We start from the raw sequence: 57,671 nt of genomic DNA, 5'->3' as shown, positions 1-57,671 counted from the left end.
TTTCAGCAATTGACATTGCTTTTTCCAATTGATTATCGATAATTAAACCAACCCCAATAAAATAACTATCCCACCCATACATTTCATTGAATCTTCCTCCAGGAACCACAAAAGGTACTCCTTGTAAACTGTATATTTTTTGCTCTAAAGCCAAAGCCAAAATACCCGGTTTACTATTCAATGTATCAACATATTCCATTGAAAAATTTTCGGGTAAAATACTTACTTTAAAATTTTTCAGTTCTTTTTCCAATTCCTGAAAATAGACAACACCTTGCTTGTCTTTTGCAGAAACATAAAGTGTAGGAACTTCATTAGTCGTTTTCTCGTCCTGAAGAATTTGATCTAAACCTTTCCTGTCAATAGTTCTAGTCAATTCATTCCAATAGTCTTCTCTAATTTTTCTTGAAATTCGTTCAACCGGATCCTCTTGAATACGGCTCAAATCCACCTCCCCTTTTTCTACTTTATTTTCTTTCAACAAAGCTAATTCTTGAAGTAAATTTGACAAATGATACGTTCCCACAATAACAATTTCATGTTTTGTGTTTTCATCTACTAAAGCAAACTTTTTGGGACCATTATCATCTTTAGTGATTTTTTTATCATTATCGGTATCTTCCTGAAGTAGTAATTCACGAAATACCTTGTCTACGTTAATTGAAAAATTCATATTTTAGAAGTAAGTTTTTTTAATATAAAAAAAGAAACAAGCAGCAATGACATAGGAATTAAAGTATAGAAAAATGCATTTTCAGGGCCTTCGTTTTTAAACAAATAACCAATTATTCGGGAACCAATTGTACCACCAAGAGCTGAAAAAACAACGATTAAACCCGTCATTGAACTGTGCATTTTTTTTGGCAAAGCACTCAAAACAACCGAATTTAAAAGTGGATAAATTGGTGCAATAAAAAGTCCAATCAACGGGAATGCAAACCCTATTAATGGAATATCGCTAAGTGAATTGATTTCTTTTACCTCTAACCCAATTGTTTTGGGAAGTAAAAAAACAACAAGTAACATCGCCATTATGACACAAAAACTGAGTACCCAAATCCAATTTATTTTTTTTGTAATCACACCCGCTAAAAGTCTTCCAGCCGCTAAAGTAATTGCCAATATACTCGCCATCATTATACTAATATTTTGTGGCAAATGCAGCACTTTACTATTGAATGTGGGCAACCAAGACATTATTCCTTGTTCAATCATTACAAACAAAAAAGCACTAATTACAAAAACAATTGTTAGAAGCTGAGCAAATAATTTGAACATTTGTGCAAAATCATCGATCAAATTAGCACCCGGAATTTCGGTTTGATTTTCAAATTTGGTAAAAAATAAAAATCCAAATGACACTAATGAAAGCCCCGCCAACAACCAATACACATTTAACCATGAATCTGGATTTATATCCGAATTAAAAGCTGGAAATAAAAAGTAAGCTAAGGCAATTCCTATCATAAAAACACCTTCAATACTACTCATCAAGCTATTATGCTCTTTCTGATTTTCCGTAATTGTCCCTATTAATGAATAAATAGAAACTTTGATCAAGGCAAATGAAACTCCAACCGTTGCAAATAGTACCTTTGCTGTTCCAAAAGAATTTCCAAAATACATATTTACACAAGCCACAGAAACCAATGCTAATCCAATAAGCATGGCTTTTTTATAACCAATACGTGGTAAAAAAGAAGCTATCAAAAAAGAAACTATCGCAATAGGCAAATCTTTGAAAGCTTCCAAAATGCTGGCTTGCAATTCATCTACTCCATAATTTGCTTGCGATTTTAGTATTACAATTCCTACGCTGTTCAGCAAAATTGCAAAAACAAAATAGTTGAGATACATCGCAATTTTGACGGCATTTTTCTTCATGTTTTATTTTTTAATCATTTGAACAAATCAGATTTTAAATCACTTCAGTAATTATTTTGAGCGAAATGCGCGGAAGCATTTCACTCAAAAGGCGCACACTTCGCTCAACTCACGTTTCAAGAAAATGAAACTTCGTGAAGCGTGCGCCTAATCTTTATTTTGATATTTTAACACACCTAATTTTTCGATTACAGTTTGAAATTTAAAAACTCATAGTGTTTGTAATTCCATTTTCCGTATGGTCAATTGTAAAACCATTGGTTTCAAGATTTGCCTTTAGGTGCGCAACTGTTGTACCATTTACCCATTTGATATCTATAATAGTATCCACGGCATCATTTATTTCTATATGACCTGAAAATGCATTTGAAGTATTTCTTAATCGCATAATTTCTAGTTGTTTATTTACAACTTCAGTTTTCAACCCTTGTTCAATATCCTGCATGGTCAATGTGGTACGGTTAATTTCTTTATGTCCGGCACTACCTCCATTATCTGCTGCTTCATAATTGTTTTTACCTGCAAAAATATCTAGGTACCAAACCTGCGGTATTCCTGGCATAAACATTTGAATGGCTCTCGCAAGAAGCAACTTTTGTTCGTCTTCCCCTAGTGCACTAAAAAATGTAGCATTTATTTGATAATAAGAAATTTTGTTTCCTGAGGGATCATAAAGATTCTTTACACGACCACCACGCTCCATGATCGTATTCATGATACTTTCAATCTCGGTATCTTCTAACAATCCTTTATTATAAGCGCCATTTACCTCCTTGCCTTTCAAATCTAGAACAGGTATTCCATCATGGCAACCAAGCATGTTTACTGTTTTGTATCCTTTAGCAATAATTTCCTTAGCCCAAGTTAATAAGGCTTTACTCGTTTTATTTTCGATAGTATGTATCGCTAAACCAGGTAAGAAAAAGTCATAAATATAATATCCTTTATTAGCTACCTCATCATGTAAATGCAAACCATATTCGGCGTGAATTTCTGGCAACAGCATCAAATTATTTTGTTGTGCTATTTTCTTAATACGCTCTAAATATTCCCAAGTTCCTGGTTTATTAAAAAAATTGGATTCTCCTACTTGTTTATGCAAATAAGCAAAAGCATCTAACCGAAGAATATTACAACCATAACCATTTAATTTCTTTAATGTCTCTTCATAGAAATCCCATACTAGAGGCGATGCCGCATTGACATCCATTTGTCCTAAATATGAACGCTTTTGTTCAACAATTTGTAAAATTTCTGATTTAAAAGGAGTACAATCTTCAAAATCAATGGTCGTAAAATCTTGATTCGCCTTAATTGCGGTATTAATTACAGCAACAATAAATAGACTTTGCTCTTCTGTTAATCCTTTTACATTTTGTAAATCTGATACAGCAATCGGATTGTAAGTTATTTGTTGATAAAAAGTATTCCAATAAGGTTGTTCTGTGCCATCCGGAAAACGGACTTTCAATATGGGTAAACCCGACTTTCTCATGAATAATTTATTCAGAAACTCTGGTTCCGGAATTACAATTCCATCTTCATTTTTCACTCCGTTACCATCCCAGAACTCATTCCAGTTGATAAAAAAATCTTTAAATTTAGATTCATTACCGTGTTGCAGCATATCTTTAAACTGAGGAGAAGCTACAGAAAGATGATTTAACACAATGTCAAATTTCAGTTTAATCTGAAGCTCATTCAAGTCTTCTAAATCTTTTGTGTCAACTAAATCTTTATTTATATTGTAATCAATAATAGAAAAACCTCTATCTAAATCACTATTAAAAAAGGTGGGTAAAACGTAAATTAAAGAAAACACCTCTTTAAACTTGGCCATTTTAAGCATGGCTATAGTATCACTAAATTTTACCCCAATACTATCTGGATAAACATTTAGCATTACACCATTACTTATTTTTGTATTATTTTGTTGCATCGTATTTTATAAAAGTTTAGAAAGGATATTAATGTTATCCGGTAATCTCCCTACATTCTGCAGTTTTAAAGCTGCTAATTTTAAAGCAATATCCAAACATTCATTAATTGATTTTTCTTTTATGTAAGCAAACAAAAATCCGGACCAAAAAGCATCACCTGCTCCAGTAGAATCCATAACTTTGTCAATTTTTATTGCTGGCATCTGTATTACTTCTTTTCCTTTTTGAGATAATTTCACCCCTTTGCTCCCTAAAGTTAAGCAAACAGTTTCTACTCCTTGTTGGTGAAAAAATTCAAATATCTCTTCATGAGGAAGTTCCTTCTCAAAAAGACGCAACATATCATCTTCACTAATTTTTATCAATGGATTGAACTGACAATAGGTTTTGATTACTTTGAAAGCTTTCTTTTGACTTTTCCAAAGCTTTCTTGCATAGTTAACATCAATACTTAGCTTGCATCCTAAATCATATGCTTCTTGTGCTTTCTTTAAGATCGTTTTCTGAGCAGGATTTTTGCTTAATGCGAAACAAGTGGTATGAAATATCTTTGTACGAGATAGTATTTCCTTTGAAATTTGTTCTTCATAAATACAACAATCTGCTGAACGATACGGAATAAAATCTGGCGTACCCTCAGACCTTGAAACAAAAATTACACTAGTCGATTTATCATCTAGGACGTTAAGATGATTTGTATTTATACCAACACTCGTTAATCGTTCTGTAATGTAAGACCCAAAACCATCGTTCCCAACAGTTGCAACCATTATAGTATTCAAGCCCAATCTTGTTGAATTCATAGCAACATTAGTAGGTGAGCCTCCTAAATATCTATGATAATCCCTAGTTTCATTAATAAGTACCCCTTCTTGATGACCAATAAAATCTACAAGAACTTCACCAACACAAAGGATGTCTATTTCATCCACATTATTATTTATTGAATTATTCACTTAATTTTGTCTTTTTTATTTTAATTAATAATGTACATAGAGCAGCAATAACTAACAATACTCCTGCAAAACTGATCGCTTGCCGAGGATCATTATCTAAAAAGTTTTTTAAAATATAACCAAACGATAGGTTTTGGATAATCATTGGAATCACAATCATCATATTAATAATTCCCATATAGACTCCGTAACGCTCTTTTGGAACAACAGCAACAACCATCAAATAAGGAATTCCCATCATACTTGCCCAAGCAATACCGTAACCAATAACTACAGCAAAAAACATATACTGATTTTGTACCATTGGAAAACATAAAAGAGAAACCGCTCCTAATAACAAACAGACGAAATGAATCATCTTAGCACCATGTTTTTTGGCTAATTTGGCCAAATAAAAAGCTATAGAAAAAGTAACTATAAACCCAAATGCACCAATCAATCCATTCCACTCCACTGCTTTTTCATATCCTACTGTATTCTTTGGCGTCACATTCCAAACGGACAAGGCAATACTTTTTGAATTGTTTTGCCAATAACACATCATGGCATACCATTGAAACAAATAGACCAAAAATAGTTGCCACATAACCGATGGCATTTCTAAAACCGCTTTATAAATATCTTTAAAAGGTGAAAAAACATTTAATGGCTCGGCTTGTAGAATTGCTAATTCTGCTTCAGTTGGTGGAATTTCTTTAGTTTTACTCATACTCCACCAAATAGAAGTTACAGAAAGTACCGCCCCTAGAAAAAAGGAGGCATAAATCCAAGTGGGCAATGATCCTGTATAACCAACGAAAATTATTGGAAATAGAAAAAGAGAGATATAAGCCAAAAACTGCCCGAAACCAGTAAAAAAACTTTGCGCTTGAAAACCCATGGGTTGCTGGTCTTCGCTCAATGTATCCGCAATAAAGGCACGATATGGCTCCATAGCAGTGTTGTTCCCAACATCCAGAATCCAAAGCAAACCTGCAGCCATCCATAATGAACTACTAAATGGAAATAAAAACAAAGCAATACTACAAACTAATGCACCGATAAAAAAGTAAGGTTTACGTCTTCCCCATCTTGGATGCCAAGTTTTATCACTCATTGCTCCAATTATTGGTTGAATCAACAATCCCGTTAAAGGACCTGCAAGATTCAGTATCGGAATTTGATCTGGGCTAGCATGTAAAAAATCATAAATTGGATTCACAGCACTTTGCTGCAAACCAAAGCTGTACTGTATGCCAAAAAAACCAACATTCATATTGATTATTTGCCAAAAACTCAATTTCAGTTTTAAATTCATTCTAGTTCGTTAATTTGTTAATTTTTTTTAAATTTAATTTTAAAATTCCCAATTCAATACATTATTAAAACAAAAACGTTTTCGGGACAACCGAAAACGTTTTCGAAACATTGAAATTATCTAAATTTTTAACCTTTATTTTTTCTCAAATGGGATAATTATTTTTGTTTCCCACTGCATTTCATCGCCACCATTAAAGGGATTTGCGAGAAAATGCTCCAATGGTTTATTTTCTAATTTATAACCATGTTCCTTTGCATAATCCAATAGTGCAAACCAAGCTCTATCAGAAGTCCTATAATTCCCAAAATATGTTGCCTGAAGACCCTTAATAGCAGGTATCGTTTTAAACTTGACATTTACATCTGGAACATATTTTGCATTTTTGGTAATTGGAAAACAATAATTAAAACTAACCGTTTCTTTATCCTGATCCCAATCGGTAATTTCTAAATAGGGACGATAACCAATTATTTTAATTTTATTTTTATCTAAATACCCTACAATACTGGGATCATATCCAATCATAGTCTGTGCTTTTTCTTGCATGACACTTTTTAAAGAAATATACGCTACATACATTTCTTTAGAAGATCCTTCACCATCAATTTTAATTTTAAAATCGTCAATATGGTCTTCAAGACCCAGTTTAAATGATTTTATTTTATCGATTTGTTCCGTTTTAAACTTGGTTGAAACAAAAGGAGCCGTTAACCTATTGTAAAGTGAATGATTTAAATCTTTTATTCCAATGGTAACATTCGTCGTTGAATCGTTTATTGATTTCATGTCCCAAGTGTATTCCAGTTCTTCATTTCCTTTTTTCATCTTTTGTTTGATGAAATCATAATTCCTCTTTTCTACAAGAGTATAAAATTCATTTTGATTTTTAGATCGAATAGAAGTCCATTCCATGATCCCTTGCGATATAGTTCCTGAAGCGGCATTAACCTTAAAAGTAATAGTGTAATCCGATTGCTTTAAAAAGAAATACCATCCTAAAACAGAAAGCAAAACGACAACTAATAACCATTTTAACTTGTTATTCATTATATAAATTTGATTTATTTAGATTTAAAAAAATTGATTTTACTATTAATATATGTACCTATATTTGTGCCTTGAACTACGCCATTTTCAATTGCAGCTCTATAATGAATACCTCCATACAATCTACTAATTGAAGCCTCTGCCGCAGCTTGCTTAAATGATTTGAAAGGTCTTTTAGGAAGCCCGAAAGGAATTTCAGAATCATCAATGTAACTAAAATTATCACCAAAAATAGAAGTCAAAATCAGTGACGAACAAGAAGAAATCACTGAATGTCCACTAGTGTATTCAGGAAAAGGAGGCGTTTGCAATTGAGGCCTCCAATTTTCATCAATATTTTGATTAATATAAGTTTCGGGTCTAACTACATTAGTTTTAAATTTTCCATTCCAACAACTAATAATACTTTCAAAAACACCTATCGAGGTTTTAGTATAGGCAAAAACAGCAGTTTCAAAATCAGCATTAGATTTTGTCAATGCAATTTTAGTAATATTCATCCAATGTGCATCTGGTGAATTTTTCTTCTTGGCAAACATCATGTGCCCTTGAGTTACCGTAGCATATGGATTACAGTCCCAAAAAGTTGCAATTGCAGATTCTTCTGGAATAACAGCACTTTTATTTTTCTCCATTGCAATTAATTTTTTGGAAATCATATTTCCCACATCATAGGTTTCTTTTGCTTCTTTGTAAAAAGCAGAATTTTTATCCGTAGAAAAAGGATGAGGCGGAATTGCTTTAAATTGAGCAGCCGAATCCATAACTAAAGTTCTTATTTCACCCCAATGTGGTTCAACTGCATCCATATAAGCCGGAGGAGTAGGTTGCCATCTTCCAGGCTGATTAGCATGAACCGAAAATTTAGAAAAAGTTCGGGTTTGCTTGTAATTGTCTTTTCCCATCCATTTTTTAATTCGATCCGCTACTTTTAAGCCATATTCTTTAGAAACTAAAAATTCTTTAGCATTCTCATCTTCCCATTTTTGGTACAAACTATCTCTGTATATCCCTAATGCTTCTTCTGAAAAAATTAATTGTTTACTCACCTCAATATGGGCAATAACTGCAGCTAACTTTTTATTTACTCCACTTTTTGGATCTAGTTTAGGAATCGAATCCAATCCTTTTAATTGTCCTTGTAGACTTTTATATTTAGGGCTGTTTTGAGCCATAATTTCATAAGCTGCAATATTTGGATAAACATAAATTCTACTGGCGACCGGGGGAGAGAAAATATCATGAACCATAATCCCTGTCACTGTATCAATCGCTGAGCAATAATCACTGGTTGTAATAACAATGGTTTTTTCTTTTTTACAAGAAGCAAAAAGAAGCACCATAATTCCTAAAAGATAAATTTTAGTTTTCATTTTTATTATTTGATTGTTTTTAGTTCTTATTCATCGGAAGTTCATATACTTCCGATTTTTTATTGTTTATAGTTACCAATAAATAGTTCTTCCCATTAAATGGTATAATATTTAAATGACGAACTGCTTTTTGTGTCAAATCAATTCCTATTTGATTTCCCAAATATATTGTTTTTTGGTTTTTAATTAACGCTCCCGAAAAGCCATCAAATCGGCTATGATATGGAGTCACCCCAAAATAATTTCCCGCAGCAAAAACTTCGTCTTGACCGTCACCATCAAAATCAGCTTTTACAAAACTTGTAATTGGGCTTACTTGCATCTTATTCGAAAAAGGAACAAAAGTAAACTTCCCTTTGTCATTTCTTAAATATCCCGATTTTAGATTATGAACTTCATATAATTTAGCTTTATCTAACATCTTAGGATCAAAAACTTCCTCAAGTGTTTTCCCAGCAAAGGATTTATAACTATTAAATTTCTTTTTCAACATCCCACTAAATTCTTCTGCTAACTCATCTAATCCCAATGTAGTGTAGTATTTTCCGTTTTTTTCGATAGCAACAATTGTTTCAAAAGTGTCGTTTGTATCAAAATCATCATAATACATCTTCATAGGAAAATCTTGAGAGGCTTTGAATTTTGAATTCATTCCCCAGTTGCCCACTAAATAATCCTGATCACCATCATGGTCAATATCAAATGCACAAATAGACTGCCACAAACCATTCTGATTTCCTGGTAAAAGACTTTCTGTAACCTCTTTAAAGCTTCCTTTTACATTAGCGAAAAATTTAGGTTTCATCCATTCACCCACAACTATCAAATCTAGACTTCCGTCATTATTAAAATCTGTAACCACCGCATCTGTAACCATTCCGATTCCAGCAAAGCTATTACTTTGAACTATCGAAAACTTCCCTTTGTTATTATTTAATAGGTAACAATCCGGCATACGCCCAAAACTATTATACTTAGAATTATTTCCAATAAATAAATCTAAATCACCGTCTTTATCATAATCAATTGTTTTAATAACCGAAGCATTCATTGCTTTTGTGTCTGGAAAACCACTTTTAATTAGTGTATTTCCTAAATACAATCTATGAACTAAATCAGCAGCATATTGTCCACTACCAGACGCAACAATCAAATCATTTTGTTTGTCTCCATTGAAATCTCCAATCACTGCAGATGCATCTTCATAAATGGAATCTAAAGAAATTGAATTGAATCCTTTTTTTGTAAATCCTTTTTCATTTTGAAGGTAAATCGCCGCCAACTTTCCTTGTGAACCTCCAAAGAAAATATCTTGTTTACCGTCATTATTCAAGTCTCCTACAACAGTTGCTGGTCCACGATCAGAACGTTGATATGGTATTAATTTTTGAGCAGTAAAATCAACAAAGTCATTTTCTTGATGCGTAAAATCGATTCCTAAATTAGCTTCTGATTTTTTAAAAACAGGCAAAATCGCAGGATGTAATTTTGCATAATTAAATGTTTTACGACCCTTATTAGGTTGAATTGTAATGGTCTGATTGGTTTTTACATTTTTAAGGGTTTGAACCGTTTTATCGGGCCAAATTACCTGAATAGAATCTACTTGCTTTATTTTTCCAAAACCAAAATGAATTATAGGTTCTGAACTAGATTGAAAACCACGAGTGGTTTGAATTTCTTTAAATTGTTTTTTACCTTTTACATATGAAATCACTTTACTTCCTATTCCAAAAGTGTTCTTACCTCCAAAACGCAATTTTAATTTTAGATAATTAGCCTTATTATCGGTCTTATTAATATAAATAGAAGCAACACTATTCAAATTATTAGTTACAATATCCAAGTCACCATCATTATCTAAATCGGCATAAGCACCTCCATTTGAAATAATAGAATCGTTTTCTATCCATTCATTAGACCTATTCTTAAATCGCAAATCTTTACCTCCTTGAAACACATAATTGGTCACATTACCTTTAGGCATTTTCTTCAATGCCTGTTTATCTAATAACTTCGTTGTATTTAGTTTATTTTTTACATTGTCATTTGAAAAATACTTAATGTAATCCAAATCATTTGGTCGTTTTGGAATTCCATTACAAATAAATATATCTTGTTCCCCATCTTGATCATAATCTGCAAATAATGTACTCCAACTCCAGTCTGATGCTGCAATCCCGCTCAACAAAGCTGTTTCTGTAAAGTGTTTCCCTGCCTGGTTGATTTGCAACATATTTCTGGTATACTGATAATGATACCCCAATTTCTCCGTTCTAACTTTTAACATTTGAGGATTATCATCACCAGCTGAAGATTTCAAGACTTTTTCATCCTCAGGAAGCATGTCTAATGTCATTATATCTGGAAAACCATCGTGATTGATATCAGCGACATCAACTCCCATTGAGAATCTGCTGGTATGCCCAAAATAATTCTTCATGCTTTCAGTAAATGTACCATCCCCATTATTCAAGTAATAATAATCATCTTCATGAAAATCGTTACAAATATAAATGTCAGGATTTCCATCTAAATTAAAATCAGAAACTGCAATACCTAAACCATATCCATTAGCACCACCAAAAATTCCTGCTTGCTCGCTGACATCAACAAATTTACCATTGTCATTTCTAAATAGTTTATCGCCACTTTCATAATTTCTTTTATTTCGAATATCAGCTTTACCATAAGATGCTTCTGAATGAATAGCATGATTTAACAAATACATATCTAAATCACCATCGCCATCGTAATCAAAAAACGCTACTGAAGAACTATAATTATCAAGATCTAATCCATATTCTGCAGCACTCTCAGTGAAGGTATTGTTTTTGTTATTAATAAACAATTCATTATGACCTTCAAATCCATTGATTCCAACTACCGCGCAAACATAGATATCTAAATACCCATCTCCATTGACATCGGCCATAATAGAACCTGTTTTCCAATCACTTTCTCCCTCTATTCCTGCTTTTACAGAAATATCCTCAAATTTATTACCGCCTTTATTGAGGTATAACTTATTTTTTCCTTGATTGGACGTAAAATAAATATCTACTAAACCATCATTATTAATATCTCCCAAAGCTACCCCGCCTCCATTGTAATAATAGAGATAATCTAAAATGGAAATGTTTTTTGAGGCATCTAATTGATTATTAAACTTTATATTGCTTTCTTCTGGTGATAGTTTTTCAAATAATAAATTTTCATTTTTCGAACAACTAATAAATAGCAATGATGCTAGGCCTATTTTAAAAAAATTATTCATTGCTTGTAAATAGTTTTGGAGTATTATTATTGAGTACAGCTAAAATTGCTGTTGTATTATTTTTGTTTTTAATAGTTTTAATCTTTTGCACTTCTCCAGTTAAAAAGAAACCTGAATTAGCATAAGGAAGCCAAGAAAAATAACCTTTTTTATTCCCTAACAAAACACTTCCATGACTGGCATCTAATCGTCCAAATTGCGGCTTGAATTCATATTGATTTCCTCCAATAATAATATCTAAAATCCCATCCTTATTAACATCCACAACGCAACTAGTATTTACCGAAGAAAATTGCACTTCTTTTGGTAAAATTTTAATTTCAAACTGACCATTCCCTTTATTTATAGCCACAACACTTTCCTGAATCACAGCTGTTTTTTGCAAAGAATTACCAACTACATCTTGAGCAAATATTTCTTGTACTGATTTACTTGCATAATCAGTGTAACTTAAATTTTTCTTTTTAATAGATGGAATCTGTTTTGCTAATTCTTGTTTTAAGTTTATTGGCATATCCTTACCATCAATAGAACGAGTAGTAATTTGTTCAATAGTTCCGTTATTATCAAAATCATTGACAAACAATTTCATTGGATTTTTAGAAGAAGCTTTATACGTTGTATTAGTTCCTTTGTTCCCAAGAATAAAATCCTTTTTGCCGTCATTGTTCAAATCAACGCAGTTTACTGAATTCCAAAAACCGGTAAAGCTTGTCAAATTTGATTTGAAATCAGCTAAACGTCGTCCAGTATTTTTAAAGATTTGTGGAGCCATCCAATCGCCTACTACAATCAAATCTTTCTTAGAGTCGTTATCAATATCCTCCCAAACAGCATCAGTGATCATTCCTGTCGAATTAAGTTTGAAAGCTTTTTTATCGATGATATTTATAAAATTTCCTTTTCCATCATTTTCTAAAAGCAAATGTTTTGGATCGATTCCATAAACCCCTGGAACACTTCTACTGCCCACAAAAACATCAACATCACCGTCATTATCAAAATCACAAGGCGCAATCACCGATACATTGTTGTTAGTTGTTGGAATACTGCTTTTGCTTTTTACAAAAATCCCTTTCCCATTATTCAAATACAAACGATTTTTATAATTAGCTTGATCTGATTTTTCATTTCCGCCTGAACCTACAAATAAATCTAGGTCACCATCACTATCAGCATCAAAAAAACTTGCTGCTGTATCTTCAAAACCAGCATCACTATCTATATCTTTTTGAGAAGAAATAGCGAAAGCATCATTGCCTTTATTCAGATAAATTTTTCCTGCTTGTCCTTTAGCACCCCCAATAAACACATCATCATTACCATCGCCATTAATATCTCCTATAGCTAACGACGGACCTTCTTGCGAAAGCATTTTAGAGATTAATCCTTCATAATCAAAATCAATGTAGTCATTTTCTTTATGAGCTAAGAAGTTTGATTTTAGTTCTTTTAATACTGCTTTTGGTTGTATTTTTTTAAAAACATACTCTTTTTTAGCATCCCCAATGGATAAATTAATAGTTGAATTGAGTACTACTTTTTTTATCGTTTGGGATTTTCCATTTGGCCAAATTACTTGTAAAGAATCTATTTTTTTATTTCCAAGTCCAAAGGTCATTACATAATCTATAGAAGATTGAAAACCTCTTGACGGAATCAGTTCTTGGCGAATAATTTCTTTCCCTGCATATAATTCAACTACACTACCAATTGCAAATTTATTTTGATTTTCTCCTTTCAATTTTAATTTAACAAAATGATTTGCTTTATTTTTCTCTGAATTGTTCCTGTAAATGAAAGACTCCATATTAACGTTATTCACCACTAAATCTAGGTCGCCATCATTGTCTAAATCACCATATGCTGCACCATTTGAAAAACTTGGAGTATCCAATCCCCAACTTACCGCATTATTTGTAAAAGTGAGATTATGATTGTTTTTATATGCATAATTTGAAATAGGGGTGCTTGGCATTTTAGCAATAATAGTTTCAATTTCTTCTTTTTTTCCAGTAACAATCATTTTTTGCAAAAATTCATTTGCAAAAAAGTCCATAAAATCCTGATTAGTCAAGTCATGATAAATACCATTACAAACATAAATATCTTTATACCCATCATTATCCATGTCAAATAACAAGGCTCCCCAACTCCAATCTGTTTTAGCCACACCTGCATAATTAGCTACTTCAACAAATTTATTATTATCGTCATTGATTTGTAATGCATTAGACATATATTGATTAAAAAAATCCAAATTCAATTTTCTAGTCAATAGGTCATAATTGTCAAAACTAGTTGTTGTTTTTAAACGGACATCCCCTTCTGGCAACATATCAGTGGTAAAAACATCAGATTTCCCATCGTTATTAACATCTGCTAGATCAGCCCCCATAGAAGATTGACTGATATGAGTTGCCCAACCTTGAATTTGTTCTGAAAATGTACCGTTCTTATTGTTTATGTATAAATAATCTCTTTCATAAAAATCATTTGAGATATAAATATCTGGATATAAATCGCCATTTACATCGCCTACAGTTACTCCTAAACCAAAACCAATTAAACTACTGAAAATTCCCGCTGATTTGCTAACATCTACAAATTTACCATTGTCATTTCGCATTAATTTATCGCCACCTCCTTTAAGGATTTCGGCAACATCCCAATCTTTATCACGTAATTCTCTTTTATTAGAATAATTTAAAGTCCCCACCGGAATAAAACTGTTATTTAAAATATAACAATCTAAATCCCCATCCTTATCATAGTCAAAAAAGGCTGCATGGGTTGTAATTCCAGTATCTGCCAAATTATATTCGGCCGCTTTCTCAGTAAAAGTTCCGTTCTTATTATTAATATACAATTGACTTTTTCTAATAGCATCTATATTACTTCCTGCATCACAAACATAAATATCTAAAAAACCATCCCCATTAATATCAACCATAACTACACCTGTAGACCACGCTTTTTTACCTTCAATTCCAGATTTTGTTGAAATGTCTTCAAATTTAAAATTGCCTTTATTCAAATACAACTTATTAGTACCTTGATTAGAAGTAAAAAAGACATCAGCCAAGCCATCATTATTGATATCCCCAATCGCTACACCGCCACCATTGTAAAAATTACGGTATTTGAAAATATTCATGTTTTTGCCGTTTTTCACATCATTCTGAAAATTAATTCCAGTTTCTGAGGAATCTAATTTGGTAAACAAGGAATCCGAATTTCCTTTGGAACAACTTGCAAAAATTATAAATAGAAAAAAACACGCTATACGTTTCAACATCTTAAAAATGAATTAATTTAAATAAATATTAGGGAGCAATTTATGTTTTTTTCAGTTTATAAAAAAATTAAAAACAGCCTAAAATCATGAAAAATAGTTAAAATAAAACAAAAAAAAGAGCTCCTAAGAAGCTCTTTATTATAAAAAATTAAGAGGGTAATAAATTACCCTCTTAATAACTAACTCAAAACATAATTAATAGTAAACAATACTTTTAGTATCCAGGATTTTGCTTAATATTAGGATTCAACAAAGCTGTTGTTGGTATTGGTAACAATACTCTATATGCATCCGTATTAGTCATTGTAGCTCTAGCAGTCGTATAAGTTCCAAAACGAATCATATCATTTCTTCTCCAACCTTCTTCCCACAATTCAGTAGCTCTTGCATGATCGATACCCGCTAAAGTTGACAAATCAACTGCTGTAGTAATCCCTTGACGAGAAGATAACATGGCAGCAATAGAAGCAGTTGTAGTAGAACTTGAACCACCTCTTACGATAGCTTCAGCTTTCATCAATAAAGCATCTGCGTAACGGAATAATACATAATCATTTTCAGGTTTCTCCATATTAGATACATCTGGAATGTATTTTTGTGGACGAATACCCCATCTTTCTAACCAGTTATCAGATACAATTTTACCATCAGCTGGCAAACCTGCAGGATCACTTTCAAAAACCAACGGCAATGAACCGTTTTGACCTCTTGTAGTTAATGGAGCAACTCCACCTTTAGCGTATTGTTGACCTTTACGCATTCCTAGAGGACTTCCAAAAGAGGCAATAACAGATGCATCATTATTTTTAATACGTCTATCAGAAGGGTCAAATTTGTCATAATATTCCTGTAATACAGAAAATCCATTCCAACCACTAGGAACTTGATTGTAATGTGTACTCATGTACCATCTTGATCTTATTCCATTTATTCCTAATCCCGCTACAGCATCAACACCAAGAACGTTTTTAGATGTTAAGATTAACTCAGGAGAAGTATTATTTGATGGTTTAAAGTTATCCCAGTAATCAGCTGCTAATGTAGTTCCTGCAGAAATAGCATCAACATGTGCAATTACTTTATTCATATTAGCCACATTGTTCGCATTAAAACCTGTGTGAGTAGGCGAATCAAATATCGCTTTATTCAAATAGATTTTTGCTAATAAAAAGTGAGCTGCATCTTTACTTGCAATAGAAGGATCAGAACTATTTTTAGCAGGTAAATTAGGCAATGCTTCTTCAAGCAAAGCAATAATTTGAGTTGTAGCTTCAGGAGAAGTCCAAACTTTAGGAAAATCATCTGGTGAACTACCTGCTTCTCTGTAAGGAACTTGACCATACAAATCGATTGCATTATAGTAATAAAATGCTTTCAAAAATTGAGCTTCTGCTTTCTTACCAGCTGGAATTCCTTCAATAGCTAATGCTAAATCACAACTGTAAACACTTGACAACATTTGTTTCCAAGCAGTATTAACCTCTCTACTGTCTGCTTTCCAAGTATGAAAGTGATCTTGCAACCAAGCTCCACCATCACCCCAGTCACCTGCTCTTGTTGGTACAATTACAAAATCCGTTGAAACCTCAGATACTGCAAATATACCGTCCTGAGTCTCGAATTGTTTCAACCCATTGTATGCTGAAGTCAACACTGCATCTGGATCTGCTTTTGAAGTTTCAGTTGCATCAAGGATTTTTTCATCTAAATTAGTACAACTAACTCCAAGAACCAATACTCCTGCATAGATGCTGTACTTTATAAAATTATTTTTTTTCATTTTTACTCTAATTAAAATGTTACGTTAAGACCTACTGAAAAAGTTCTAGCTTTTGGATAAGATAAATAATCTATACCTGCTGAAGGGATACCATTTAAAGCTTTATTAGTATCAACTTCTGGATCAAAACCTGAGTATTTAGTAATTACAAATAAGTTAGAACCGTTTACATAAAAACGAGCTGATTTCATTTTAAAACGCTCTAAAACATCTCCTTTAACAGTATAACCTAAAGTTAAATTACCCATTCTAATGAAGTCTCCTTTTTCAAGATATTTAGTAGAAGGTGTGTTAGCATCAGATCTTGATTGAACAGAATTTGCAACATCAGGAGTTACGTTTTTACCTCCCAATTGATTTTTATAGAAAAGAGCGATATTAGTATTGTTAAATAAATAATTTCCGAAATTTCCATATAAAGATGTTGAAAAATCTAAACCTTTATAAGCTAAACTTGTTGAAAAACCAACAGTCATTTTAGGCAACGGTTGTTTATCTAACATTTTCAAAGCACCACCATCTGCATATTGAGAAATCCCATTTGCATCATATCCAGTGAATGTTGGAAGATAATAAGTATACAATGAATATCCATCTTGAATTCTTTGTACAAAAGAATCAGTCAAACCCGCTCCTGCAATAGAACCAACATTATAAATATTAGCTGCACCAAGATTTTTGATAGTATTTGATAAGAATGCTGCATTACCAGAAATATCCCAAGTTAAATCATCTGTATCAATTACTTTATAAGATAATGAAACCTCTACTCCTTTATTAATAAGGTTAGCCGGTAAATTTTGGTATTTAATCCCTTGTGGAGATGGCTGTCCTGAAGTTGAAGGAATACCAATAATTAAATCAGTAGTATTTTTGTTGAAATAATCAACAGATCCTGTTAATTTGTTATTTAATAATGTAAAATCCGTACCTACTCCATATGAAGTTGTAGTTTCCCAAGTTAATTGAGAATTTGCATTATTAACAACATTAAATTGATCTGGACCATTGTATTCAATGATACTTACAGAAGAGTTTCTTGGGAATTCAGTATTACCTGTTTTACCTGCATTTACTCTTAATTTCAAATCATTAACTAATCCATCTTTTCCATCAACTAGTTTGTAAGCCAAACCTAATGAAGGGAAATTTCCGTATTTTTTACCAGCTGCCGCTTTAGATGATCCATCACGTCTTACTGTTAAATCTAAATTCAATTTATTGTAGAATGCCAAAGATGCTCTAGCAAAAACAGATTGCATTTCAACTAATCCTCTGTAAGAACCAGTTCTTGTTTCTGTAGGGATTCCACCTTCCATGTTGTCTAATAAATTAGTTTGTGTAGGAGCAAAACCTTTTGCAGATACGAAGGTACCATTAGAATTATAGTTATAGTAAGAATATCCAGCAATTGCATTCAAATTGATATCTTTTGTAATATCTGTTGTGTATGTTAAATTGTGCTCGATAGTTTTATTAATTCTTTGATCAGTAGAAACAGCAGCCTGACCTCTGTATGTTTTTAAATCTGCAGGATTTGTTGCTGTTGCAAAATCTTGAATAATAATATCCGGAAGCGCTTGTTGTTTTACAGTTGAATTAGAAGTCTCCATACCAAAAACCATGTTGTATTTCAATTTATCAGTTAATTTCACAGTAGTTGTGATACTTCCTAACAATTTAGATAAATCACCATTATTTGTGTACGAATTCAAAATATGAACTGGGTTAACATAATCACCACTTACTTGTGTGTATCCAGCAGGACCTGCAGGGTCATAAACTGAACGTGTTGGATTCCAGTACAAAGAAGAACTTAATAAATCACCAATATATCCTGTATTATCAGTCATTAATCCTCTTTGATCTTTTACATTAGAATAAGATATACGAGTTTCTATTTTCAATTTTCCATCTAAGAAATCATTTGAATTGTAAAAACTTGCAGTATATTTATTCAAACCTGTTTTTCTCACAATACCATCAGTATTAGCCATACCTAAAGACAATCTAGTGTTAGACTTATCTGTTCCGCTTGCAAAAGACAAATCATGGTTGACAGTACTTCCAGTTTGCAACACTTCTTTTTTCCAATCGAAAGATCCACCAAAATGATTTGCATCATTGTTTGGAGTAGCTGCAATAAATGCATCAGTAGACAATACATTGAATTTTGAAGAATAAGAAGAAGTAGTAAATGAAGTAGAATAAGTTAATTCTGGCTCTTTATTTTTCCCTTTTTTAGTTGTAATAATAATTACCCCATTAGCACCTCTAGCACCATAAATAGCCGTAGAAGAAGCATCTTTCAAAATAGACATACTTTCGATATCATTTTGATTAATAAAACTTAATGGATCTTTAGCTGACGACGTACCGTTACCTAAACTTGCTCCACCAGAAGTTACATCACCACCAGCTAAAGGAACACCGTCTACAACAATAAGAGGACCATTACCTCCACGCAAAGAACTATTACCACGAATTCTAACTGAATTCGAAGCTCCCGGCTCCCCACTTGAAGAAGTGATTTGAACACCAGCAACTTTTCCTCTCAAAAGTTCCGCTGGATTTGTAGCAGCAACATTATCAAATTTCTTTGAACTTAACTGATCAACAGCTCCAGTTGCATCTTTCTTTTTAACAGAACCGTAACCGATAACGACTACTTCTTTTAATTCAGCTGAGTCTTCTTTCAAGATTACTTTAACTGAGCTTTTTCCGGCTACACTTACTTCTTGACTTTTAAGGCCAATGTAACTGAAAACCAAAACTGCGTTTGAGCCAACATTTTTGATAGTAAATTTTCCATCGAGATCTGTTTGCGCTCCATTTGTTGTTCCTTTAACTAATATAGAAGCCCCTGGAAGCGGACCACTAGCATCAGATACTGTACCGGACACATCTTGCGAATATGCCAAACTAGTACATAGTATCGTTAGAAACACCATTAAGCCTTTTTTTAGACTATTTTTCATACGTAATAAATAAGTTGGTTAATAATTTGTTTTAATGGTTTGTTTTAAAAACAGCGTAAACATAATACTAATTTTATGATAAAATTAAGAAAATTACAAACTATAACGTTTTCGTTAAGCCGAAAACGTTTTCGATTTTAAAAATTAATCCTTCAAAATATTAATATTAAAATTATATAAAATTCAAAAAAAAGTAATAAAAAAAACATATTGTAACAATTTAGCATCATCTATTAAATTCAATTTGTAAATATTTGTTAAAAAAAAAGCCTCACGTCTAAAATCGTTGCAGATTCTTTAATCTAAAGGCTTTTTTTACACTTATTCCCTAAAGCGCTTATACCAGCAAACCTCTTCTCTTTTTATCATAAAAGCAATACTAAATTGAAATTCAGACTTTTTTAAACAACTAACCTCTCTATTATGATTTTACAATAAATATAAATAATAAGTTAATTTCATAAAAAAACCACGAATATACCTGTTCAGATCCTTTAGAAAAGATTAACAAGTGTATTCGTGGCAATAAACTATTGTAAACTATTATTCTATTGTAATTGTTTTGTTATCCATTCCCAAACCAATTATTTTTAACGACTTCCATTTTTTAGGAAGCAGTCCTTTATTATACTTCAATCCATGATCTGTTTGTTCAACACCTCCAAAACCATAAATTACGGCTTGAAGCATCGCACCAGCTCCCGTTGCAAAATAAGGATTATTACTATTTGCTGATTCAGAAAACACACCAAAAGGAGGTCGGCTATTTGGCAAATAGGATTTTACAAAATAACTATACGCTTTTTCCTTATCCCCTAATCTAGCATACAAAACGGACAAAACTCCTGAAGCCATTGCCGGACCATCTTTTTTATCAATTTTTTCAGTGTAATATTCCAAATCTTTTTCTATTTGTGCTTTATCAGTAATAATATGTAACGGATATGCTAATAAATTCACATCGGCTTGTTTTATAATCTGTCCTTTATATCCTTTGTAATTTTGGGTAATTCCATTTTCAGTATGAATTACTAATTTTTCAGAAACAGCAATCCATTTCGGATCAATTGGCTCATTCAAAATTGTGGCTGCCTTAATAGTATTTTTTAATGATTCAATAGCTGAAGCATTTGTAAAAGCATTATCATCGACATGCTGCGCATATTCATCGGCTCCTACAACATTTAAAATAGAATAACTTCCATCTTGATTCTTAACAACTCGACTTACCCAAAAATCAGCAGTTTCTTTTAATACACTCCATTCTTTTCTTAACCAAGACTTATCCTGAGTGTAAGCGTAATAATTCCAAAATGCAATCGAAACATCAGCTGTAATGTGTTGTTCAAAGATTCCTGTCAAAGCCCAAGTTGGCGTTGCTTCTTCTCCTGTGTCATCAGATTCCCATGGAAACATAGCACCTTTATATCCATATATCGTAGCTTTCTGTTTTGCTTTCTGCAAGCGATCATAACGATAATCCAAACATGATTTTGCCATATCAGGCTGCAATGCCAAAAGTGTAGGATACATCCAAAGTTCGCTATCCCAAAAAATATGCCCATTATAACCTTGAGAAGACAATCCCATAGGCGCAACACTTTGTCTAGTTTCTGGACGTATATAGGAATACAAATTATACAAAGCGAATCTTACCCGCTGTTGTGCATCTAAATCTCCTTCAATTTGAATGTCTCCAGTATTCCATAATTCAGCCCAAGCTTCTTTATGACGATTCAATAAATTATCAATTCCTTGTTGCAATGCATATATAGGTTGTCTTTCTGATTCGTTCAATGGATCCGTTATATCCTTTGAAGTACAAATCCCTCCGGCAATAGCAAATCGATATTTTTTTCCTTTTAATAATTTTTTAGAAAAACCAACTTCATTTCCAGTTTGCTTCAACGCTTCACTTTGCCCGTCAAAAAGAAAAGTTGTAGAGGCTGAAACAGTATATTTCCCAGTTAATGTTTTTGCAGTTGTTCCAAAAACCGGCATTAAATACTGATTATCTTTTAATACACGAAACTGACTTTTCGCATCTTTCAGCTCATCAGGAACAACCATATAATTATTAGCTGCTATTTCGATGTCTTTGTTAGGAGTAATTTCGACAATTGCCATAGCTGAATAAGGAACCGCTCTATTAGCTAAAATAGTATAATTAATACTTGCAAAATCTTTAAACATAAATGAAGTTGTACTAGTCCCTTCTTTCATAGAAACGACTTGACTCCAATTATCAATATTGTCCGATTTTATTTCTTGATTGTTTATAATAAGGTGTAGGTTTAAAAATTCAATTCCTCTTACAATTCTGCTTATTCCATTTTCAGGACTACCATCGTAAACGCCATTAAGAATTATCTCTTTTGTTTTTAAAGGGGTATCGTCAGTAACAATCCCGATTTGACCATTTGCCATAGCAACTCCATAATAATTTTGTCTGGAGTTTGCATACAAATGCCATTCATCTGATTTTATTTGACCAAAAACAATTGGACTTACCAAAAACAAGAAGAACAAGCTTTTAAAATTTGAATTCATAGTCGTAATTTTTAATAATATACTCAAACTTATACAATTAATCCGTTAAATAATTATATAATTCGATATAGTACATTGATTACAAATCGAAAACGTTTTCGACAAATCGAAAACGTTTTTGATTATTACGAATTGAATAATTAAAAAAAATAATTCTATTTTTATAGAGATACAATAAAAATAAATGAATTTTTAAATGAAGTTCACAAGTAAAACGCTACTAATCTTATTATTATTCGGGACTTTAAAATTATTATTTTCTTGTAAAAAAGAAGAAAATAATGCCGTCATAACTGTTAATTCTTCTGAAAAAATAAAAAGTGATTCTTCAAAAATATTCAAAGAACCTTTTCGACCGCAATTTCATTTCTCCCCAGAAAAAAAATGGATGAATGACCCTAATGGGATGGTATATTATAAAGGTATCTATCACCTGTTTTACCAATACTATCCAAATGATATTGTATGGGGACCGATGCATTGGGGACATGCGACGAGTACCGATTTAATTCATTGGAAACATAAAAAAATCGCCTTATTCCCTGATAAACTTGGACTCATATTTTCGGGCAGCGCAGTAGTAGACTTAAACAACACTTCCGGACTGGGAACTAAAGAAACCCCTCCAATGGTCGCCATTTATACCTATCACAATATGGAAGGAGAAAAGGCTGGAAAAACAAACTTTCAAACACAAGGGCTGGCTTACAGTTTAGACGATGGAAACACTTGGGAGAAATATAAAGGAAATCCAATTATAGAAAACTCGGGGTTAAAAGATTTTAGAGATCCTAAAGTTTTTTGGAATACAAAAACTAATCTTTGGAATTTAGTATTGGTAGCTGGTGACCACGCACAATTTTATACTTCAAAAAACTTAATAAATTGGACATTCGCAAGCGAATTTGGCAAAAATAATGGCGCTCATGGTGGCGTTTGGGAATGTCCTGATATTTTCAAATTAAAAGTAGCCAATTCAAATGAAGAAAAATGGGTATTACTTGTTAGTATCAATCCTGGGGCACCAAATGGTGGTTCAGGGACACAATACTTCATAGGAGATTTTGACGGTAAAAATTTCCAAACAACCCAAAAAGAAACTAAATGGATTGATTATGGAACAGATAACTACGCAGGTGTTACGTATAATGATGCCCCAAATGACAGACGCCTCTTTATTGGCTGGATGAGTAACTGGCAATACGCACGAAATACACCGACAAAAAACTGGAGAAGTGCCATGACACTTCCAAGAGAACTTGCACTAGAAAAATTAAATAATAATTATATCCTAAAGAGTACTCCAGTTGAAGAACTAAACAAACAATTTACTACTGAACTATCTAAAAATTTGTTATCGCTAAATGCAAATCATACTCTCACAATAAATTACGACAATATAAATCAATCCAATATAAAGTTTGAAGCCTATTCAAAAAATTTAAAATTAGTATTTTCTAACGATGCAAAAGATTCTTTAGTAATTGATTATGATGCCAAACAAAAAACATTCTCTATAGACAGAAGACATTCCGGAATTGTAAATTTTGAAGCCAATTTTGGAAAAGAAATTCACAAGACTTCAACCCCAAATATTATTTCAAAAACTATAAACTACCATATAATTTTAGATTGGTCTTCGATAGAAATTTTTCTCAATGATGGTATTTATACATTCACTGAGCAAATTTTCCCAAAAAAGCCTTACAATAAACTCAGCATTCAATCTAATGAAAATCAAGAAATTAAAAACATAAAAATAGCAAAAATAAAAGGAATTTGGCAAGACTAAAAGACTTTCATAAAAAATAAAAACAACCAAACTAACAACCAAAAAATATAAAAATGAATAACGTTCGAAATTGGTCTCTTACCGTAGCTGTAGCGGGATTTTTATTTGGCTTTGATACCGTAGTAATATCCGGCGCTAACTTACCAATAAAAGAATTATGGCATACAACACCATTATTTCATGGAATTTTTATCATGTCAATGGCATTGTGGGGAACTGTTTTAGGTTCTTTATTAGGAGGAATTCCATGTGATAAATGGGGCCGAAAGAAAACATTATTTTGGATTGGAATCCTGTTTTTAGTATCGGCTTTAGGTTCTGCCTTAGCGCCAAATCCCTACATCTTCTCTTTTTTTCGTTTTATTGGCGGAATAGGAGTTGGAGCTTCCTCAGTTGCTGCACCAATCTACATATCGGAGATTTCAACTCCGGAAAACAGAGGTAAATTAGGAACATTATTCCAATTCAATATCGTATTTGGAATCCTGATTGCATTTTTCTCTAATTATTTATTCGAAGGTTTTGCCGGAGCCAATGACTGGCGATGGATGATAGGAATCGTAGCCGTTCCTGCTTTGATTTATAGCATCATAGTTTTACAAATTCCAGACAGTCCGCGCTGGTTAATCTTAAAAAAAAGATATGATAAAGAAGGAATGAAAGTTCTTGAAATGATTTATAACAAAGAAGAGGCTTTAGAAAATTTCCATGAAATTAAAAAAGATTTGATAGACGTAACAATCAAAGAAACTATTTTTTCAAAAAAATACAAACTACCCATTATTTTAGCTTTTTTATTGGCATTTTTCAATCAATTATCTGGAATCAATTTTATCCTATATTATGCTCCCGAGATATTAGAAATGGCAGGATTAGGTTCGAAAGAATCTTTAATGAATTCCATTTTAATTGGATTGACTAATCTAATTTTCACGATTGCTGGAATGCGATTAATAGATGTTTTAGGAAGAAAACAATTGATGATTATTGGTTCTTTAGGTTATATCATTAGTTTAGGCTTGGTAGCGTTAGCCTTTTACTACAATATGGGAGCCATTATATTAATGTCATCTATTATGCTATTTATAGCCTCTCATGCTATTGGACAAGGAGCCGTAATATGGGTTTTTATCTCAGAGATATTCCCAAATAATGTTCGTGCAAATGGACAATCTTTCGGCACAGGAATTCACTGGATTTTCGCAGCATTAATTACTTTGGCTGGCCCCGTAGTTATTGATGTATTTAAAGAAAATCCTTGGCCAATATTTGCGTTTTTTGCATTTATGATGGTATTACAATTAGTTTTTGTATTGTTTATGATGCCCGAAACCAAAGGACTATCACTCGAAGAATTAGAACATAAAATGCTTAAAAATGGATAAAAGTAAAAAAGAACTCAGTATTGTTTGTTTTGGAGAAGTATTATTTGATGTTTTTCCGACACACAAAAAAATTGGCGGAGCACCTCTAAATGTTGCTCTTAGATTAGCATCACTTGGCGTAAAAGCAGAAATAATAAGCCGTATAGGTAATGATGAAATTGGCCGAGAAATGTTAGATTACATTAAAAAAAACGGTGTTTCTACAAACAGCATTCAAATAGACGACAACTTACCTACCGGAGAAGTACTCGTTCAATTGAATGATAAAGGATCCGCATCTTATACCATCAATTATCCGGCTGCATGGGATAAAATTGAATGCAATCCTGAAGCTGAAAATACTGTAAAAAAAGCAGATGCTTTTGCATTTGGAAGCCTCGTTTGCAGAGACTTAACTTCGTACGATACCTTATTAGAATTGATAAATTATGCAAAATATAAAATATTTGATGTAAATTTACGTACCCCTTTTTACACAAAAGAAATACTGATCAGTTTGATGCTACAATCTGATTTTATTAAATTTAATGATGATGAATTATATGAAATAAGTACTTTCCTAAACTCACCATATCATTCCTTAGAACAAAACATTCTTTTTATTGCTGAACGCACGAATACCAAACATATTTGTATAACAAAAGGAAGTCATGGCGCTGTTTTATATTATAATGAAAAAATGTATTATAACAGCGGTTATAAAATAGACGTCGTCGATACTGTAGGGTCAGGGGATTCCTTCTTAGCCGCTTTGTTAAGCAAGCTATTGACCACGAATGAACCTCAAAAAGCAATTGATTTTGCTTGTGCAATGGGAGCTTTAGTAGCAAAAAATACGGGCGCAAATCCAAAAATACCTATTAAGGAAATTGATGAATTTATGAATCCAGCAAAAAAATAATTTCAACTAATACCGATACTTTTAATACAAAGAACCATGAAACCGATTTTTTCTTTATGCTTATTTTCTACTCTGTTGCTATTATCAACTCAGGGTATATTCGCACAAAACATGTCAGTAAAAACAACTCCACAAAATGATTCCAAATGGTGGAAAGAAGCAGTAGTCTATCAAATATACCCTAGAAGTTTCAAGGATAGCGATGGTGATGGAGTTGGTGATTTAAAAGGTATTATATCTAAACTAGATTATGTAAAAAGCCTAGGAGTTGATGCAGTTTGGCTTAATCCAATTTACACTTCCCCTAATGATGATAACGGCTATGACATTAGCAATTATCGTGAAATCATGAAGGATTTTGGAACTATGGCCGATTTTGATCTTTTGTTAAAGGAAATGCACAAACGCGGCATTAAACTTATCATGGATCTAGTGGTCAATCACAGTAGCGACGAGCATGAATGGTTCAAACAATCCAGAAGTTCCCGAGATAATAAATACAGAGATTACTACCATTGGTGGCCAGCTGAAAAAGGAAAACCACCTTATAGATGGAGTTTTTTTGACGTAAATAGTGATGCTTGGAAATATGATAAACAAACAGACTCTTATTATCTTCATTATTTTTCTCAAAAGCAACCCGATTTAAATTGGGAAAATCCAAAAGTTAGAAATGAGGTGTATGACATTATGAAGTTTTGGTTAGACAAAGGCATAGACGGCTTTAGAATGGATGCTTTCCAATTTGCCTCTAAAGACACCACTTGGCCAGAATTACCCAAAGGATATGAAAAAAATATCATAAAATATTATGGTGTAGGCCCCCATTTACATGACTATTTACAAGAAATGAATAGAGAAGTTTTTAGCAAGTATGATATCATGACAGTTGCTGAAGGTGCAGGGAGTTCTCCTGAAGATGCTATGCTATTTGTAGATCCAGATCGAAAAGAATTAAACATGGCATACCATTTTGAAAGTGTTGATATTGGTAAACATTTAAAAGATATTGGTCTTATAAAATACAAAGATATTTTTTCTAGATACGACAAAGCGTTCAAAGATAAAGGATGGCTTGCTATATTCTTAGCCAATCACGATCAACCCAGAATGGTCAGTAAGTTTGGTAATGACACTCCAAAATTTAGAGCTATTTCTTCAAAAATGCTGTCTACTTTTATAATGACCATGAGAGGAACTCCTTATTATTATTATGGAGATGAATTAGGAATGGATAATATTCGTTTCAATTCTATTGATGATTATCATGATGTGGATACTCGTAACAAATACATTGGATTAAAAAATAAAGGAGGAGATTTGAATGCGTTTTTAGAAGGACAAAAACAAACATCAAGAGAAAATGGAAGAACTCCCTTTCAATGGAATACAACTAAGAATGCTGGTTTTACTACAGGAACACCATGGCTTAAGGCAAACCCAAATTACAAGACCTTGAATGCCGAAGCACAAGAAAAAGATCCAAATTCAGTATTGAATTATTTTAGAAAATTAGTACAATTACGCAAAAAAGAACCAACGCTTGTATATGGAAAATATACGCTATTAGACAGAGAAAATCCTAATGTATATGCCTACACAAGAGAATTAAATGGTAAAAAATTATTAGTACTATTAAATTTTACTGATAAAAATAGTCCCTACAAAACAGGGGTTTCAACTTCCAGATCTAAAATTATTTTGAACAATTATACCGAAGCTAAAAAAGCAAAAAACAATATTTTAAGACCTTATGAAGCTATTATAATGGAACTTAAATAATAATAAAATATATAAAATCAGTAATTTCAAATTAAACTGTTTCGGGAAATTGAATTACAATAAATTAATTGTAAATTCGTTTTCACGAAGCAGTTTTTTATTCGGCTTTTACTATTTAGAGTAATGAAATATGAATAATACCACTCTCAAACAAATTGCCTCCCAATTAGGAATTTCGATAACAACTGTTTCAAAGGCTTTGAAAGGCTATCCAGATGTAAGCGAAAAGACAAAAAAAGCAGTTATAGAGCTAGCCAATAAACTAAATTATACTCCAAACAGTTTTGCAGTAAACTTAAGAACAAAAGAGTCGAAGACAATTGGCTTGATAATCCCAACCTTGGTTCATGATTTCTTTTCAAATGTAATTCAAGGAATTCTTGAAGAAGCAGAAAAGAGAGATTATTTGGTTATTATTTTACAATCAAATGAAAAATTAGAATTTGAGAAAAAACAAATTGAGCTTTTATTAAACAAAAGAGTTGATGGAATCCTTATATCCTTATCAAATGAGACTGGAGAATTTGAGCATTTAAATACAATCCTTTCTCATAACACACCACTTGTGCTTTTTGATAAAATTGCAAAACTAGTCAATTGTTCTAAAGTGACTATTAATGATAGAAAAGCCGCTTATGATGCTGTTACCTATCTTATAAAAAAAGGATATAAAAAAATTGCCCATTTTAGAGGGTCATATTTACCACAAAATTCCATAGATCGATTTTTAGGATACAAAAAAGCTTTAGAAGACAATAATATAGCCTATGACTCATCTTTGGTCTATGTGTGTGAAAACAACATGGATTTTGAAAATGGTTACGAAAATGCAAAAAAAGTCGTTACTGAGCATCCTGATATCGATGCAATTTTTGCAGTTACTGATTTAGTCGCAATAGGAATCATTAAATATTTCAATGAAGTAAGGATTGCAATTCCAGAAAAAATAGCCGTTTTGGGATTTAGCAATTGGTTTATGTCTAGCGTAATGAGTCCTAAACTTACAACAGTTGACCAACCTGGATTTGAAATTGGAAAAAAATCAGCCTCAATTTTATTTGATGAAATTAATTTAAAAAAGAATAATTCTCCTATAATTTTTCAATCAATTGAATTAGAAACTAGCATAATAGAAAGAGATTCCACTTAAAAAGTAGCTTTTTTAATAAAACAATGATCAACCATTTTATGATTTAACAAATCCATATTAATTTATTTTTTTTGACAAAAATTTCAGAAATAAGATTAAAATTAATATCTTGGTGAAGAATATTTGAAGTTAAAACACTTTTTCATAAGCAACAACAAGGCATACATCAAATCCTAAAGAGAAACCGTTTCTAAGAAATATTTTCAAAATTAAATAAGTAGAAATACGATTCATGAAAGACATAACTCTTAAAGAAATTGCAACCAAACTCGGAATTTCAATAACAACCGTTTCAAAAGCTTTAAAAAATTATCCTGATGTTAGTGCAAAAACTAAACAAGCAGTAATTGATCTTGCTCAAAATCTACATTATACCCCTAATAGTTTTGCTGTAAATTTAAGAACAAAAGAATCTAAAACTATAGGATTAATTATTCCAGAAGTTGTACACCATTTTTTTTCGAATGTAGTAAATGCAATTATTGATGAAGCGGAGAAAAACGGCTATTTAGTTATAATATTACAATCAAATGAGTCACTGACTTTAGAAAAAAAACAAGTAGAATTATTGATTAAAAAAAGAGTCGATGGAATTATAATTTCACTCTCTAATGAGTCAAATAATGATGATCACTTAAAAGAAATAATCACTCGGAATATTCCTTTTGTAATGTTTGATAAAATCAACAAACTAATTTCTTGTTCGAAAGTAATTATAGATGATCAAAAAGCAGCATTTAATGCTGTTCAACATTTAATAGATAATAATTGTAAAAAGATTGTTCATATTCGTGGTCCTTTAAATCCTCAAAATTCAATTGACCGTTATATTGGATATAAAAAAGCATTAGAAAAAAACAACATTCCTTTTGATACCAAATTAGTCTATACTTGTGAAACAGTAAACTTTCAAGAAGGATTAGATTTTGCAAAACAAATAATAAAAGACCATCCAGATGTTGATGGAATATTTGCAGTTACGGATTTGGTTGCCGTTGGAGTTTTGTCTTATTTTAATGACAATAAAATTAAAGTTCCAGATCAAGTATCAGTAATCGGTTTTAGCAATTGGTTTATGTCACAAGTGCTTACACCAAAGTTAAGTACTGTAAATCAACCTAGCCATGAAATGGGAATTGAGTCTTTCAACTTATTATTAGAAGAAATGAATTGCCATAAAGAAGGAACTCCTTTTAAGCCAAGAACTATTGAATTAGACACTAATGTTATTATTAGAGAATCTTCTATAAAAAACATTCAAATTAATTAGCTTAATCTAGTACTCAAAGTTATTCTAGAAAATCAATATTTCTCTTTAACCCATCGAACTTTGCCCTTTTAAGAGGCGAATTTTCAAACACAACTTTAAACGTTTCTTCGGTAATTTCTTTCCAATCTTTTTTGGACATAGAAAGTAATTCTGGATTTGGATTAAATAAAGGTTCATTATGTGCTTTTGAAAACTTATTCCATGGACAAACGTCCTGACAGACATCACATCCAAATACCCAATCATCAAAATTTCCTTTCATTTCATGAGGAATATTCTCTTTAAGTTCTATAGTAAAATAAGAGATACATTTACTTCCATCTACAATATACGGTGCTACAATCGCTTCAGTTGGACAAGCGTCGATACAAGATGTACAGGTTCCACAATGATCCGATGTAGAATTATCATAATCTAAATCTAAATCTATAATGAGTTCAGCTATGAAGTAAAAAGAACCTACTTTTTGAGTTAATAAATTACTATTTTTACCTATCCAGCCTAAGCCACTTTTTGCAGCCCAAGCTTTATCCAATACTGGCGCAGAATCTACAAATGCACGACCTGAAACCTCACCAATAGTTGATTGGATAGAAAATAATAACTCCTTAAGCTTTTCTTTAATGACAAAATGATAATCTTGTCCAAAAGCATATTTAGAAATTTTGAAAGAATCTGGATTTTGAAATTTTTCTGGATAATAATTCAACAAAAGAGAAATTACACTTTTTGCATCATCAACTAGCAAGGTAGGGTTTAAACGTTTGTCGAAATGATTTTCCATATAGGACATTTCACCATTTCTGTTTTTATTTAACCAATTTTCTAATCGAGGCGCTTCCTCTTCTAAAAACTGAGCTTTGGAAATACCACACGCAAAAAAACCAAGGCGTTTTGCCTCGGATTTAATGAACGCTGTATATTTAGATTTTAAACTTATGACTAAAAATTTAAAATTGGCAATTAAATACTGGCCCTGATTAGTTCACTTAACTGCTATTTTTATTAGTGTTTAGTGAACTTCGTTTGAATTGATATCCTATCTCGTTATTTGACAAGATAGATTTAGTAAATAACAGGAATTAACTTAAGATATTAAAACAATCCGCCTTGAATATTTGTTTTTAACTTACCCAAATGTTTATAGGCTTTATCTGTGACTTCTCTACCTCTTGGAGTCCTCATAATAAAACCCTCTTGAATAAGGAATGGTTCATAAACTTCTTCGATAGTTTCACTACTTTCAGATACGGCAGTTGCCAAAGTTGATAAACCTACAGGGCCTCCTTTGAATTTTTCAATAATTGTAGTAAGTATTTTATTATCCATTTCGTCAAGACCATGAGCATCTACATTAAGTGCTTTTAGCGCATAACGAGCAATTTCAATGTCTATCTTACCATTACCTTTAATTTGTGCAAAATCACGAACACGACGCAATAAAGCATTTGCAATTCGGGGAGTACCTCTACTTCTACCTGCAATCTCTATTGCTGCTTCCATTGTGATAGGCATTTTAAAAATAGCTGCACTTCTCTCCACAATAGTGGTTAATAACTCGGTCGTATAATATTGCAACCTGGATGATATCCCAAAACGCGCTCTCATGGGTGCTGTTAGTAGTCCAGATCGTGTTGTAGCACCAATTAAAGTAAATGGATTTAGATTGATTTGAACAGTACGTGCATTTGGACCAGATTCAATCATAATATCAATTTTAAAGTCTTCCATTGCCGAATATAAATATTCTTCAACTATGGGGCTTAAACGATGGATTTCATCAATAAATAACACATCTCTTTCTTCAAGATTCGTTAATAAACCGGCTAAGTCTCCTGGCTTATCTAAAACAGGACCAGAAGTAATCTTAATTCCTACTTGAAGCTCATTTGCAAGAATATTAGCAAGAGTAGTTTTCCCTAAACCTGGAGGTCCATGGAAAAGGGTGTGATCAAGCGCTTCATTTCTTTGATTAGCTGCCTGAACAAAAACTTTTAAATTTTCCAATATCTGATCTTGACCGGCAAAATCATCGAATGAAAGAGGTCGCAATCTTTTTTCAAGATCAAGTTCATCCGCATTATAACCGTTTTTAGTTGGATCTAAATTTTCATTCATGAAACAAAGATAAAGAAAGAATTTAGTTTGGAAGAATTCCCTTTGAAGACTTTATAAAAATTATCAATAATCACAATAATAAAAAAGCAATACAACAAATATGTCGCTATATAGATACCTCAACTAAATAAAAAAGCCCCTACTTTATCAGTAGGGGCTAAAAGCTTTATTTTAATGATGAAGAACTTCTTCACCTTCTTTCATTGGAACATTTTGAGGCACAAAATCTACATCATGAGCAGGATTACTGTAATCATAAGGCCAACGGTGTACTTCAGGTATCTCACCCGGCCAGTTACCGTGAATATGTTCTACTGGAGCCGTCCATTCAAGAGTATTTGATTTCCATGGATTCTGAACAGATTTTTTACCATAGAATATACTACTGAAAAAGTTGTATAAAAATACCAATTGAAAAGCTCCACCAATTAATGCAAAAGTAGTAATAAGAACATTTACATTTTGTAAATCATCAAATAATGGAAAGTTTGTGTTTGTATAATAACGTCTTGGCAAACCTGCTAATCCTATAAAGTGCATTGGGAAGAAAACACCATAAGCACAGATTGCAGTCACCCAAAAGTGTACATATCCTAAATTCTTGTTTAACATTCTTCCAAACATTCTTGGAAACCAGTGATAAATACCTGCAAACATACCATAAAGAGCAGATATACCCATTACTAAGTGAAAGTGAGCAACTACAAAATATGTATCGTGAACATTAATATCCAATGTACTATCCCCAAGAATAATACCTGTCAAACCACCTGTAATAAAAGTAGAAACTAAACCTATTGAAAACAACATAGCAGGATTCAATTGTAAATTTCCTTTCCAAAGTGTTGTAATATAATTAAACGCTTTTACTGCAGAAGGAATAGCAATCAACAAAGTTGTAAATGTAAATACAGATCCTAAGAATGGATTCATACCAGAGATAAACATATGGTGACCCCAAACAATTGTAGATAAAAATGCGATAGCCAAAATTGACATAATCATCGCTCTATAACCAAAAATTGGTTTTCGAGAGTTAGTAGCAATAACTTCAGAAGTAATACCTAAAGCCGGTAATAATACAATATATACTTCCGGGTGTCCCAAGAACCAAAATAAGTGTTCAAACAATACTGGTGAACCTCCTTGGTAATGTAAAACTTCACCTGCTATATAAATATCAGACAAGAAGAATGAAGTACCAAAACTTCTATCAAAAATTAACAATAAAGCTGCTGATAACAAAACTGGAAAAGAAACTATACCAATAATAGCAGTTACAAAGAAAGCCCAAATTGTAAGTGGCAATCTTGTCATTGACATCCCTTTAGTTCTAAGATTAATTACAGTCACAACGTAATTTAAAGATCCCATTAAAGAAGAAGCAATAAATATAGCCATGGAAACTAACCATAAAGTCATACCAAGACCAGAACCAGAGATCGCTTGAGGGAGAGCACTTAAAGGCGGATAAATAGTCCAACCAGCATTTGCAGGTCCTGATTCAACAAATAAAGAACTTATCATGATAACACTTGACAAGAAAAACAACCAATAAGAAATCATATTCATAAATCCTGAAGCCATATCTCGCGCTCCAATTTGAAGTGGTATCAATAAATTACTAAAAGTTCCACTTAAACCTGCAGTAAGAACAAAAAATACCATTATAGTACCATGTATGGTAACTAATGATAAATAGATATCATTAGCCATTACCCCGTTTGGAGCCCATTTATCTCCAAGTAATATATTGAAAATCTTGAATGATTGCTCTGGCCATGCCAATTGCATTCTAAAAAGCATAGACATACCTACACCAATAACTCCCATAATAATACCGGTTAGCAAGTACTGTTTGGCAATCATTTTGTGATCAATACTAAAAATATATTTAGTAATGAAAGTGTCTTTATGATGATGTTCGTGTTCGTGATCGTGTCCGTGATCGTGACCTTCTGCTGACATATGTGTATACTTTAAATTTTTCTTAATAATATTATTTCATAGCTATTTTAGCAACAGCTGCCGTGTCTTTAGCACTAGTAGAATCTTTTCCAGTTCCTCCTTCTACTGGAGCAGGAATTTTCGACGTTTTTACTTCTTGTACTAAAGTCGCTTTTTCGCTTAACCATTTTTTATACTCTTCAGGAGTATCAACTATAACTTTCATTTGCATGTTATAATGTGAAGCTCCGCAAATTTTATTACATAATAACAAATAATCAAATGCGTAAGGATCTAAAGCGGTTTCACCATTAGCTACTAACTCAGCACTTTTCTTAGTTCTTATAGCATTAATATTGGCTACCTTTTCAATCATAAAAGGTAAATCTCTATATTCAGAAGTAGTGTATATTGGAGTAAAAGCGAATTCAGTAACCATACCCGGAACACAATTCATTTGAGCTCTAAAATATGGCATATAAGCTGAATGCAAAACATCCTGAGAACGCATCTTAAAATGTATTTTTTTTCCTTTAGGAATATGTAATTCTGACACAACAATATCATCTTGTGAATAAGGATCACCTAAATCCACACCAAGCGTATTAACACCTTCAATATATCTAACATTTGCTTTACCCAAAACATTATCATTTCCTGCATATCTAGCAGTCCATTTGAATTGTTGTGCATATAACTCAATTACTACTGTATCATCTTCATCATCAATAAACATAATATTAGTCCAAGCATAAAGACCATAAAGAATTAAACCCGCAAGTACAACTGCTGGAATAACACTCCAAATTGCTTCTAATTTATTATTATCAGCAAAATATAAAGCCTTTTGATCTTTTTTACCTCTATATTTAAAGGCAAAATAATGCAACAAAACTTGAGTGATTGCCTGAACAATAAATATTAAAACCCAAGTGATATTCATAAGATTATCAACAAGAGCACCATGCTCTGAAGCTGGTGTGTGAAGAACTAATGATCCCCATTTAAACAATCCATAGATCGTAAAAATATAAATGAATGCCAAGAAACCAAACATTAAATAACCTTGAACATTATTATCATTATCAGTAGCCACTTGAGAACTGTCCGAATTAGAACCTACTTGAGTTAAGTCAAATATTTTCGTCAATTGCCATAAAGCAACAGCTAATAAAACTAAAACTATAATTACCAACAAACTTGTCATCTGTTTCTTTGTTTAAATATTAATAATGAAAATGTTTACTCTCTTCTATGTATGGATTTCTTTTTGGCAACAAAGGAGCTTTAGTTAATGCTGTAAAAACAACAAAAATAAATAATCCAAGGAAGAAAAGAACAGAAGCAATTTCAGAAACACCAATAAACCATCTGTCTCCAACTGTACCAGGCATAATCATATTGAAGAAATCAATATAATGACCTAATAAAATTACTGTACCTGCCATAACTAAAATCCAAGTTATTCTTTTAAAATCAGTATTGATTAAAATCAATATTGGAAATAAGAAGTTCATAACTACAGCACCAAAGAAAGGAAGATTATATAATTGAATTCTAGTTACAAAATAAGTTATTTCTTCTGGTATATTAGCATACCAGATAAGCATAAATTGAGAAAACCATAAGTAAGTCCAGAAAACACTTATTCCAAACATAAATTTAGCTAAATCATGAATGTGACTCGTATTAACATTTTCTAAGTAACCTCTAGATTTTAAATATAAAGTAACCATAGTAATCATAGTTATTCCACTTACAAAGAAACTAGCAAAGACGTACCATCCAAACAATGTACTGGACCAATGTGGATCAATTGACATAATCCAATCCCAAGACATAATAGATTCTGTCACAATAAAGAAAACTAAGAAACCTGCTGAGATATTAAAGTTCTTTTTATAAGAAAGATTGTCAGAAGATGCGTCTTGGTCAATACAATTTTTTCTTGAATAATAACGATACAAATTCCAACCAACTAGGAAAATTGCAGCTCTAACTATCCAAAAAGGAAAGTTTAAATAGCCAGATTTATTAGCAATAATTTTATCGTGAGCAACAACCTCAGGATCCAACCAAATAAATAAACTATTAGAAGGAAAAATATGTAGTCCACAAATAATAAGAATTACGAAAAATATAACCGATCCAACCGGAAGATATGCCGTAATACCTTGCATTACTCTAAATAAAACAGGGGACCAACCTGCTTGAGCTACTTGTTGTATAGCGTAAAATGCTAAAACACCCATAGCAATAAGCATGAAGAAAATACAAGCAACATATAATGCAGCCCATGGTTTATTTTGTAGTTGTGTTAGAACATGAACAACATGTTCCTTGTGTTCAGCAGCTTCTTTAGCTTCATCAGATTTACTAATTTCTGTATGAGCTTCAGCTAAAGATGTTGAAACTTCATGCTTTGATTCCCCATGTCCTTCATGAGTTTCGGCAGCAAGTAGCTTTTCAACTTCTTGAATATCTTTTGGTGCAGTTAAAAAACCATATCCAATTCCTAAAAGGCCAACAGCCATTAAGACAAGAGAAAATGTTTTTAATTTACTTGAAAATGTATACATATCTATTACGATCAGTTTGTTCAACAATTATAATTTAGCTTTCAGTTTTAAAACATAAGATGCTACTAACCAACGTTCGTGTTGATTCAACTGGTTCGCATAAGACCCCATTGAATTTAAACCGTAAGTTTGAACATGAAAAACACTTCCTTCAGTTATCACCCTATCTTTATAACTTGGTACACCAAGAAATTTTCCTTGGGTTACTAATTTACCTTTACCGTTTCCTTCATTACCATGACAGATACCACAATAAATTTCAAACAACTCTTTAGATTTTTCAGCATCCTTTTCAGAAATTGAATCAAGAGGTGATTTTAAATTTAATTTAGCTAAATCATAACCAGCTGTAGAATTCTCATATCCATAAGGTTCAAAACCCCTATTTACTGTACCTTCTGGAGGTAGCTGACCTTCTTTACCATTCTTAAATGCATTTGACTCTTCATAAGTTTCATAACTTACGGGTTCATACATATTAGGCATGTATTGGTAATTAGGCTTCGAATTATCATGACAAGACGAAACTAAAATAGTAATACAAATTACAAATGTTATTTTATATAGACTTTTCATATCGACAATTAATTCTTTACAATTACTTTAACTTCTACTGCCCCTGTGCCTTCAAAAAAGGAAACTAATTCACTTTCATTGTCATTTACTGCAACTTCCATCAAAAAGTGATCATCTGTTGTTCTAACATCAGGATTCTCTGCTTGTTTAAAGGGCCATAACTTACTTCTCATATAAAAAGTAATAACCATTAAATGCGCAGCGAAAAAAACTGTTTCTTCAAACATAATTGGCACGAAAGAAGGCATGTTTTGAATATAACTAAAACTTGGCTTACCACCAATATCTTGAGGCCAATCTTGAATCATAATGTAATTCATCATCCAAGTACCAAAAGACAAACCTATTAAACCATATATAAAAGAACATATAGCTATCCTTGTTGGGGCAAGACCCATGGCTTTATCCAATCCGTGGACAGGAAAAGGAGTAAAAACTTCCTCAATATGATGATGAGCTGCACGTGTTTTTTTAACCGCGTCCATCAAAACATCATCGTCATTATAAATGGCGTATATTACTTTATTACTCATGATGTAAATCTTTATTTGCTTCTCTTTCTCTTTTGTAATTATCTCCTGTTCCTTTTAAAATTGTTTTTACTTCAGCTTGTGCTATTACAGGGAATGTTCTAGAATATAACAAAAACAACACAAAGAAAAAACCAATTGTTCCAATAAAAATTCCAATATCGACAAATGTTGGAGAAAACATTGTCCATGAAGAAGGAAGATAATCTCTATGTAACGATGTTACAATAATTACAAATCTTTCAAACCACATTCCAATATTAACAACAATCGAAATAATAAAAGAGAACATGATACTTGTTCTTAATTTTTTGAACCACATAAACTGTGGAGAGAAAACGTTACAAGTCATCATTGACCAATATGCCCACCAGTAAGGTCCAGTTGCTCTGTTTAAGAATGCATATTGTTCATATTCAACTCCTGAATACCAAGCTATAAAAAGCTCCGTGATATACGCAACCCCAACAATAGAACCTGTAATCATGATTACGATGTTCATTAATTCTATATGTTGAATAGTAATGTACGCTTCAAGGTTAGATACTTTTCTCATGATGATAAGCAAGGTATTTACCATTGCAAATCCTGAGAAAACAGCTCCAGCAACAAAGTACGGAGGGAAAATCGTAGTATGCCAACCTGGAATTACCGAGGTAGCAAAGTCCATGGATACAATGGTATGTACAGAAAGTACTAAAGGAGTTGCCAAACCTGCAAGAACCAAAGAAACTTCTTCAAAACGTTGCCAATCTTTTGCTCTACCGCTCCATCCAAAACTCAATATAGAATATACACGTTTGTTAAAAGGAGTAATAGCTCTATCTCTCAACATAGCAAAATCAGGTAACAAACCAGTCCACCAGAAAACTAATGAAACTGAAAGATACGTAGAGATTGCAAATACGTCCCAAAGCAAAGGAGAGTTAAAATTTACCCATAAAGAACCAAATTGATTCGGAATTGGTAAAACCCAATAGGCTAACCATGGACGACCCATGTGTATAATTGGAAATAAACCTGCTTGAATTACAGAAAAAATGGTCATTGCCTCCGCAGAACGGTTAATTGCCATTCTCCATCTTTGACGGAAAAGCAATAATACGGCTGAAATTAATGTTCCTGCGTGACCGATACCTACCCACCAAACGAAGTTAGTGATATCCCAAGCCCAACCTACAGTTTTATTTAATCCCCATGTTCCAATACCTGTAGACACGGTGTAAATGATACAACCCATTCCCCAAAGAAACGCGGTTAATGCAATTGAAAATACAATCCACCAATGTTTGTTTGCTTTACCTTCTACAGGCGCAGCTACATCTACAGTTACATCGTGATAAGATTTATCACCTATAACTAAGGGTTTTCTAATGGTTGCTTCGTAGTGAGACGACATAATCCTTTATATTGATTCTTAATTAATTATTTTTTGTACTAGGTATTTCTAACTTTAACATGATAAATCACATTTGGTTTTGTTCCAACGTGCTCTAATAAATGATACATTCTTTCATCTTCAGCTAATTTAGTAACTTTAGATTCTTTATCATTTACATCTCCAAAAATCATTGCTCCAGTAGAACAAGCATTTGAACAAGCCGTTTGAAATTCTCCATCAACGATTACTCTTCCCTCTCTTTTTGCATTTAAAATTGTAGCTTGTGTCATTTGAATACACATAGAACATTTTTCCATAACTCCACGAGAACGAACATTTACATCTGGATTTAACACCATACGTCCTAAATCGTCATTCATATGATAATCGAATTCACTGTTTTTGTTATACAAGAACCAGTTAAAACGACGTACTTTATAAGGACAGTTATTAGCACAGTAACGAGTACCAACACATCTGTTATAAGCCATTTGATTCTGACCTTGACGACCATGTGAAGTAGCTGCAACTGGACAAACAGTTTCACAAGGAGCATGATTACAGTGTTGACACATTACCGGTTGGAAAGAAACCTGAGGATTATCACCTGCTTTCTCCATTTCATTAAAAGTAGATAATGAACTTGATAAACCTGCAATATTTTCTTTTCTTTCATTATCTCCTGCAAATGTACTTTCAGAAGAATAATATCTGTCAATACGCAACCAGTGCATATCACGACTTCTTCTAATTTCAGCTTTCCCAACAACTGGAACGTTGTTTTCCGCATGACAAGCAATTACACAAGCACCACAACCAGTACAAGCATTCAAATCGATAGAAAGATTAAAGTGATGTCCTGTAGAACGATCAAATGAATCCCATAAATCTACTTTTGTAGCTTCAACTTCTTTGTGATCCAAAGATACCATTGGTTGTTCATTCCAGAACTCAGCATCTTTAGTATTAAAAATTTCTAAAGTGGTTTCTTTAATAATATCACCTCTTCCCATCAAAGTTTTTTGACCTTGAACACAAGCAAATTCATGCTCACCGTCAGCCTTAACCAACGTTACAGATTGAACATCATTAAAACCTTTATATAATGAGTAAGCATTTAAACCTACTTGCATTTCTTCTTTCAAAGCCGCTTTACGACCATAACCTAAAGCTAAACCAATTGTACCAACAGCTTGACCTGGCTGAACGATTACTGGTACATTTTCTAATTTCAAACCATCAGTAGTTGTAATAGTAGCATAACTACCGTTCAAACCACCATTCGCTACGATTTCATTAGACAAAGCATACTTTTTAGCATCTGCATTCGAAACAGTCAAATAATTATCCCAAGAAACTCTTGTCATTGGATCTGGCAATTCTTGCAACCAAGGGTTGTTCGCTTGCTGACCATCTCCCAATCCAGTTTTTGTATACAAAACCAATTCAAATCCTTCAGAAGCTTTTGATCGAGCCAAAGCATTAGCCGCAGCACTATAATCAGCAGACGATGCAGAAGAAGCTGGAATAGCTCCAACAAAAACACCATCATGCAACACTTTATTCCAAGTAGAACCCGAAACAATTCCTGAAGCATTTCCTTTTAAATAATCGTAAAAAGTTCCGCCAACACCATTCAATGACAATAAAACGTCTTGAAATTGTTTGGTATCAAATAATGGACGAATAGTTGGCTGAGTAATACTGTAAGTACCTTTTGTCAAACTTAAATCACCCCATGACTCTAAATAATGTGGAGCCGCAGCAGCTATTGTAGTAAGCAAAGCAGTTTCATCTTCTTTTAAAGAAAAAGTGACTGAAGTTTTAACTTTTTTCAAACCTTCAACAAATGATTTACTATCTGCTAAAGTATAAACAGGATTAACACCACTCATAATCAAAGTATGAATGCTTCCCGCTTTCATTTCTTTAACTAATTGAGTAACTTTTTCGTTTGATCCTTTTCTTATTTGTCTTGTTCCTGAAGTATTAAAAGCTTCGCTTGCCAATACTTGATTGATAGCCAAAACTAATAATTGAGCATTTTTATCTTGAATACCCGAAACTAAAACTCCTTTTGAACCAGCAGCTTTTAATTGCTGAGCAGATTTATTAACCTCAGATTTAAATTTATCCTCTAAACTAACCGCCACAGAAGAGCCAGTTATAACATTATATATATGAATTAATGCTTGCTTTTGATTTGCAGTTGACATTGCCAAACGCTTATCAGCAGCAGCACCAGACAAAGTCATATTTGATTCTAATTGAAAATGACGAGACATTTTTCCGTTTTTTGGAATTCTGCCTTGTGCATAACCCGAGTCATACCCCCCACCTTGCCAGTCTCCAAGAAAATCTGCACCAACAGAAACTATTAGAGATGCTTTTGAAAAATCGTAATCAACTAAAGCCCTTTCACCATAAACCACTTCAAAAGCATCTAAAGCTTCAGAAGAAGAGACAGCATCATAAACAACATGTTTAGTATTTGGATTTTTACCAATGAATTCAGCAATCAACTTTTCAGTTGACGGACTTGCCAATGTATTTGTTAAAAGTACAATTTGACCACCCTTAGCTTTTGCATCAGCTAAACTTAACTTAATAGCAGAATCAACGGCCGACCAAGTTGAAGTTTTACCTTCAACTTTAGGCTCTTTTAAACGCATACTATCGTACAATGACAATATAGATGCATGAATTCTAGCATTAGCACTAAATTTTGCTCCAGCAATAGTATTATTATCTATTTTAATAGGACGCCCTTCACGTGTTTTTACCAAAAGATTTGCAAAATCGAAACCATCAAAAACCGAGGTTGCATAATAATCAGCTACTCCAGGAATGATTTGTTCTGGCTGAAGCACATAAGGTATCGACTTATGAACAGGACCTTCACAAGCTGCAAGTGTAGCTGCTGCAGTACTAAACCCAACGTACTTTAAAAAATCACGACGTGTTGTTGACGAAGATGACAAAGCATCATTATTTCCTAAAAATTCATCAGTAGGAATTTCTTCAACAAATTCGTTATTTTTAAGCGCCTCAACAATAGAACTATTTTCGTCTAGTTCTTCAACACTTTTCCAGTATTTTTTGTTTGATGACATATATAAATATTAAAATCTTAATAATTTGATTAATAGTGGCATTTACCACATTCTAAACCTCCCATTTGCGCCGCAGTCAATTTGTCTACACCGTATTTTTTAGAAAGTTCCTCATGAATCTTGGTATAATATTCATTGCCCTCCATTTTAACTTCTGTTTTTCTGTGACAATTGATACACCACCCCATTGTAAGAGGAGAAAATTGTTTCATTATTTCATAAGTTTGAACAGGTCCATGACAAGTTTGACATTCAATACCTGCTACAGTAACGTGTTGTGAGTGATTGAAATAAACAAAATCAGGCAAATTATGAATACGAATCCATTTAACAGGCTCTGTTTTACCGGTGTATTTTTGAGTAGATTGATCCCAACCAACTGCTTTATATAATTTTTGAATTTCCCCGTCATAAAAAGCCTTAGTATGATCTGGAGTCGCTGTTGTATCAGAAACCTCTGCAATGTTTTTATGGCAATTCATACAAACATTTAGGGAAGGAATTCCAGAATGTTTACTAACTCTAGCAGAAGAGTGACAATATTTACAATTTATCCCATTACTACCAGCATGTATTCTGTGTGAATAATGAATTGGTTGTATCGGTTCGTAATTTTGATCGACACCTACTTGCATCAAGAAAGAATACACAAAATAAGCCCCAGACAATAACAAAAAGATAGAAGTCACCAATACTAAAAATTGATTTCTAGCAAATGCTTTCCAAATAGGAGTAGTTGGAGTTTTTGGAGTTACTTCAATACCATTAGCCTTAGCAACTTTAGTTAAAACATTGTTTACTAAAAACAACATGACAACCAACATAGCCATAACCAAACCAAGAGCGCCTAATATAATATTATTAGACAAACCACTTTCAGCAGCAGGAGCACCTGGGACAGCAGCAGCACCAGCCACAACCGGAGTCTCAGCTTTTGGCTCTGAGGTGTAAGCTATAATATTATCAATATCTGTTGTTGCTAGTTGCGGAAAAGCAGTCATTACAGATTTGTTGTTCTCTTCAAAAAGTTTTACCGCAGCGGCATCACCAGATTTAATTAGGTCAGAACTATTATGAACCCACTTGTAAATCCAAGCCATTTCATGTTTTGCAGACACACCTCGCAACATAGGACCAGTTGCTTTAGCATCAAGCTTGTGACACGCAGCACAATTTGCATTAAAAAGCTCTTTCCCTTTTACAGGATCACCACCTTGACTTGCAACAGCCACATCTGGTGTTGCAGCCGGTAAAGCCGCAGGAGCCGCAGTTTGCGCAAATGAATTTAAGGAGAAAATTACCGCTAGCCCTAAGCCTAAATATAATTTCCTTGAGATCGAATTATGGTTACCCACCTTTTTCATATTATAAATGATTATCTACTAAAATTGGTACGATTTTTTCTATTAACAATAATTAGAAAAAACAATACATTCTTTTAAAACTTCGACAAAAATACGACTTAAGAACTATTCTCAAAACCTTAAAATAGTCTTAAATTCAATTTATATTAATTCTAAATAATATTTATTATTTCGTTTCATTCATTAAATAGTATTTTTGCATAAAAACTATCACATTATGAGAATTTTAACACCCCAAAAAGCTTTTTTTTACGCTGTCACTTTGTGCCTTACTAGTAGCTATATAAATGCGCAAGATCAAAATATCACGATAAATCAAGACCCTAAATTTGAACAATTACTAAATGAAAAAAGAAAAACAAACATTTCTAACACTGTAAATGACCGATATAAAGTTCAAATATTTAGCGGCGATAGCGAAAAAGCGAAAAACACATTAAACGAATTCAAACAAGAGTTTGGCGATATGGAAGGAACAATAGTATTCAATACACCCAATTATAAAGTTTGGGTTGGAAATTTTAAAACTCGAATTGAAGCTGAACGTAATTTAATTGACATTCGAAAAAAATACAAAAATATATTTTTGATAAAGCCAAATAAATAAAAAATAGCTTGCATAAATTAAATAAACGTTTATTTTCGATAAAAATCACTTCGATAAGCTTCATGGATAGATCTAAAAAAAGAACACATATAATACATCTTCTTGAAGTGAATAGAATAATAATCAGGATTTAGCCAAGTTAACCCTATTAAAAAACCGAGCAAATTGCTCTGTTTTTTGCTTTGTTCTCATTTACAGACACAGAATAAAAAGCTACACTACCCAAAACATAGTATTAATTACAAATCTACTACGTGGGTTTTTATAAAAAAAACAATTAAATATAAAAAACAGCAGTTCTATATTTTAAAGTTATTGTCGTTTGTTATCCTCATTACGAACGCTACGATTTGTCTTTACTATTTAAGTAGGCACTCGTTGTAGAATGCACCAGCGGGCGACTTAATCGCAGATGAACTGCAAAAAATGGATCAACTATTTAATTTGACTACTGAACAAATTATTAATTATAATGGTAAAATTCCAACCGAAGTAATTATTGAAGATAAAACAACCGTTTAACAAATGAGACTTATCCAGCAACTAGAAGAAATTGACAAACGAACCATCTTTAAACTCATTGATAAGATGCTCACCAATAAAAAATTCAAAGACTTTTTCGCTAAAAATACAGCAGCTCTATAAAACAAGAAAACCTCGCAAAATTACGGGTTTTTTATTGACTTGACTTGTTTTGTTTGCTCAACTTTGCGGGCACAGATTACAAATCTGCGCTATCGTTGCCGACATATTCGAACCATCAGGAATGACTTTAATATTTAAAATTGATTATTATGATTTACCAAATTATGCTCCAATAAATAACTGTCTTTTTAGTTTTATTTATTGCCACACCCTTTGAGAATCCATTTTCCCATCCCTTCGGCATTTGTGGATTTGGTTCTAAATCAAATTTTTTATAAAAATTACACGATTCTGCATTTAAAACATAAATTTGGAAATTTTCATCTTTCCAGAAATCTAGATTATTTGCAATCGAAAAATCAATAAAATTTAAAATCGGCAATAGCTTTTTATAACATGGCTTATCAATCAAGGAAGAGTCTTTTATTTCTACCATTTCAAGACTATCCTTTGTTCTGATAGTTTCGAATCTATTTACTACTAGTAGACACAAATCCTTGTTTGTATAAACACTTTTATTTTTCTGAATAATTTTTTTCTCTAAATCTTTTATACTATTTGAGGACAAATTATATTCAAATAAGAACAATCCAACATCATTTTTTTCAGAATTCGTATTAGAAACTGTTAAGTTGTCAGTTGAATTTAACGCATTGTGAAAATGGTTAACCAAAGTAGAATCAAATTGACTTTTAAATGTTAAAAATCTTTGATTTGTTACATTATTAAAAGTTTTTTTATCACTACAAACGTTAAAAGCGATAATTAGTGATATTAGGAATACATTAAATTTCATCATTTTTTTATTGCTTCAATTAAACCTTTAGCTACTTGAAGTAAATTATCTACTATTTTTATACCTGAAGCATAATCTGTATGCTTATTGCCGTAATATTCAGCTGTCATTGCATTTTCCTATCCTGCTAGTTTTGTTAAACTATATGTAGTACTTCTTGAAGAACTCCATGAACTTTGTCCACTTGTTTCTCCTAAAACTTTCTTCTCATTCATTTGCTCTGATTTAGCATACGTAATTTTGTATCGCCTATTTGTTTCATATCAGTATTTGTAGGTGTTATTTTCTCTTCTCCCATAGCACCTCCACTAACAAATTCTCTTTCTTTTATGGTTACTTTCTCTGCTTTTTCATAACCTCGATTTTCCATAAAATCCTCAGGATTTTCAACAACATTAGCACCTAAATCTCTAATATTATTTGCTCTTTCATCATTACCAAACATATTGTCTGCACCTAATCTATCATAATTCTTAGCATCGCCAGCACCTATTTTATCTGCAGTTGCTTACGTTAATTTTCATTGCCCTTCAACCTGTTCGACTGCTGGAGTTTTATTATTGACAAACCAATCTGGTGGTGGTGTCGCCATCATTCCATCAGAGTCAATAAAATATACAGGATTATTAAGAGCATAGGTATAGGCAGAAAACCTTCTTGAAGTTTCTGCTAACGGGTCAATATTCATCCATCTACCTAAAACAGGGTCATAATTCCTTGTGCCATAGTCGTAGAAGTTAAGCCCCAGTTCGTCTTGCAATTCCTTCCCGTTGTACTTATACTTTTAAACAAAACTTAAAAAACCATTATAACTAGCACAAAAAAATCCCGACGAATCGGGATTTTATATTAAAAAATTAATGTATTAAATACTATTTTAATTTCTTTTTGATAGCTACTTCATGATACGATTCAATAATATCTCTTTCTTCGATATCATTATAACCTTTCACTTGAATACCACAATCGTAACCTTTGGCTACTTCTCTTACATCATCTTTAAATCGTTTCAATGCTAACAGTTCACCTGTAAACACAACTACACCTTCTCTGATGATTCTCATTTTGGCATTTTTAACAATTTTACCATCCATAACCATACTTCCAGCAATAGAACCCACTTTAGAAATTTTAAAAATCTCTCTAATTTCAGCAGTTCCAAGAATTTCTTCTTTCATCTCTGGCGCTAACATTCCTTCCATTGCATCTTTCAAGTCATCAATAGCTGCGTAGATAATAGAATAATAGCGGATATCGATTTCTTCTTTGTCCGCCAATTGTCTAGCATTTCCAGCAGGACGAACATTAAATCCGATAATAATAGCATCAGAAGCAGAAGCCAACATAACATCAGTCTCCGTAATTGCTCCAACACCTTTATGTATAATATTGATTTGAATTTCTTCAGTAGATAATTTTGAGAACGAATCTGACAAGGCTTCAACTGAACCATCCACGTCACCTTTAAGAATTATGTTTAATTCTTTAAATTGACCTAATGCAATTCTACGTCCAATTTCATCTAATGTAATATGTCTTTGCGTACGAACAGATTGTTCACGCATCAATTGAGAACGTTTTGAAGCAATTTGTTTCGCCTCTTTTTCATCTTCAAAGATATTGAATTTATCACCTGCCGTAGCCGCACCATCAAGACCTAAAACTGATACTGGAGTCGAAGGACCCGCAACAGTGACAATATTACCTCTCTCATCATGCATGGCTTTAATTTTACCATGATGCTTTCCAGCCAACATATAATCCCCAATTTTAAGAGTTCCATGTTGAACTAATATTGTAGAAACATATCCTTTTCCTTTATCCAAGAAAGCCTCAACAACAGTTCCTTGTGCAGCTTTATTTGGATTTGATTTCAGATCTAATAATTCTGCTTCCAATAATACTTTCTCTAATAATTCTTTGACACCAGTACCTACTTTTGCAGAAATATCATGCGATTGAATTTTCCCACCCCAGTCTTCTACCAATAAATTCATACCTGCTAATCTTTCTTTTACTTTTTCAGGATTAGCATTTGGCTTATCAATTTTATTGATAGCAAATATTATTGGAACTCCTGCAGCTTGAGCATGAGAAATCGCCTCTTTTGTTTGTGGCATGATATCGTCATCAGCTGCAATTACAATAATAGCAATATCCGTAACTTGAGCACCACGCGCACGCATCGCAGTAAATGCTTCGTGACCCGGTGTATCTAAAAATGCAATTTTTTGGCCATTATCTAATGTTACTCCGTAGGCACCAATATGCTGTGTAATTCCACCCGACTCACCAGCAATAACATTTTCTTTACGAATATAATCAAGTAAAGATGTTTTACCATGATCGACGTGACCCATTACAGTAACAATAGGCGCTCTAAAGACTAAATCTTCTTCTTTATCAGCAACTACTTGAATTGCTTCTTCAATATCAACAGTTATAAACTCAACTTCGTAACCAAATTCATCAGCTACAATAGTCAAAGTTTCAGCATCAAGACGTTGATTCATGGTAACCATGATTCCAAGTGACATACAAGTTCCAATAACTTTAGTAATTGGCACATCCATCATAATAGCAATTTCACCTACAGTAACAAACTCCGTAACTTTAATAGTTTTACTTCCTTCGTCCAAAGCTCTTTGCTCATCATCAGATTTCTGACGGTGCGTATCTCTTTTATCTCTTCTGTATTTAGCCGCTTTTGATTTACCACCTTTTCCTTGCAGTTTCTCTAAAGTCTCTCTAATTTGATTTTTTACTTCCTCTTCCGTAGGCTCAACTTTTGCGACAATTGCAGGTCTGTTTCCTTTCACAAAACCAGGCCTTGCACTTCTATTAGCGTTAAAACCACCAGCATTAGGAATGATTTTGTTTGGATTTGGCGCTCCAGGAACTCCAGGAACAGCAGGTGGCCTTGGAGTACCTGGTTTTGGAGCAATTCTTTTGCGTTTATTTTTATTTGCATTATTAGCTCCTATAGCTCCAGGCGCACCCGGCTTGTTTGGAGTAATTTTAGGCTCTTCTTTTTTCTTCTTAGGCTTATTGAATTGAGATAAGTCAATTATCTGGCCTGTTAAAGTAGTACCTGATAATTTTTGATATTGAGTCGTTATAGTTTCATCAACTGGAGCTTCTTCAACTTTTTCAACTTTTACAGGTTCAGAAACAACCTCTTTTACAGGCTCTTTCTTTACTTCTTTTATTCCAACAATAGGTTTAACTTCTTTTCTGTCTGAAACAAGTTTGTCTTGTGAAAGTTCTTTCTGAACTGGCTCTTTTTGAATAGCTTCAACAATAGCAGGTTTTTCAACCGAGACCGGAACTTTAACTACAGGAGTTTCGATTTTTTCAACAACCTTAACTGGAGGAGTAGGAACAACTGCTGATCTTTTTGGATTGAGATCTATTTTTCCAACCTGAACCGGTCCAGCTAAAACAGCTCTCGCTTTGATAACTTCTTGTTGTTTTAGTCGTTCTTCGTCTTGCTTGCGCTTGTCTTCGATTTCTTTCTCTCGTTCCAATCGTAAAGCTTCTTTTTCTTTTCTTTTCTCTTCCCCTACTTCTTTTGAAGCCTCCTTATTCCCTTTGTCACCAGCAAACTGACCGCACAAGACATTGTATACATCATCAGAAATTTTTGTGTTTGGATTTGCTTCAATAGCAATTCCCTTATCTTTTAGATAATCCACAGCTCTTTCTAAAGAAATATTCAATTCCCTTAAAACTTTGTTTATTCTAATAATTCTCTCTTCAGACATAAAACCTTTTTATTATTACCTTTTTTGTTATTCCTCACTTTACTCCCAACTCGACACCTACCGAGCAAGAATTAATTGTAAAATGGCATGTTTATCGTTGAAGACACATTAACTAACTGTCAAATTCTTCTTTCAATATTCTCATTACATCCAGAATAGTTTCCTCTTCCAGGTCTGTTCTTCTTACTAAATCTTCTACATCTTGTTTCAAGATACTTTTCGCAGTATCTAAACCAATTTTTGCAAATTCTTCGATAACCCAGTCTTCAATTTCATCTGAAAACTCAGTTAATTCAACATCATCATCATCTGAAGTTGAACCAGCAATATCACCCTCACGAATAACATCTAATTCATAACCAGTCAATAACCCTGCTAATTTAATATTATGCCCACCTCTACCAATAGCTTTAGAAACTTCCTCCAGCTTTAAGAACACTTCTGCTCTTTTTGTGTCTTCATTAATTTTGATAGAAGAAACTTTAGCCGGACTTAACGCTCTAGTTATAAACAATTGAATATTACTGGTATAATTGATTACGTCAATATTTTCATTTCCTAATTCACGAACAATTCCGTGAATACGAGAACCTTTCATACCTACACAAGCTCCAACAGGATCAATTCTGTCATCATAAGAATCTACGGCTACTTTTGCTTTTTCACCCGGAATTCTTACCACTTTTTTAACCATAATTAAACCGTCAAAAACTTCCGGAATTTCTTGTTCAAATAATTTCTCTAAAAACTTCTCAGAAGTTCTAGACATAATAATTTGAGGTTTATTTCCTTTTAGTTCAACGCTTTCTATTATTCCTCTAACATTATCTCCTTTACGAAAAAAGTCAGAAGGTATTTGTTTTTCTTTAGGCAAAATGATTTCATTTCCTTCATCATCGACCAAAATCACAACTCTTGGACGCACATGGTGCACTTCAGCAGTATAGATATCACCTATTAAATCTTTAAATTGCTTATAAAGATTTGTATTATCATGTTCATGAATTTTTGAAATTAAATTTTGGCGTAAAGCTAAAATAGCTCTTCTACCCAAATCAATTAATTTCACTTCTTCGGAAACCTCTTCACCAATTTCAAAATCAGGTTCTATTTTTCTAGCCTCTGTCAAAGTAATTTCAAGGTGGTCAAAATCTAAATCTTCATCCGCAACGATCACTCTTCTTTGCCATATCTCCATATCTCCTTTATCAGGATTTATAATAATATCGAAATTATCATCTGAACCGTATTTTTTTTTCAATGCATTTCTAAATACATCTTCTAAAATTGCCATAAGCGTTACACGATCAATAAGTTTATCATCTTTAAACTCTGAGAATGAATCGATTAATGCTAAATTTTCCATGCGAATTCTTTAATTAAAATGTTACTGTAACGATTGCTTCTTTTACATCGGCGTAGGACAGTTTTAGTTCTTTTTGAACTGTCTCTTTTCCTTTTCCTATTTTTTTAGGTTCTCTAGCTTTCCAAGACAAAACTACAAAATCATCATTAGCTTCCACTAATTCTGCTTCAATTATTTCTGTACCAGTCTTCACAATTAATGTGCGCCCTATATTTTTCTTGTATTGTCTTACTAATTTCAGCGGCGAACCAACCCCTACCGAAGCTACTTCTAAAGAGTAATCTTGCTCCTCACGATCCAAGTTATTATCTATAAAACGACTCACATCGATACAGTCCTGAAGCGCGACTCCTTTATCACCATCCAAATTCACAATAACCTTAAAAGCATCAGTGATAATAAGGTCTATCAAAAAATTTGATGACTTTTCTGAAAGACATTCTGTCAATAACGAATTTACTTTTTCTTTAAATGTCATATTTTTATAAAAAGAGGGGACATTTAGTCCCCTCATTATCTAGATTTTAATAAATAACGGTGCAAATATAGTGTTTTTTTTTATTAATTAAAATAAACGACCGCTGTTAAAATATTTCTTATAGTTAATACAGCATAAAATACCAGTTTTACATGACTTAAAACTTATTGATTATGAAGCGATTTTTAGCACCAACCGATTTTTCAGAGCACGCTGAATACGCATTAAAAGCCGCCGCATAAATTGCCAAAAAAAATAATTATGAGATATTCCTACTTCATATGCTAGAATTACTAAGTCAAATAGGCGAAACTATTTCAGGCGTAAGCAGCATTCCTGAAGTACTGTTATTCATAAAAAAAGCAAATGAAACCTTTCAAAAAATCAAGGAACAACCTTCTTTAAACGGCATCTCAGTCAGTGAAAGAGTACATTTTGAAAGAGGTCTCAAATGACATACTATCGTTCAGCAAAAAAAAATAAAATTGATTTAATAATCATGAGGTCTCATGACTCATCAGGAATTGAAGAGATACTCATAGGATTGAAGACTGAGAAAGTAGTCTGCCGTCCATACATACCTATTTTTAGCCATTAAAAAAGATATTGACAAATTTGAAGTTAGAAACTTTGTTTTCGCTTCTGACTTTTCACAAGAAATAAAAAAACCTTTCAAAAAAATACTAGAATTCACTAAAATCTTCAATGCAAATCTATTTTTAGTAATGATTTGCACTCCTAACAGTTTCAAAACCACTTTAATTTCCGAAAAAATAATGAAAGAATTTATTACCAACTTTACTACCAACAACTACTCCTTACATATTTTTTACGATAGTAATATAGAAAAGGGCATTCTTAATTTATCAAATTCAGTAAATGCGGATTTAATAGGTCTTTGTACGCATGACAGAACTGGACTAGCACATTTTTTCAACGGCAGCATCAGTGAAGACTTGATAAACCACACCACAAAACCAGTAATTACTTTTAAGATTTAATTCTCAACCCTTTTTAATACTTTAAATTAAATCCCTAAAAATCACATTAGATTTTTTCAAAAAAATCCATAAAAAAAGCCTCTCAAAAATTGAGAGGCTTTACGTTGGTCTACAAGGACTCGAACCTTGAAAGACTGCACCAAAAACAGTTGTGTTACCATTACACCATAGACCAGCATTGCTTTGCTATTGCTTAGCGAGTGCAAATTTAGAACAAATTTTAATTTGCACAAATTTTTTATCGCTTTTTATTGAAAAAAATTTTCACCGCGAACAGAAATAGCCTGTTGATTTTTCAAAAACGCTAGAAACCAAACCATTAGTTTCCAATATTTGTTTTTTAGAAATTTTTGTTAATGCTCGCATCATTACATAAAAAAACATTTTCTTTGTATCTCAAAATTTAACTACAATTTAGCACTGAAATATGGCAACATTTAATTTCAATAAATGGAATACGATTATAGGTTGGTTTACATTTGGAATCGCATTAGTAACATATACACTTACCGTTGAACCCACAATGAGTTTTTGGGATTGTGGAGAATATATTGCCACAGCTGCAAAATTAGAAGTAGGACATCCACCCGGAGCCCCTTTATTTCAAATGATGGGTGCCTTTTTTGCAATGTTTGCTTCAGATGACAAACATATTGCTTTGATGGTTAATATGGTGTCTGTTTTTTCAAGCGCATTTACCATACTTTTCATGTATTGGTCCTCTACGATGCTATTAAAAAAACTAATTTCAAGATTTTCTGAAAATGAAAAAAACAATGACATTGTTGTTTTAGGTAGTGCTTTTGTAGGTGCATTAGCTTATACTTTTTCCGATAGTTTTTGGTTTAATGCAGTTGAAGCCGAAGTTTATGCGATGGCTTCCTTATTCATCGCATTGTTGTTTTGGTTAGGTTTACGTTGGGAACAAGATATGGAAACTCCTAGAGGAAATAAGTGGCTATTGATTATTTCATTAGTTGTTGGGCTTTCGTTCGGAGTACACTTCATGGCTTTATTAACAATTCCAGCCATTGGTTTTCTTTATTTTTTTAAGCATTATAAAGTTGTTACCGTCAAAAATTTTATTATTGCAAATGTTGTCGTAATTGCAATATTGCTTTTTATATTCAAATTATTACTACCATTAACAATGGCTTTTTTTGGAAAAACCGAAGTTTTTATGGTAAACGACATGGGAATGCCTTTTGATTCAGGAACTATTTTTGTAGCCTTACTTTTTATTGCTTTCTTTTATTTTGGCCTAAAATATACCAAACAAAAAGGGTTCATATTTTACAATACCATCATATTATGCATTTTATTTATTTTGATAGGATTCTCTACTTGGATGATGTTACCTATCAGAGCGAATGCCAATACGGTAATTAACGAAAACAAACCTTCGGATGCAGCAGAAGTTCTAGCGTATTACAATAGAGAACAATATGGGGTAAACCCTTTGTTTTACGGAGCTCAGTATACAGAAACTTTTGCTGGACTAGATAAAAAAAATCCTTACCTAGACAAAGCTCCAAACTATGAAAGAGATTATAAAACGGGCAAATATCTTATCACAAATAATTACAAAAATGCCGAACAAAATAGCGACGACAATCAAAAAACTATTTTACCCAGAATGTGGAGTTCGGAGCATGTAGCGAATTACATGAATTTCACAAATCCGCCACAATTTAAAATTAATCCTGATTATCCCTATGAAGATGATTTAGCAAAATACGGAATTGACCCTAGTAAATTAACAGAAGAAGAGTACAACAAAGCCATTGCGCAGTTGAAAAATGAAGTCGAAAAAACAGTTGCCGAATTTAGACAAGCTTATGCTCAAAAACAAATTGACAATGACGGCTATGTTTCTTTCTTAAAAAGTTACGGAGATTACCTGATTATAGAAAAACCAACAACGGCAGACAATTTCAGCTTCATGTTTGAATATCAATTTGGCTACATGTACTGGAGATATTTGATGTGGAACTTTGTAGGACGCCAAAGCGATGTTCAAGGAAAATACGACAATTTAGATGGAAATTGGATTAGCGGAATCAAATTTATTGATGATTTACATTTAGGTTCTCAAGATAATTTACCTTCAGATGTATTAAACAATAAGGGAAGAAATGTTTATTTCTTTTTACCCTTTATACTTGGACTTATTGGTTTAATGTATCATGCGAATAAAGACCTAAAGAGTTTTTACGTCTTGTTAGCTCTATTTCTATTTACAGGAATAGCACTGAAAATTTACTTAAACGAAAGACCTTTTGAACCTAGAGAAAGAGATTATGCATTAGTAGGTTCGTTCTATGTTTTTGCTATCTGGATAGGATTTGGTGTCTATGCGCTATACGAAAGTGCACAGAAATATTTGGCCCCAAAAATAGCCGGCCCCGTACTTATAGCATCCTGCTTATTAACAGCTCCAGTCTTAATGGCATCTCAAAACTGGGACGATCATGACCGCTCTAATAGATACACTGCAGTTGCGATGGCAAAAGCATATTTAAACTCATGCGATAAAGATGCGATATTATTTACCATTGGCGATAATGATACATTCCCGCTTTGGTATGCTCAAGAAATAGAAAAAGTGAGAACCGATGTAAAAATTGTAAACACGAGTCTTTTCATGACCGATTGGTATATTGACCAAATGAAAACTAAAACATACGAGTCAGACCCTTTGCCGATATCATTTGTCCACGACGAATATGTAGGTGACAAACTGGATTACGTAGCACATATCCCAAAAGTGGAAACCAGATGGGAAATAAAAGATTTTATCAATTTTATTAAAAATCCAAAATCTACTGTTGAAATGCAAAATGGTCAAACCATTCATTTTTATCCAACAAATAAAATACGAATTCCTATTGACAAAAACACTATTATCAACAACAAGGTGGTTTCTGCAAAATACAACGATTCTATCGTCCCTTATATAGACATAGACATCAAAGGAAATGCTCTATACAAAAACAGATTGATGATGCTTGATATTGTAGCCAATAACAATTGGAAAAGACCAATTTATTTTAGTGGTGGCGCATTTGATGACGAAGATTACATCTGGATGAAGAATTATCTTCAATTAGACGGAATGGTTTACAAGTTAGTTCCTTTAAGAACTAAACTAAACAAAGATGACAACCAGATGGAAATGGGACAAATTGATGCAGACAAAATGTATGCAAATGTTATGCAATGGGACTGGGGAAATAGTGAAAGTCCAACTATATATCATGACCCGGAAACCAGAAGAAATAGTATCACTTACCGAATGAATCTTGCCCGATTAATGAATCAATTAATCGCCGAAGGAAAGAATGACAAGGCTAAAAACATTATCGATTTAGCCATGACAAAAATGCCTTTGGACAAATTTGGTTATTATTCGTTAGTAGAGCCTTTTGCAAAAGGATATTATAATATTGGAGAGAAAGCAAAAGCTCAGGATCTTCTTGAAAGACTAATGACGAAATACAAAGAGAACCTTAATTATTATATCCATTTAAAACCTGTAGATCAGACTGGTATTGCAATTGACATCATAACAGATATCGAGCGCTATAGAGGATTACTTCATGTGATGAAAGAAAGTGGTGACTCCGCTTTTTACAATAAAAACAAAATAATTTTCAACACATATATCAAAATGTTTGAACGTTTTGGTCGCGAGAAAGAATAAAATAAGACTATCAGAAACTATAGCGATATTGAAAAATATCGCTATTTTTTTTTACTTTTAAAAGAAAAGAAAATGAAACTTCATTGGATAAAAACGAATTGGATTATAAAAAAATTATTCGCAAATTACACGTGGGACCTACCTAACAATGAAAAGAAAATATATCTCAGCTTTGACGACGGTCCTATTCCGGAAATCACGGAATGGGTTTTGGAAGAATTAAAAAAAAGCAAAGCAAAAGCGACTTTTTTTTGTATTGGTGATAACATTGAAAAACATCCCGAAATATTCAAAAAAGTAATCGCTGAAGGCCATTCAATTGGAAATCATACATTCAATCATCTTAATGGGTGGAAAACTACTAGCGAGATCTATATAGAGAATTTTAAAAAATGTGAAGAAGTAATTAGCCGATTCCCTGCACAAAAAATAAGATCTAAAATTTTTCGCCCACCTTACGGCAAAATAAAAACAGCACAATCTAAACAAATACGTAAACTAGACTACAAGATAATAATGTGGGATGTCCTAAGCGCAGATTTTGACCAAAACTTATCTAAAGAAGAATGTTTAGAAAACGTTTTATACAATATACAATCAGGAAGTATAATTGTATTCCATGACAGTCTTAAAGCATTTAAAAACTTAGAATATGTGCTTCCGAGGACTTTAGCTTATCTAGAAAAAAATAATTTTATTTGTGATATTATAGAATAAAAAAAGTAATTATTAAAATTGTTCCTGAACAATACTAATAATAGTGTTAGCATCTAACTCTCCGGATTGTCTCCAGATCATTAAACCTTCTTTATAAATCATAAGTGTAGGAAGACCTTTTATTCGAAGTGCTTCGGCTAATTCTTGATTTTTATCAACGTCAATCTTAATCACTTTTGCTTTATCACCAAGAGCAGCAGCAACATCTCTAATTACAGGATGCATTGAAACAGAAGATTCGTTCCAATCCGTATAAAAATCAATCAACACAGGAATTTGTGCGTTTATAAGTTCTCCAAATTTTGACATAAAACCAAAAATTT

40 protein-coding genes and 1 tRNA gene (1 of these 41 only partly in view) are annotated in these 57,671 nt (G+C 32.6%); 11 read left to right on the top strand and 30 right to left on the bottom strand.

From position 1 onward, the window contains the following. The 12 genes from T410_RS06815 to T410_RS06760 all read right to left on the bottom strand — a co-directional run. Nucleotides 1–673, bottom strand: partial view of a trehalase family glycosidase gene (locus tag T410_RS06815; RefSeq protein ID WP_035669823.1) — the 5' end (the start) only. 1,193 nt of this gene lie to the left of the window's left edge; the window shows 673 of its 1,866 coding nt (coding positions 1–673); it begins with the start codon at nucleotides 671–673; its stop codon lies beyond the left edge, outside the window. After that, the gene (locus T410_RS06810; protein WP_035669820.1) at nucleotides 670–1,884 is read right to left on the bottom strand and encodes a sugar MFS transporter; all 1,215 of its coding nucleotides are present in this window, start codon (nucleotides 1,882–1,884) and stop codon (nucleotides 670–672) included. The genes T410_RS06815 and T410_RS06810 overlap by 4 nt, the downstream gene beginning before the upstream one ends. Nucleotides 1,885–2,086: 202 nt before the next feature. Next, nucleotides 2,087–3,823 (bottom strand): glycosidase, encoded by a 1,737-nt coding sequence (locus tag T410_RS06805; RefSeq protein WP_035669817.1) that lies wholly within the window; start codon nucleotides 3,821–3,823, stop codon nucleotides 2,087–2,089. A 6-nt stretch (nucleotides 3,824–3,829) separates the two neighbouring features. Further along, nucleotides 3,830–4,780, bottom strand: a complete 951-nt coding sequence (locus T410_RS06800; protein WP_238567351.1) for a carbohydrate kinase family protein — start codon at nucleotides 4,778–4,780, stop codon at nucleotides 3,830–3,832. Then, nucleotides 4,773–6,077, bottom strand: a complete 1,305-nt coding sequence (locus T410_RS06795) for an MFS transporter (RefSeq protein WP_035669814.1) — start codon at nucleotides 6,075–6,077, stop codon at nucleotides 4,773–4,775. Before T410_RS06795 ends, T410_RS06800 begins: the two co-directional genes overlap by 8 nt. Nucleotides 6,078–6,212: 135 nt before the next feature. Next, complete coding sequence (locus tag T410_RS06790) at nucleotides 6,213–7,127, bottom strand: GyrI-like domain-containing protein (RefSeq protein WP_035669811.1); 915 nt, start codon at nucleotides 7,125–7,127, stop codon at nucleotides 6,213–6,215. A 14-nt stretch (nucleotides 7,128–7,141) separates the two neighbouring features. Then, on the bottom strand, nucleotides 7,142–8,500 hold the full coding sequence (locus T410_RS06785) for a vanadium-dependent haloperoxidase (RefSeq protein WP_035669808.1): 1,359 nt from the start codon (nucleotides 8,498–8,500) through the stop codon (nucleotides 7,142–7,144). A gap of 19 nt (nucleotides 8,501–8,519) precedes the next feature. Next, nucleotides 8,520–11,777, bottom strand: coding sequence for a VCBS repeat-containing protein (locus T410_RS06780; protein WP_035669805.1), 3,258 nt, complete (start codon nucleotides 11,775–11,777; stop codon nucleotides 8,520–8,522). After that, nucleotides 11,770–15,075: a VCBS repeat-containing protein gene (locus T410_RS06775; protein ID WP_035669802.1), complete on the bottom strand. Its 3,306-nt coding sequence runs from the start codon at nucleotides 15,073–15,075 to the stop codon at nucleotides 11,770–11,772. The genes T410_RS06780 and T410_RS06775 overlap by 8 nt, the downstream gene beginning before the upstream one ends. A 214-nt stretch (nucleotides 15,076–15,289) precedes the next feature. Continuing rightward, nucleotides 15,290–16,855, bottom strand: a complete 1,566-nt coding sequence (locus T410_RS06770) for a RagB/SusD family nutrient uptake outer membrane protein (protein WP_035669801.1) — start codon at nucleotides 16,853–16,855, stop codon at nucleotides 15,290–15,292. Nucleotides 16,856–16,866: 11 nt separating this feature from the next. Further along, a complete protein-coding gene (locus T410_RS06765) occupies nucleotides 16,867–19,833 on the bottom strand; it encodes a SusC/RagA family TonB-linked outer membrane protein (protein WP_051929370.1) in 2,967 nt (988 codons plus the stop codon). 543 nt (nucleotides 19,834–20,376) lie between these two features. Further along, nucleotides 20,377–22,383, bottom strand: a complete 2,007-nt coding sequence (locus tag T410_RS06760; RefSeq protein ID WP_035669800.1) for a glycoside hydrolase family 65 protein — start codon at nucleotides 22,381–22,383, stop codon at nucleotides 20,377–20,379. A gap of 196 nt (nucleotides 22,384–22,579) precedes the next feature. Here T410_RS06760 and T410_RS06755 point away from each other — a divergent pair, with 196 nt between their 5' ends. The 6 genes from T410_RS06755 (at nucleotide 22,580) to T410_RS06730 (ending at nucleotide 30,663) form a co-directional block, all read left to right on the top strand. Next, entirely contained in the window at nucleotides 22,580–24,175 is a 1,596-nt protein-coding gene (locus T410_RS06755) for a glycoside hydrolase family 32 protein (RefSeq protein WP_035669799.1), read from the top strand. Nucleotides 24,176–24,228: 53 nt separating this feature from the next. Further along, complete coding sequence (locus T410_RS06750) at nucleotides 24,229–25,560, top strand: sugar porter family MFS transporter (protein WP_035669797.1); 1,332 nt, start codon at nucleotides 24,229–24,231, stop codon at nucleotides 25,558–25,560. Next, nucleotides 25,553–26,461, top strand: coding sequence for a carbohydrate kinase (locus T410_RS06745; RefSeq protein ID WP_035669795.1), 909 nt, complete (start codon nucleotides 25,553–25,555; stop codon nucleotides 26,459–26,461). Before T410_RS06750 ends, T410_RS06745 begins: the two co-directional genes overlap by 8 nt. Before the next feature lie 111 nt (nucleotides 26,462–26,572). Continuing rightward, nucleotides 26,573–28,243, top strand: a complete 1,671-nt coding sequence (locus T410_RS06740; RefSeq protein WP_238567350.1) for an alpha-glucosidase — start codon at nucleotides 26,573–26,575, stop codon at nucleotides 28,241–28,243. Nucleotides 28,244–28,373: 130 nt separating this feature from the next. Further along, nucleotides 28,374–29,393, top strand: a complete 1,020-nt coding sequence (locus tag T410_RS06735; RefSeq protein WP_035669791.1) for a LacI family DNA-binding transcriptional regulator — start codon at nucleotides 28,374–28,376, stop codon at nucleotides 29,391–29,393. Between the two features lie 232 nt (nucleotides 29,394–29,625). Then, on the top strand, nucleotides 29,626–30,663 hold the full coding sequence (locus T410_RS06730; RefSeq protein WP_035669788.1) for a LacI family DNA-binding transcriptional regulator: 1,038 nt from the start codon (nucleotides 29,626–29,628) through the stop codon (nucleotides 30,661–30,663). Between the two features lie 19 nt (nucleotides 30,664–30,682). Here the strand turns inward: T410_RS06730 and queG are convergent, their stop codons facing one another. The 10 genes from queG to T410_RS06680 all read right to left on the bottom strand — a co-directional run bounded on the left by queG (nucleotide 30,683) and on the right by T410_RS06680 (nucleotide 44,271). Then, nucleotides 30,683–31,603 (bottom strand): tRNA epoxyqueuosine(34) reductase QueG, encoded by a 921-nt coding sequence (gene queG / locus T410_RS06725; RefSeq protein WP_081897814.1) that lies wholly within the window; start codon nucleotides 31,601–31,603, stop codon nucleotides 30,683–30,685. A gap of 155 nt (nucleotides 31,604–31,758) precedes the next feature. After that, nucleotides 31,759–32,781 (bottom strand): Holliday junction branch migration DNA helicase RuvB, encoded by a 1,023-nt coding sequence (gene ruvB / locus T410_RS06720; RefSeq protein ID WP_035669782.1) that lies wholly within the window; start codon nucleotides 32,779–32,781, stop codon nucleotides 31,759–31,761. Nucleotides 32,782–32,952: 171 nt separating this feature from the next. Further along, a complete protein-coding gene (locus tag T410_RS06715; protein WP_035669779.1) occupies nucleotides 32,953–34,749 on the bottom strand; it encodes a cbb3-type cytochrome c oxidase subunit I in 1,797 nt (598 codons plus the stop codon). Between the two features lie 31 nt (nucleotides 34,750–34,780). Beyond that, nucleotides 34,781–35,935 (bottom strand): cytochrome c oxidase subunit II, encoded by a 1,155-nt coding sequence (locus tag T410_RS06710; protein ID WP_035669776.1) that lies wholly within the window; start codon nucleotides 35,933–35,935, stop codon nucleotides 34,781–34,783. 19 nt (nucleotides 35,936–35,954) lie between these two features. Further along, a complete protein-coding gene (locus tag T410_RS06705) occupies nucleotides 35,955–37,307 on the bottom strand; it encodes a hypothetical protein (RefSeq protein ID WP_035669773.1) in 1,353 nt (450 codons plus the stop codon). A 27-nt stretch (nucleotides 37,308–37,334) separates the two neighbouring features. Next, nucleotides 37,335–37,883, bottom strand: coding sequence for a cytochrome c (locus T410_RS06700; RefSeq protein ID WP_035669771.1), 549 nt, complete (start codon nucleotides 37,881–37,883; stop codon nucleotides 37,335–37,337). Between the two features lie 8 nt (nucleotides 37,884–37,891). Further along, nucleotides 37,892–38,416, bottom strand: a complete 525-nt coding sequence (locus T410_RS06695; RefSeq protein ID WP_035669768.1) for a DUF3341 domain-containing protein — start codon at nucleotides 38,414–38,416, stop codon at nucleotides 37,892–37,894. Further along, a complete protein-coding gene (nrfD, locus tag T410_RS06690) occupies nucleotides 38,409–39,812 on the bottom strand; it encodes an NrfD/PsrC family molybdoenzyme membrane anchor subunit (protein ID WP_035669766.1) in 1,404 nt (467 codons plus the stop codon). Before nrfD ends, T410_RS06695 begins: the two co-directional genes overlap by 8 nt. A gap of 38 nt (nucleotides 39,813–39,850) precedes the next feature. Beyond that, nucleotides 39,851–42,907 carry a TAT-variant-translocated molybdopterin oxidoreductase gene (locus T410_RS06685; RefSeq protein WP_035669762.1) on the bottom strand — a complete coding sequence of 1,019 codons (3,057 nt, stop codon included), beginning with the start codon at nucleotides 42,905–42,907 and terminating at the stop codon, nucleotides 39,851–39,853. Between the two features lie 29 nt (nucleotides 42,908–42,936). Beyond that, on the bottom strand, nucleotides 42,937–44,271 hold the full coding sequence (locus tag T410_RS06680; protein WP_035669760.1) for a c-type cytochrome: 1,335 nt from the start codon (nucleotides 44,269–44,271) through the stop codon (nucleotides 42,937–42,939). Nucleotides 44,272–44,488: 217 nt separating this feature from the next. Here T410_RS06680 and T410_RS06675 point away from each other — a divergent pair, with 217 nt between their 5' ends. Beyond that, a complete protein-coding gene (locus T410_RS06675) occupies nucleotides 44,489–44,878 on the top strand; it encodes an SPOR domain-containing protein (protein ID WP_035669758.1) in 390 nt (129 codons plus the stop codon). A gap of 799 nt (nucleotides 44,879–45,677) precedes the next feature. Here T410_RS06675 and T410_RS06665 read toward each other — a convergent pair. From T410_RS06665 to rimP, 6 genes are all read right to left on the bottom strand, one after another. Further along, on the bottom strand, nucleotides 45,678–46,322 hold the full coding sequence (locus T410_RS06665) for a hypothetical protein (protein ID WP_035669756.1): 645 nt from the start codon (nucleotides 46,320–46,322) through the stop codon (nucleotides 45,678–45,680). Nucleotides 46,323–46,530: 208 nt separating this feature from the next. Next, nucleotides 46,531–46,764: a hypothetical protein gene (locus T410_RS06660; protein ID WP_035669754.1), complete on the bottom strand. Its 234-nt coding sequence runs from the start codon at nucleotides 46,762–46,764 to the stop codon at nucleotides 46,531–46,533. 75 nt (nucleotides 46,765–46,839) lie between these two features. Beyond that, nucleotides 46,840–47,079, bottom strand: a complete 240-nt coding sequence (locus T410_RS06655; protein ID WP_035669752.1) for an RHS repeat-associated core domain-containing protein — start codon at nucleotides 47,077–47,079, stop codon at nucleotides 46,840–46,842. A 112-nt stretch (nucleotides 47,080–47,191) separates the two neighbouring features. Then, nucleotides 47,192–50,083, bottom strand: coding sequence for a translation initiation factor IF-2 (infB, locus tag T410_RS06650; protein WP_035669749.1), 2,892 nt, complete (start codon nucleotides 50,081–50,083; stop codon nucleotides 47,192–47,194). A gap of 112 nt (nucleotides 50,084–50,195) precedes the next feature. Next, nucleotides 50,196–51,449 carry a transcription termination factor NusA gene (gene nusA, locus T410_RS06645; protein ID WP_035669747.1) on the bottom strand — a complete coding sequence of 418 codons (1,254 nt, stop codon included), beginning with the start codon at nucleotides 51,447–51,449 and terminating at the stop codon, nucleotides 50,196–50,198. 13 nt (nucleotides 51,450–51,462) lie between these two features. Next, nucleotides 51,463–51,927 carry a ribosome assembly cofactor RimP gene (gene rimP / locus T410_RS06640; protein ID WP_035674199.1) on the bottom strand — a complete coding sequence of 155 codons (465 nt, stop codon included), beginning with the start codon at nucleotides 51,925–51,927 and terminating at the stop codon, nucleotides 51,463–51,465. A 281-nt stretch (nucleotides 51,928–52,208) separates the two neighbouring features. On the opposite strand from rimP, the gene T410_RS17330 reads away from it, so the two are divergent. Next, the gene (locus T410_RS17330; protein WP_369793016.1) at nucleotides 52,209–52,382 is read left to right on the top strand and encodes a hypothetical protein; all 174 of its coding nucleotides are present in this window, start codon (nucleotides 52,209–52,211) and stop codon (nucleotides 52,380–52,382) included. 321 nt (nucleotides 52,383–52,703) lie between these two features. Then, a complete protein-coding gene (locus T410_RS17325; protein ID WP_369793015.1) occupies nucleotides 52,704–52,928 on the top strand; it encodes a universal stress protein in 225 nt (74 codons plus the stop codon). 104 nt (nucleotides 52,929–53,032) lie between these two features. Here T410_RS17325 and T410_RS06630 read toward each other — a convergent pair. Further along, a tRNA-Gln gene (locus tag T410_RS06630) sits at nucleotides 53,033–53,103 on the bottom strand. Between the two features lie 252 nt (nucleotides 53,104–53,355). On the opposite strand from T410_RS06630, the gene T410_RS06625 reads away from it, so the two are divergent. Together T410_RS06625 and T410_RS06620 are read left to right on the top strand one after the other, a co-directional pair. After that, a complete protein-coding gene (locus T410_RS06625) occupies nucleotides 53,356–56,631 on the top strand; it encodes a DUF2723 domain-containing protein (RefSeq protein ID WP_035669745.1) in 3,276 nt (1,091 codons plus the stop codon). Nucleotides 56,632–56,703: 72 nt separating this feature from the next. After that, a complete protein-coding gene (locus T410_RS06620; protein WP_035669743.1) occupies nucleotides 56,704–57,348 on the top strand; it encodes a polysaccharide deacetylase family protein in 645 nt (214 codons plus the stop codon). A gap of 12 nt (nucleotides 57,349–57,360) precedes the next feature. On the opposite strand, the gene T410_RS06615 is transcribed toward T410_RS06620, so the two are convergent. Beyond that, complete coding sequence (locus T410_RS06615; protein ID WP_035669740.1) at nucleotides 57,361–57,657, bottom strand: co-chaperone YbbN; 297 nt, start codon at nucleotides 57,655–57,657, stop codon at nucleotides 57,361–57,363. Nucleotides 57,658–57,671: the final 14 nt, after the last annotated feature.

This window comes from Flavobacterium sp. 83 (genome assembly GCF_000744835.1).
GTDB lineage: Bacteria > Bacteroidota > Bacteroidia > Flavobacteriales > Flavobacteriaceae > Flavobacterium.
Note: the sequence above shows the minus strand (reverse complement) of the source record. Positions and strands in the feature narration are given on the sequence as shown.

What these genes read in the sequence shown, in the direction of transcription:
- T410_RS06810 (WP_035669820.1), bottom strand. Translation starts at nt 1,884, where the DNA reads ATGAAGAAAAATGCCGTCAAAATTGCGATGTATCTCAACTATTTTGTT.
- T410_RS06805 (WP_035669817.1), bottom strand. Translation starts at nt 3,823, where the DNA reads ATGCAACAAAATAATACAAAAATAAGTAATGGTGTAATGCTAAATGTT.
- T410_RS06795 (WP_035669814.1), bottom strand. Translation starts at nt 6,077, where the DNA reads ATGAATTTAAAACTGAAATTGAGTTTTTGGCAAATAATCAATATGAAT.
- T410_RS06790 (WP_035669811.1), bottom strand. Translation starts at nt 7,127, where the DNA reads ATGAATAACAAGTTAAAATGGTTATTAGTTGTCGTTTTGCTTTCTGTT.
- T410_RS06785 (WP_035669808.1), bottom strand. Translation starts at nt 8,500, where the DNA reads ATGAAAACTAAAATTTATCTTTTAGGAATTATGGTGCTTCTTTTTGCT.
- T410_RS06780 (WP_035669805.1), bottom strand. Translation starts at nt 11,777, where the DNA reads ATGAATAATTTTTTTAAAATAGGCCTAGCATCATTGCTATTTATTAGT.
- T410_RS06775 (WP_035669802.1), bottom strand. Translation starts at nt 15,075, where the DNA reads ATGTTGAAACGTATAGCGTGTTTTTTTCTATTTATAATTTTTGCAAGT.
- T410_RS06770 (WP_035669801.1), bottom strand. Translation starts at nt 16,855, where the DNA reads ATGAAAAAAAATAATTTTATAAAGTACAGCATCTATGCAGGAGTATTG.
- T410_RS06765 (WP_051929370.1), bottom strand. Translation starts at nt 19,833, where the DNA reads ATGAAAAATAGTCTAAAAAAAGGCTTAATGGTGTTTCTAACGATACTA.
- T410_RS06760 (WP_035669800.1), bottom strand. Translation starts at nt 22,383, where the DNA reads ATGAATTCAAATTTTAAAAGCTTGTTCTTCTTGTTTTTGGTAAGTCCA.
- T410_RS06755 (WP_035669799.1), top strand. Translation starts at nt 22,580, where the DNA reads ATGAAGTTCACAAGTAAAACGCTACTAATCTTATTATTATTCGGGACT.
- T410_RS06750 (WP_035669797.1), top strand. Translation starts at nt 24,229, where the DNA reads ATGAATAACGTTCGAAATTGGTCTCTTACCGTAGCTGTAGCGGGATTT.
- T410_RS06745 (WP_035669795.1), top strand. Translation starts at nt 25,553, where the DNA reads ATGGATAAAAGTAAAAAAGAACTCAGTATTGTTTGTTTTGGAGAAGTA.
- T410_RS06740 (WP_238567350.1), top strand. Translation starts at nt 26,573, where the DNA reads ATGTCAGTAAAAACAACTCCACAAAATGATTCCAAATGGTGGAAAGAA.
- T410_RS06735 (WP_035669791.1), top strand. Translation starts at nt 28,374, where the DNA reads ATGAATAATACCACTCTCAAACAAATTGCCTCCCAATTAGGAATTTCG.
- T410_RS06730 (WP_035669788.1), top strand. Translation starts at nt 29,626, where the DNA reads ATGAAAGACATAACTCTTAAAGAAATTGCAACCAAACTCGGAATTTCA.
- ruvB (WP_035669782.1), bottom strand. Translation starts at nt 32,781, where the DNA reads ATGAATGAAAATTTAGATCCAACTAAAAACGGTTATAATGCGGATGAA.
- T410_RS06715 (WP_035669779.1), bottom strand. Translation starts at nt 34,749, where the DNA reads ATGTCAGCAGAAGGTCACGATCACGGACACGATCACGAACACGAACAT.
- T410_RS06710 (WP_035669776.1), bottom strand. Translation starts at nt 35,935, where the DNA reads ATGACAAGTTTGTTGGTAATTATAGTTTTAGTTTTATTAGCTGTTGCT.
- T410_RS06705 (WP_035669773.1), bottom strand. Translation starts at nt 37,307, where the DNA reads ATGTATACATTTTCAAGTAAATTAAAAACATTTTCTCTTGTCTTAATG.
- T410_RS06700 (WP_035669771.1), bottom strand. Translation starts at nt 37,883, where the DNA reads ATGAAAAGTCTATATAAAATAACATTTGTAATTTGTATTACTATTTTA.
- T410_RS06695 (WP_035669768.1), bottom strand. Translation starts at nt 38,416, where the DNA reads ATGAGTAATAAAGTAATATACGCCATTTATAATGACGATGATGTTTTG.
- nrfD (WP_035669766.1), bottom strand. Translation starts at nt 39,812, where the DNA reads ATGTCGTCTCACTACGAAGCAACCATTAGAAAACCCTTAGTTATAGGT.
- T410_RS06685 (WP_035669762.1), bottom strand. Translation starts at nt 42,907, where the DNA reads ATGTCATCAAACAAAAAATACTGGAAAAGTGTTGAAGAACTAGACGAA.
- T410_RS06680 (WP_035669760.1), bottom strand. Translation starts at nt 44,271, where the DNA reads ATGAAAAAGGTGGGTAACCATAATTCGATCTCAAGGAAATTATATTTA.
- T410_RS06675 (WP_035669758.1), top strand. Translation starts at nt 44,489, where the DNA reads ATGAGAATTTTAACACCCCAAAAAGCTTTTTTTTACGCTGTCACTTTG.
- T410_RS06665 (WP_035669756.1), bottom strand. Translation starts at nt 46,322, where the DNA reads ATGATGAAATTTAATGTATTCCTAATATCACTAATTATCGCTTTTAAC.
- T410_RS06660 (WP_035669754.1), bottom strand. Translation starts at nt 46,764, where the DNA reads ATGTTTGGTAATGATGAAAGAGCAAATAATATTAGAGATTTAGGTGCT.
- infB (WP_035669749.1), bottom strand. Translation starts at nt 50,083, where the DNA reads ATGTCTGAAGAGAGAATTATTAGAATAAACAAAGTTTTAAGGGAATTG.
- nusA (WP_035669747.1), bottom strand. Translation starts at nt 51,449, where the DNA reads ATGGAAAATTTAGCATTAATCGATTCATTCTCAGAGTTTAAAGATGAT.
- rimP (WP_035674199.1), bottom strand. Translation starts at nt 51,927, where the DNA reads ATGACATTTAAAGAAAAAGTAAATTCGTTATTGACAGAATGTCTTTCA.
- T410_RS17330 (WP_369793016.1), top strand. Translation starts at nt 52,209, where the DNA reads ATGCTAGAATTACTAAGTCAAATAGGCGAAACTATTTCAGGCGTAAGC.
- T410_RS17325 (WP_369793015.1), top strand. Translation starts at nt 52,704, where the DNA reads ATGAAAGAATTTATTACCAACTTTACTACCAACAACTACTCCTTACAT.
- T410_RS06625 (WP_035669745.1), top strand. Translation starts at nt 53,356, where the DNA reads ATGGCAACATTTAATTTCAATAAATGGAATACGATTATAGGTTGGTTT.
- T410_RS06620 (WP_035669743.1), top strand. Translation starts at nt 56,704, where the DNA reads ATGAAACTTCATTGGATAAAAACGAATTGGATTATAAAAAAATTATTC.
- T410_RS06615 (WP_035669740.1), bottom strand. Translation starts at nt 57,657, where the DNA reads ATGTCAAAATTTGGAGAACTTATAAACGCACAAATTCCTGTGTTGATT.